We start from the raw sequence: 54,700 nt of genomic DNA, 5'->3' as shown, positions 1-54,700 counted from the left end.
CGATCCAGCCGTCGACGTTCGCGGGGATCCCGGGGCCGCCGATATCGACCTGTCCGTTGTCCCTGATGACCGGGGCCCCGCCCGATTCCGGCGTCTCCGCCGATGCACCGGGGAAGAGGTCTTCGGATGGCCCGGACTGAGTCGCCGGAGCCGGCGGCGTCGCTGCAGGCGCGATCGCTACGTTCATCGCGACGATCGCCCAGATCACCATGAGCGTGAGCGCACCAGTCGCGATCACGACGAACCGGCCACGCCCAGTCGACCACAGCTCCCGAAGCGTCCCCGTGAGTGATGCCCAGACCTTACCCATGTTCTCTACTCCTGATTCGCCATTCGCCGGAGCAGCCCGTCGAAATCACGCTCAACCGCAACCGCGGCCGAACTGTCCGGCACGACCCACATCGGGTGAGCCTTCTCGAGGTGCTCATTCGGCTTGCATCCGGCCTCGAGTACCCAGCCGCGCATCCTCATGATCCACAGACCGAGGTGATGGTGGAAGTCGAGCGCCGCCCCGGGGGACTGCTGCTCGATGAACTGTTGCTCATTGCGGAACTGCATGAGCGCGAGGAGTTCTTGGACCATCTCGTCGTGCCGGAACCAACACGGCGGGACGATCTCGCCAGGGAGCCAGTAGTACCGCACCAATCGCTGGGTGAACGACCACGCACGGTTCAGTTGGGCGCGCCGCTCTGACTCGCTGAGCACCCACCAGTCGATCGGTGGATTCAGCCCGCCGCCTTCGGAGAGAGGCGCGACAGGGTCGGGCTCACTCGTGTTCTGGTCGCCTGGCCCAAGCTCGTCGTCGTACACGCCTCACCGATCCCGCTGCTCGCGCAGTAGGCAGCACGCGGGCAAGAATGGTGCGGCGCCGCTCAGGCCGGGTGGCGTCCCCAGTGGTGGTGGACTTTCCGGCGGGGCTCGCCAGTGTCGTAGACGCTGGTGAGCCACCGTGCGATGGTCAGTGAGAACTGTCTAGGAATCTCACGGAAGGACACATCGCACGATGGCTCTTGACCAGTCTGCACTCCTCGAGCTGCTCGGGGAACTCAAGCTCACCGATGTCAGTGACCGGATCAGGGTCGCGACCGAAACGTTGTACCAGGAGCTGATCGACGCGGAAGCAGCCGCGTTCATCGGCGCCGCGCCGTACGAACGCACCGATACCCGCACCGCCCAGCGCAACGGCAGCCGGCCGAGGGTGTTGACCACGACCGCGGGCGAGCTCGATCTGCGGGTCCCGAAGCTTCGGACCGGGTCGTTCTTCCCGTCGCTGCTGGAACGGCGTCGGCGGGTCGATCAGGCGCTGTTCGCGGTCGTGATGGAGGCGTACGTGCACGGCGTGAGCACCCGCAAGGTCGACGACCTCGTTAAGGCGCTCGGCGCGGACACCGGCATCTCGAAGTCCGAGGTGTCGCGGATCTGCGGCAACCTCGACGAGGACGTCGCCGCGTTCCGCGACCGGCCGCTGGCGGACACGACTTACCCGTACGTGTTCCTCGACGCCACCTACTGCAAGGCGAGGGTCGGCCGACGGGTGGTGTCCCAGGCCGTGGTCGTCGCGGTCGGCGTCGCGGCGGACGGGCGGCGCGAGGTCCTCGGCTTCGAGGTCGGCGACACCGAGTCGCAACCGTTCTGGACCACGTTCCTGCGCTCCCTGAAGGCGCGCGGGCTGGACGGTGTGCAGTTGGTGATCAGCGACGCGCACACCGGACTGGTCGCCGCGATCCAGACCGTGATCCAAGGCGCGGCCTGGCAGCGCTGCCGGGTGCACTTCATGCGGAACGTGCTCACGAACGTGCCCAAGACCGCGGGCCCGATGGTCGCGTCGATCATCCGCACGATCTTCGCCCAACCCGACGCGCAGCACGTCCACGCCCAGTACGACGAGGTCGTCCGGATGCTCGGCCGGTCGCACCCGAAGATCGCCGGCATGCTCGAGGACGCCCGGGACGACCTGCTCGCGTTCGCTGGCTTCCCGCATCAGCACTGGCGGCAGGTCTGGTCCACGAACCCGCTGGAACGGCTCAATAAGGAGATCAAGCGCCGCACCGACGTCGTGGGCACGTTCCCGAACCCGGCCGCGCTGCTGCGCCTGGCCGGGCACGTGTTGATCGAGCAGCACGACGAATGGGACGGCGCTGACCGCCGCTACTTCAGCGAGCACTCCATGAAGCTCCTCACGACCAGCCACGAGGAGGTAGCGATCCCGGAACTCGCAGCGGCATAATCAACCCCAGCTGACCCGCACGGTGTCGAGAAACTCCACCACACAGCGGGACGCCACCCTCAGGCCGCGTTCTCGCGCTCGAGGTAGGCGGCGAGGTACCGCTGTCCGGTGCGAGTCGACTTGCCGCCGAGCCAGTCGGCGACTTCGCGCCCTGACGGCGTCATGCCCTGCTCAAGCGCCTCGCGAATTCGAGCGTCGACGCTCCAAGATCCCGTCGACGCCTGTGGGGCGAGAGCTCGCGTCAGACCCTTCCCGTGGCGCGCGACAGAGTCGTTAGCTGAGGCGTCCGTGACGGCGTCATCGTCGTCTGTCGCAGTCGTCGCAAACGGGACAGACTGCGTCGTGCTGATTCGCGCATTCGGTCGGGCTGTCGTCGCGTTGTCGCGGGCGCCCGCGTCACGTCGCGACGCTCGCCCGGCCGCGTCATGACGAGCGCCGTCGCGTGTCGCGCTCGCTGCTGCGATCCGCTCCCGTTCCTTGATGTCGGGGACGAGCTTCATGACGAGATGCGTGATCGCGACGAGCGCGGCCGGCGGCGTTGCTGCGAGCATGATCGCGACGCCGAGCGTTGTCGAGGTCAGGTCAGCGGCGCCAAGCGCATGCGTCGCGTTCGCGAACACCGAGATCGCCGACAGGGCGAAGAATGTCGCGTACGCGAGCCAGTGACCGTTGATGCCGAGCGTTCGGAATTGCGCCGCGGCGACCATGCACGCGACGGTGCCGACATCGATGAGGATCGGGAAGAGCTCCGGCAACGGCATGCCGTTGACGCGCGCGACGTCGATGAGTGTCGCGTAGCTGATCGCCATGGCGGAGGCGCCGACGACGACGAGCGGCAGCACGAGCGACATCACGCTGCCCCACGTACGCTTGACGTTCTTCGCGTTCATCGCGTCATCCCTTCGATCGTGACGGTGCGGTGACCGCGAGTGCCGCGTCGCGGTCATCCCGCCAGTGCGGTCGTTCTTTCCCGCACCACGCGCAGGCCTCGTCGAACTCCCCGATCCAGCGATGCCCGGCTGCGGCGCATTCAGCGCCAGTCGGTGGCCTTCGCGGTGTCCGCTCCGGCTGCGATGCTGACTTCGCTGTCGCGGGTCCAACCCCATCGAGATCTTCGAGGCGGACCCAACGCCAGGGCTCGGCGGCGAGAGACGAGGCGACGTAGGCGACGGGATTTCCGACGCGTCGGGGAGCGGCGCCAAGGATGTCATCGGCCGCACGGGCCAAGTCGATGACGCCGATTACCACCTCGGGATGATGCTGGGCCAGACGATCGAGAAGTTCGCCGAGGCGGAGCCGCGGGTCAAGCGCAGCGAGCCGCTCCGCGAGAGCTGGGTCGGACTCGGCTACTGATTCGTCGTCATCCGGCGCGGCCGCACGATGTTCACGACCGGCGATGGTCGTGAACGGGAGGGACGACGAAGACTGTTCTTGGGGTTGGTCTTGTTTAAGCGGCGGATGACCCGGCGACGGGTCTTCCGTCGAGGGCTTCGAACAGTGATCACGCGGACCTTCGCCGGCCGCGCCCGCTTGTGCCAGACCCAGCGAAGGCCAACGCGGCTTTTCCGCCCAGGGCTGAGGCGGCGAATCTCCCACGCCATCTCCGGCCCTTGGCGGAATATCCGCCGAGGCTCCAGCCTTCATCTCGGGAGCGTCGGCATCGGTCGATTGGTGACGCTCGAAGGGGCGCAGCTCGGTCGGTGCCTCTGGGTCGCAGACGATGAGCTCCGTCCATTTCTGACCGCCGATCGGCGCGCCGAGCTCATCAACCTCGCCCGGGGCATACCGGTGCACCACGACCTCGAGGTAGCCGGCTGCCTCGAGCTTCCGCCGCGCGGCGAGGTACGCATCCTTGCCGAGGCCGAGATCGCGCATCACCTTGGACTGGGTCACCCGGAAGTCGGACCGGTGCGAGAGGAGATAGAAGAAGATCGACGAGGCGTTCCCGACAATCCGCTTATCCCGCACCCACCAATTGCGCACCTGGAGGAAGTCGCGCTCGAAGGCGAGTTCGGGGCGCACGAACTCGGTTTCCCGTCTCATGTCGTGATCCCTCTCGATTCAGACTCTGCTTGCATCAGGCCGCACGGCCCTGATCCACCTGGCCGCCCGGTCGGGCGAGAGTGGCGCGCATGTTCATCAAGGCCAAGCGGTGTGGCCGGGAGGCATGCGGATCGAAGGCGTCATCAAGGAGGAAGGCGCGAAAGAGGCTTGTGACGTGCATGTTCGGCCGGCCACCCCATGTGACGCGAGCGAGCGCGGCGACCTCATCAGGCGCGAAACCCATCCGCGCGAACTCAGGGGCGCGGCGCGCCTCAGCGTGTCCGTGGCCCTGATGCGTCGGGGGGTTCTCGGCGAACCACCTGACGGCGGCTCGATACGACCGCTCGGCTGCATCGTCGACGAACGCCTCGACGGTCGTCGCCGTCTTCTCGATGACGACCGGAAGTGGCGTCAGCCCATGCGCAGGATCGATGCCGGCATCTGCGGCGGAGGTGGCAACGCCCGGCAGATGAACCAGTGCGTCGAGCTCGCCTACCCGATGGCCGGCCTGCCCGATCGCCCATATGCCGGCGCACTTGGCCAGGTATGCCCACGGGTCTCGCGAGCTGAGCATGCCTGACGCGAGCGCTTGCCCGATGCGTGCTTCCGCAAGGCGCACAAGGACGGTGTTCGTCACCTCGTCACGCTCGATCGCGTATCCAAGCTTCGCTCGAACCGAGCGCGAGATCTGGCCGGAGAGATACTGATCGACTTGGTCGACCAGCTCGGCACAATCGGCCGATGACCAGAAGTCACGCCCGACTGAGGTCGCGGCCATGACGACCGCCTTCAATCGGTTCCCGGACCACCGCTGCATCTCAGCTCACCTCCCCAGTAGTGGTTCGCGAGGCTTGAGCATCTCGGCCCCACTCCATCGCCCGCCGCAGGACCGAGGCAAGGCCACGCCAGCTGCCTTCCGACAGCTGTGCGGCAATCTCGGCAGGCGGGTGATCTTCGAGCAAGCGCTCGAAGGTGCTGAATCCCCGTGTCAGCTGGGTCTCGGCGATCACCGCAGCGGGCGGCTCAGCGACGATGGGAGGTTCTACGAGTGCCCGCACGCGCTTGTACTCGCCGTCGACCTTGCCCAGGGTGTTCGCTCGGTCTCGAGCCCTACTCGCTTCCTGACGAATCGGCTCGGGAAGAGACGGATCCTCCGACCACTCCGCGAGGCGCTCGAATTTCTCCATCGTCCGCCCTGAGACGCCAAGGTAGTGACTCATCAGGTCCCGGGACTTGCCAGATGCCTGCAGCGTCGCCGCTGCAGGTCGCTCCGATACGACATCAGCGCGCGCGACGAGTGCCGCCGCTGAGATGACCGCGTCGTTCGCGGGTGGCAAGTTTCCACCGCCGACGGGCGAGCCCCATCGCCGATGGTTCGTGCTCGCCGCGCCGGCCTGCTGCGCTGCCTTCGCTCGCGCGGTCAGAATCGGATCGAGCACATCGCGCTTGAACGCGAGCTGTTCCTCGAGAGACAGATCCTGACGGGCGTCGTTCTCTTCCCACTCCATCAGTCGTCGCACCTCAGGGTCGTCGGCCGATTCGAACTCACGAGCTTCGATCTGCTGCCAACCGAGCTTCTTCGCGGCAGCCAGGCGTGTGCTTCCGAAGATGAGGACGTTGCGCGGCGTCACGCCGATCGGCATGAGCAGCCCGACATCCGCGAGCGAGCGAGCGATGCGATCCACGGCCGTCGGGTCCGGCTCTCTCCTGGAACGATCGTGCGGAAGCACGATTGCCTCGACGTCGGCCCAGATGACTGGATTCGCCTCATCGGTGTGGTTCCGCGGCGGCCTGGACTGAATGGCGGTCATGCCGCCGCTCCGCACCGCTGCAGCTCGTCATAGACGTCGCGGGCGATATCCCACGCCACCCAAGCGCACGCGAGGGAAGCGCAGTCCGTCGCTGGCGTGGAGGGGGAGGCCGACTCACACCAGAGGCCGTGAGTCGTCTCGCGGATTCGCTCGGCGAGTGCCCCGAGTAGCTCGACCTCCGAGCGCTTGAACGGCGTGGCAGGCCCACTCGTGGACGCCGCGCTCGCGTCGACGGCGGCGAGGTGCGCCCCGCTGATAATCTTGAACATGGATTGATTCCTCCTCTTGCTTTCCGGCGAAACGGAATCTCGGCCCCCCGCTGCAACGGGGGGTCATCTCTTTGGTGGTGGTCGGATGTCGACGTAGCGTCACGCTGCGTCGACGAGGATGAGCTGCACCCGAGAGAACAGGTAGACGTCCAGATCGACGGGGTAGTACACCGTCTTGCGGCCGTGCTTGTGCTGCACCGGCCCCTCACGCCTCGACGCGAGGTTGTAGAGCGTGCCCGTCGCAAGTCCGCAGTATTCAGCGGCGCGCGTGGAGTCCAGGACCTCACCGACACGGTGGTCTTCAACGAAGCGCTCAAGCGCCTCGTCCGCCCCCGACAGAGACCTGCGCGCGTCATCCATCAGTCGCTTCAACACGACCTTGTCGCTCATCAGTTCTCCCCATTCCTAGGCAGGGTGTCTGGGAGCAGATCCGAGGCCGGTACGCTCAACGCTCTGGCGATCGCGAACACCTCGGACACGGTGAAGTCGATGTGGCCCGCCAGCTTCCGGCCCAACGTCGTGTTCGGAATGCCGATCTCGAGCGACAGCGAGAGCTGGCTCCGCCCCTTCGCCTTGAGCGCCGACCTCACTCGTTCAGCTACGTTCGCCCGTATCTCACTGCTTCCCATATGGGTAGCGTAGGGTTCCCAAACGGGAAGCGCAAGTAAATCTGGTCTCACAATGGCTCACAAAGCACCCAAACGGACGCATAAAGTGATCCGTATGGAGACTTCGGGCACAGAGTTCAATCGCTGTCTGATGACTGAGCTTCGCGCCGAACGAAGCATGCGAAACGTCACGGTCAAGCAGCTCGCCGAGAGGGCAGGCATCTTCCACGGGACGCTTCTGCGGTACCTGAACAACCACCGAGACATGCCCGTGCCCGTCCTCTACGACGTCGCGATGGCACTCGACGTCGATCCAGCAGCTTTGGTCGACCGCGCGGCGGCTCGTCTCGCGGCCGAGTCCCGCGCGCCGTCTGGGCAGCTCACATTCGACGAAGCTGACGGCTTGCATGAACCGGATCCCAGCGAGGTCGGCCGGCGCATCGCGCTCCTGGTGTCGGTGCTTGCACGGGGTCGCGGCTCTGCGCACGGCTACAAGGAGGTCGCGCCGCTGCTGCTCGAGCGCGGAGTCCGATTCAACCAGGAAGAGTGGGCCGAGCTGCTCGAAGGGAGTGCCATGCGCGCTCCAGGCCGTCGATCGCTCGAAGCCATCGCCGACGTGCTCGGCATCGATGGCGTCTACCTCACTGGCGCCGCCGGCGACCCCGAGGTCGTTCGGATCGAGGCGCAGCTCGACTTCCTGCGTGCGCTGCACGAGAGCAAGGTCGAAGGGCTCGCCGCTCGAGGCAGCGACGACATCACGCCCGAGACTCTCCGGGCGATCACCTCGAGTCTTCGGCACGAGGAACGTTGAGCATGCGCCGGCGGGACAGGGGAGCCCTACATTTCCGTTCGCCGGTCGAGTTGGTACGCAGTCAGGGTGACGTCGTCGCCGCAGACGAGCGAGTGCAACTCTCGGGCGCGGTCACACGAGCCGATGCCAGCTTCTCGGCACTTCCGTTCGAGGACGACTGCTCGCTCGATGCGATCGTCGGGTACGTCGAACGCGAGCGCGGCACGAGGGTCAACATCACTCCGCTCGAAACACTGCGGGGGACGTCCACGTGCGGCCTCGTCGTGAGGCGGCAGGGAATGCACCACATCTTCTACGTGCCGGAGACCTCGCCGCTGCACCGGTTGCAGTGCGTGCTTCACGAGCTCAGCCATGTCCTTCTCCGCCACGACGAATCGTCGCCGGGTAGCGTAGGCCAACTCGCCCGGTTCGTACCCGACATCCGCCTGGAGCGTGGCGACGCGATCTTCGGTCGGGTCGCCTTTGAAGACGAGACGGAGGTCGAGGCAGAGCGCCTCGCCGATCGTCTCGCAGCCGCGATTCGTCGGCCTCGCCGGCATCCGCTCGAGGAGCATTTCGGATGACTCAGGTAGCCGTGACCAGCCTCATGGCGCTGCTGACCGTCGTGCAGTTCATCACCGTGCGCCACCGCCGGAGCCAGAGGATCCTGTACGCTTCCGCACTCATCACGCTCGCGATGTTCCTCAACATCGATGAGGTGTACCTCGCCGTCGACCACATGCTCGGGGGACGCAACCTCACGACCTTCATCTCGGATGGCGCACTCATCACGGGCACGTACTTCCTCTCGGCGGCTGCCATCGTGTCCGTCCGTGGCGTGCAGGATCGCAAGGGCAGATGGCCGGTCTGGCTGCTCGTCGTTGCGGGATGCGTGATGGTGGTGGCGTTCGCCTTCATCGACATGTGGCACTCGTCGACCCGATTCATGATCGACTTCGGCGGCCAGTGGCAGGCCGCCGTCTACAACTCGGTTCAGTTCGTGTATCTCGGTCTCGTGCTGGGATACACCGGCGTCGTCATCCTTCAGAACCGTTCGAGGCTCACCACTCGAGCGAGCTCGATCGGGTTCACGATGTTCGCGGTCGGCTGCGTCATCGGCATAGTCCTGGTCATCGACGTGCTCGGGATGAACCTGTCGCATCTCATGGGATGGTGGGACACCCTGCGATACCTGCAGAGTCTCTACAGCCCGATGTTCTTCGTCGTGATGGCGCTACTCTGCACCGGACTTGCGATCCCCGCAGCGGCGCGCTTCGTACTTCGGCATTGGCGCGGCCGCCACACCGCTGCGCTGATCAGGGAGCTCGTGCCGTTGTGGACGCGGGTCGTCTCGGGCTCGGCCCTGCCGAGCGCGTTCAGGGACGATGACGATGAGATGCAGCTGCATCGGATGGTCGTGGAGATCGAGGACGCGCGGTTCAGGTCCGGGGGAGAGCTCCAACTGAGCGAAGACGAGGTGCAGCGCCTTCGCCTCGCTCACGACCACATCGCCATCCCTGACGACCTCTTCCAGGTGGCGGCACGATGAGCCGGCTGGCCGCGATCGGAGCCATTGCGGCAGGCGGCGCAGCCGTGTCCGCAATCGCGGGCATTGCCGTTGCACGATACGCCGTGCTCGGTCGGCGGCGGCCGATGCGCGCTGTCTTCCGTGCGGATACCGGGACGGTAGCGCTCCCTCGAATGGATGCCACGGTGCAGCCTCGCACCTTCGGCCTGCAGCTCGGGCGCCGGCTCTTCCGCGTTCAGGAGATCGTGCGGGTGGACGCGTCTACCGTGGAGCGCCGAGTCGAGCACTGCGACCTCCACGGGCCAGCGGAGGTGTACTTCGTGGGTGACGTCTTCGGTCGGGAGAGCCCTATTGCGCGCTCGGCAATCGCTCACACGGGTGAAATGGAGGGGATCTCCTTCGTCCACTGGGACGTGGTGCCGGACGACGCTTCGGAGCGCGATGTTTGGTTAGTTCACGTCCACGGGATGGGCGCTGCACCGAGTTCGACGCTTCGATCGGTCGAGTCCGTCCGCGAGGCGGGCTACCCGTCCACGATCGTGTCGCTCGAGGCCAGCGCCGATATCGACAACCGCGGCCGGGGGATGGCCCCCGAGCATCTTCACCGGGTGCTCGCGGCAATCGACCATGCGATTCAGCAGGGCGCGACGCGGGTCGTCATGGTCGGCTGGTCGTACGGCGCGCGACTGGTGCTGGACGCAGCTGACCGCCGGCCAGACGTTGCCGGCGTGGTACTCATCTCTCCAATGTTCGACCTCCTCCATGTGCTCCGGCTGGTCGCAACTCGACAACGACTTCCGAAGCCTCTTATCGCGGCCGCGGCCGCCGTTCTCTCGACCCCGGTGGTGTGCCGGCTGGCCGGGATTGACCGGCCGATCGGCGACGGTCTTGACCTCGCTTCGGCGCCTCGAACGCTCATCTTCCACTCGCGCGGCGATACGACCGTCCCGATCGAGATCACTCGATCGGCCGTCGCAGCCTTCGGTGATGTCGACCTTGTCGAGTTCCTGCCGACTCCGCACACGTTGGAGTGGAACCGGGATCCGGAGCTGTTCGGGCGCGAGATCCGTGAATGGCTTTGCCGCCTCGATGACGGGGGAGTCGAATATGGGGCGCGGTAGGCCCCCGCTCGAGCTTGAGAGTTGGGGGCGGATGCAGCGGCTCCTCCGCAATGGAAAGCCGGCGGCGCTCGTCTACTTTCGGGACGGCGACGGGAAGCGGCGCAAGATGATCCGAACCGGCCGTACGTACGCGGAGGCCGAGCGGAATCTCACAAAGGCTTTGAAGGAGCGACTAACGCCAACGTTCGAGATACTGACGCGCGAGTCGACGCTTGGTGCGCTGGCAGCCCATTGGATGGACGACATCAAGCGCGAAGAGAAGGCGATCGCCACAGTCGTCCGTTACGCCTCCACGATCCGCAGCCACGTGGAGCCGAGCGCTGAGCTACGGCTTCATGAGTGCAGCGTCCCGCGTCTGCAGCGACTAGTGAATGGCGTCGCCGACAAATCAGGTCCCGGCGCTGCACGCATGCTCATCGTGGTTCTCAACGGGATGTTCTCACTGGCAGTCCGGCATGGCGCTCTCGATACAAGTCCAGCCACCATGCTGAAAGGTCCTCCCCGGCGGAGGAAGGAAGTGGTCGCTCCTACCCTCGACGAGATCCATTTGCTCCGGGAACTGCTTTCGGCCCACGACCGACGCGAGAGTTCGAGGGGATTGGTGATCCGCGACCTCGGCGACATCGGCGACATCCTGATCGCAACGGGGGCGCGAATCGGCGAAGTGCTCGCGCTCCGGTGGCGAGATGTAGACCTGGGGAACCGCACGGTGACGATCAGAGCAACCATCATTCGGTCTCCCGGTCAGGGCGCGATCATCCAGGAGCGGCCCAAGACGGACTCCTCGACTCGCCGGCTGAAGCTGCCGACCTTCGCGCTCGAGGTGCTCACCAGACGGCGTCTGGACGCGTATTGCGACTTGGTCTTCCCCGCGTCAGGGGGTGCCGTTCGCTGGCCCGAGAACATCCGGACGCAGTGGGCGCTCGCTGTCCGGGGCACAGAACTCGAGTGGATGACGCCCACCTCGTGCCGTAAGGCGGTAGCGACCTACCTCGAGGCCGCAGAGGACATCGAAGCTGCGAGCGAGCAGCTCGGTCACTCGAGCTCTCGCATCACCTCACGGTTCTACGTTCCCCAGAAGATCGACCGGAGCGACTTCTCGATGCGCCTCGATGCCCTTGGCGGCAGCGCCTCAGCCTCGTAGCCGATCGCTGACGGATGCGCTGGGCATTTAATTGTGACCACTAAGTGACCACTAGCGCGCTTTGCAATCGAAACAGTGCGGGCGAAGGAGCAGTAAAATCCCTGATCAGAGCCGATGACGGGAATCGAACCCGCGCTGTCTGCTTGGGAAGCAGAAGTTCTACCATTGAACTACATCGGCATGCGGCATCCGCTCGGTGAGGAGGACGCCGCGCTGACCATCGTAGCAAGCGTCTCGACACGCTCCGCTACCCGGCGACCGGGGCCTCGGTAGGCTGGCTCCGTGCTTCTCTCGGATCGCGACATCAGGGCCGAACTCGATCGCGAACGCATCCGCCTCGAGCCGTACGACCCGGCGATGGTCCAGCCGTCGTCGATCGACGTGCGGCTCGACCGGTACTTCCGGTTGTTCGACAACCACAAGTACCCGTTCATCGACCCGGCGGAGGACCAGCCCGAGCTCACGCACCTCATCGACGTGCGGCCCGATGAGCCGTTCATCCTGCATCCGGGCGAGTTCGTGCTGGCGTCGACGTTCGAGGCGGTCACCCTGCCCGACGACGTCGCGGCGCGGCTCGAGGGCAAGAGCTCGCTCGGGCGGCTCGGCCTGCTCACGCACTCGACGGCGGGCTTCATCGACCCGGGCTTCACCGGGCACGTCACGCTCGAGCTCAGCAACGTGGCGACGCTGCCGATCAAGCTCTGGCCGGGCATGAAGATCGGCCAGCTCTGCTTCTTCCGGCTGTCGTCGGCGTCCGAGCGGCCCTACGGCTCGGCCGAGTACTCGTCGCGCTACCAGGGCCAGCGCGGCCCGACCGCGTCGCGGTCGTACCAGAACTTCTCGCGCGCCGACGTGGGGATCACCGACGCCGGGGCGCCGGGCCGCTAGCCTCCGGCCGACCGTCAGGGGCGAACGGATGCCGCATCGGCATCCTGCGCACCCGCGATGCCGAGCGCATCGACGCCCGCCGGTCCGCCGGTGACGAACGCGGTGATCGCGTCGAGCGTGGCATCCGCACCCAGGACCCGGTTGTGCCCGTGCCCGTCGGTCACGACGAGTCGCGATCGGTCGCCGTGCGCCGCGTGCAGGCGGATCGCTTCGCCGACGGCGACCTCGCGGTCGGTGCGGTCGTGCACGACGAGGAGCGGCATCCGCTCGGGGAGGGGTGCGGCGACGCCGTCGAAGCGGGGCCACGGGTCGGCGAGGTGCGGCAGGACGCGGCGACCGAACCGGAGTGCGAGGGCGTCGGCGCTCGCCGGGCCGATGCCGACGCGGCCGGCGAAGGTGTCGACGAGGGTGCGCGCGGCGGCCATGCCGCCGATCGCGACGACGGCGCCCGCGGCGACGCCCTCGGTCACCGCGGTGCGTGCGGCCATGGCGCCGAAGGAGTGGCCGATGATCGTGTGGAACCGGCCGTGGCGCGACTGCATGGCCTCGATCGCGGCGAGCCAGTCGCGGATGTCGGTGCGCCGGCCGGCCGAGTCGCCGTTGGCGGGCGCGTCGAATGCGACGAGCCGGAAGCCCTCGGAGCGCAGCTCGCGGACGATCGGCGCGAACTGCGAGGCGCGCCCGCGCCATCCGTGCACGAGGAGGATCGTGTCGGGCCCGCCACCCCACTCGTAGGCGACGAGGTCGCGCCCGCGCACGCGGAGGGTGCTGCGTCGCGCGGCATCGTGGATCGCGCGGTCGGCGGGCCGCACCGGCAGCGGGCTGCCGATGTGCATGAAGAGGGGCAGGGCCAGACGTGCCGCGGCCTCCGGGGAGACGCGCTCGGCGGCGCGGACGGTCGCGGCGACGGCGAGGAGGGCGCGGGACATGGTGGCTCCGATCCGGCGGGGTCTGCGGCATCCGTTCGATGAATGAATACGAACGATCGTGCGTTGAGTATACGAACGTTCGTGCGTAAACTGCAAGTGATGACCGACCACCTGCTGACGAGCACGACGACGGATGCCGCATCCGCGCCGGACCACGCCGACGGGCGCCGCCTCCGCGGCGACGCCTCGCGCCGGGTGATCCTCGCCGCGGCGGTCGACCTCGCGTCGGTCGAGGGACTCGACCAGCTCTCGATCGGGCGCATCGCACAGGCCGCCGGGCTGTCGAAGAGCAATGTCGCAACCCTGTTCGGCACCAAGGAGCGCCTCCAGCTCGCCGCCGTCGAGACCGCGCGCGAGCGGTTCATCGAGACGGTCGTCGAGCCGGCCCGCGCGCATCCGCGGGGCCTGGCCCGCACCCTCGCGCTCGTCGACGGGTGGATCGCGTACTCGCGCGACCGCGTCTTCCCGGGTGGGTGCTTCTTCGCCGAGGCCGCCGCCGACTTCGACGCCAAGCCCGGCGAGGTGCGCGACGCCGTCGCCTCGACCCTGCGCGAATGGGGCGGCTACCTCGCCGCAACCCTGCAACATGCCCGCGACCTCGGCGAGCTCCCCGCGCTCGACGACGCGAAGCAGGCCGCCTTCGAATTCAGCGCGCTGCTCGAGCTCGCCAACCGCGACTCGCTGCTCACCGGTCGCAACTCGTCGTACCGCCGTGCCCGTGCGGGCATCGCGTCGCGGCTGCGCGCCGCGGGCGGCGACCCCGCCGCGATCGACGCGTTCGCCGCCGTCGCCGACGGCTGACGCCGCGCGCGACACCCCGAGCGCGCCGGACGCGAATGGTCGCTCCGGGCGGGCCGTTGCGACGATTCGCGCCCGACGTGAGCCGGGCGGACGGGCGGCGAAGCCGCGGGGCGGGGACGGCCCGGCGCGGGTCAGCCCGCGATGAGGGCGCCGTCGCGCGAGAGCGCGACCTGCTCGTCGCGCGGCACGACCTTCACGCGCTCACGCGTCACCGGACCCTCGAACGCCTCGCCGAGTCCGCGCTCGTGCGCGTCGAGCGCCAGCCAGCCGTTCCAGGTCGTGTAGCGGATGCCGCGAGCCTCGAGCAGCTCGAGCACCTCGCCGCCGTCGGCGGCCTCTACCTTGGGCGCGGCGAGCGCCCCGGACGTCGCGTCCGCGACCAGATTCGTGACGGTCTCGAGCGCGTCGCCCTTCGTGTGGCCGATGAGGCCGACGGGGCCGCGCTTGATCCAGCCCGTGGCGTACACGCCGAGGACCGGCGCGCCGGCGGCATCCGTCACCCGACCGCCCGCGTTGGGGATGACCCGCGCGCGCTCGTCGAACGGCACGCCCGCGACCGGCGAGCTCGCGTACCCGACCGCGCGGTACACGGCCTGCACGGGCACGTCGACGAACTCGCCCGTGCCGGCGACCGAGCCGTCGCCGACCGGGCGGGTCCGCTCGAAGCGCACGCCCTCGACGCGGTCGGTGCCGAGCACCTCGACGGGGGAGTGGAAGAAGTGCAGGTGCAGGCGGCGCGACGCGGTCGGCTGCCAGTCGGCGGGCTTGCGCCATCCGTTCAGCGTTCGCGTCATGACCTTCACCTGGTTGTTCGTCGCGAGCAGGTGGGCGGCGTGCTCGTCGCCCTCGGCGCGCGCGAAGTCGTCGTCGTACACGATGACGTCGACGTCGGGCACCTCGCCGAGCTCGCGCAGCTCGATCGGCGTGAACTTCACCTGCGACGGGCCGCGACGGCCGAACACGTGCACGTCGGTCACCGGCGAGGCGAGCAGCCCCTCGTGCACGTTCGCCGGGATGTCGGTCGAGAGCAGGTCGGCAGGGTGCTTCGCGAGCATCCGCGCGACGTCGAGCGCCACGTTGCCGTTGCCGATCACCGCGATCGACTCGGCCTCGAGCGGCCACTCGCGCGCGACGTCCGGGTGGCCGTCGTACCAGGCGACGAAGTCGGCCGCGCCGTACGAGCCGGGCAGGTCGATGCCCGGGATGTCGAGGGGCGCGTCCTTCAGGGCGCCCGTCGCGAAGATCACGGCGTCGTAGCGCTCGCGCAGCTCGTCGACCGTGACGTCCCGACCCACCTCGACGTTGCCGATGAGGCGGATGGTGCCCTCGTCGAGCATCTCGTGGAGCGAGTTGACGATGCCCTTGATGCGCGGGTGGTCGGGCGCGACGCCGTACCGGATCAGGCCGTACGGCGCGGGCAGCGACTCGAACAGGTCGATCGCGACCTGCCCGCCGGCCTCGTCGACCTGGCGGCGCAGGATGTTGCCCGCGTAGATGCCGGCGGGGCCGGCGCCGACGATCGCGACACGGAGGTTGAGGGTCATGGGGTCATGGCCTTTCGAAGAGGTGCAGGGGCGGTCAGTCGATGGCCGGCGGTGCGGCGAAAGCGGATGTCGCGAGCTCGGCGGGCGCGTACGGGCTGAGCCGCACGACGTCGCCGACCACCACGACGGCGGGCGACCGGACGCCCCGCACCGCCGCCTGGTGGGCGACCGTGTCGAGCGTGCCGATCGTCACTCGTTGGCGAGGGCCGTACCCATCCTCCACGATCGCGACTGGGCATTCGCCGCCACGATCGCCGCGGGCGAGGGTGATCGCCGAGTTCGCGAGCGTGCCGACGCCCATGAGCAGCACCACGGTGTGGTCGCGGCCGCCGCCGAGCTGCTGGATCTGGTCGTGGCCGGTGACGACCGTGAACGTCGTCGCGAGGCCGCGATGCGTGAGCGGGATGCCGGCGATGGCCGGCACCGAGACGGCGCTCGTGATGCCGGGCACGACCTCGACGTCGATGCCGCGCTCGCGGCAGTAGGCGAGCTCCTCGCCGCCGCGCCCGAAGACGTACGGGTCGCCGCCCTTCAGGCGCACGACGCGCTTGCCGTCGCGGGCGAGGGTGACGAGCAGCTCGTTGATCGCGTCCTGCGGCACGCCGTGGTGGCCGGGCAGCTTGCCGACGTCGACGATCTCGGCGGCGAGCTCGACCCCGTCGGCCGCGAGGCCGTCGAGCACCGAGCGGGCGCCGAGCCGGTCGGCCACGATCACGTCGGCCCGCTCGAGCGCGCGCAGGCCCCGGATGGTGAGCAGGCCCGGGTCGCCCGGGCCCGCGCCGACGAGGAGCACCCGGCCGCTCATGCGCCCGCTCCCGTCAGCCCGCGGCGGCGCAGCAGCCCGCGCTCGATCGGCGCGAACACCAGCAGCTCGATGACGACGCCGATCGCGAGGATGACGAGGATCGTGCCGAGCGCGCCCGCGAGGTCGGCGAGGTCGCGGCTCTGCTGCAGCATCGAGCCCAGGCCGAAGCCGATCGTGCCGCCGAACGCGATGATCTCGGCGGCCATGAGCGAGCGCCACGAGAACGCCCACCCCTGGCGGAGGCCCGCGAGGTAGCCGGGGAGCGCGGCTGGCACCACGACCGCCGTGGCGAGCTGCCAGCGCGACGCCCCGAGCACCGTGCCGACCCGGCGCAGCTGCGGGGGCACCTGGTCGATGCCCGCGACGAGCCCGTTGGCGATGGATGGCACGGCGCCCATGAGCACGACGAAGTACACCGTGGCATCCGTCAGCCCGAACCAGATGATCGCGGCCGGCACCCACGCGACCGACGGCAGCACCTGCAGGCCCGACAGCAGCGGCTGGAGCGCGCGACGGAGCAGGCGCGACTCGGCGAGCAGCAGGCCGAGCGGCGTGCCGATCGCGATCGCGATGAGGAAGCCGAGGACGCCGCGCTCGAGGCTCGTCGTCACCGCGAGCTGCAGGCGACCGGACTCCCACGCCTGGCCGAGCGCGGCGGCCACGTCGAGCGGGCCGGGGGAGAGGTCGGGGCGCGGCTGCGCGATGACGGTGTAGGCCTGCCACGCGGCGATGAGCAGCGCGATGAGGACGATCGGCGGCAGCGCGCCGTCGACGAGGCGTCGCCACCACGGGCGCGCCGTGCGCACCTCGGTCTGCAGGGCGTCGAGGCCGCGCAGGTCGGCGTCGAGCGAGTCGGCGGCCGCCGCCGACCCGCCGGACCCCGCGCTGGCACCCAGTCGGGATCGAGTGTCCAGTGGATGCGACTCGGCACTGTTCGGGGCGACATCCGTTGGACGCTCGCCAGCGCGGGAGGCGTCACGCGCCACAGCGATGGGGATGGGCAACTCAGGCATTGCGGCGGATCTCCCTTCGCAGGTGCTCGGTGATCTCGATCGAGAGCGTGCCGACCTGCGGCGACTCGATGCGCCGCGGGCCCTCGTCGGCGATCTGCCACTCGCGCACGATCCTCCCCGGACGGCTCGACATGAGCAGCACGCGCTGGCCGATGCGCACGGCCTCGCGCACGTTGTGGGTGACGAACACGATCGTCCGGCCGGTCTCGCGCCAAACTCGCTGGAGCTCCTCGTGCAGCAGGTCGCGCGTGATGGCGTCGAGGGCCGCGAACGGCTCGTCCATGAGGAGCACCGGGCGGTCCTGCGCGAGCGCCCGGGCGAGGGCCACGCGCTGGCGCATCCCGCCCGACAGTTCGTGCGGGCGCTTCTCCGCGGCATCCGCGAGGTTCACGACGTCGAGCAGCTCGAGGGCGCGGGCCCGGCGGGCCGGGGCGGACAGCCCCGACCCGCCGAGCCGCAGCGCGAGCTCGACGTTGCGCCGGGCCGTGAGCCACGGCAGCAGCGACGCGTCCTGGAACATCACCGCGGCGCCGCCGTCGGCGACCTCGACCGCGCCGGCCGTCGGCTTCTCGAGGCCCGCGACGATCGAGAGCAGCGTCGACTTGCCGCACCCCGACGCGCCGAGCAGGCACGTGAATTCGCCCGGCGCGACCTCGAGGTCGATGCCGTCGAGCACGACCGGTCCGTCGTCGGCGTATCGCTTGCCGAGGCCGGTGAGGCGGATGGCGGGGGCCGGGGTTCCGACCGGATTGGCCTCGGTACGCGCCTTCGGTGCGACTCGACCAGCGGTGATGGTGGACACGACTACTCCGTCCCGAGCCCGGCCGCGCTCACGAGGTCGTCGCCGGCCGCCTCGAGCACGGCGTTCAGTGCCGAGAGGTCGAAGAGCCCGTCGATGTCGCCCGCCTTCGCGGTGCCAGCCGCGACGCCGTCCTCCAGCAGCTGGGCGAACGTGTCGGCGTGTGGGTCGACCGTGAACTCGACGTGCTCGAGCGCCCGGTCGATGACCGCGTCCGAGAGGCCCTTGCCGGCATCCGCTTCGAGGCGCGCGTTGATCACGTCGGCCGCGGCATCCGGGTTCTCGTCGAGCCAGGCGACGGATGCCGCGTGGCCGGCGACGAGCTCGCGGACCGTCTCGGGGTGCTCGGCGAGGAAGTCCGCGCGCACGAGCAGCACGGTCGTCGGGAACTCGCCGTCATCCCAGAGGTCGGCCTCGTCGACGAGCACCTCCGCGCCCGCGTCGACGACGAGCCGCGACACCCACGGCTCGGGAAGCCACGCGCCGTCGAGGTCGCCCGCCTGGAAGAGCGTGAGCGTCTGCGCGTTCTCGGTCGGCGAGATGGTCACGTCGCCGCCGCCCGTGGTCGAGGTCTCGTAGCCCTCCTCGGCGAGCCAGGTGCGCAGCGCGACATCCTGCGTGTTGCCGAGCTGCGGCGTGGCCAAGTTGGTGCCCGCGAGGTCGTCGGCGCCGTCGATGCCCGGCTGCACGACGAGCGCCGCACCGCCGCTGGCGGCGCCGGCGACGATGCGGGCCGACTGGCCGGCCGAGGCGACGAACGTGTTGATGGCCGGGTTCGGGCCGATGTACGTCGCGTCGATCGCGCCGGCTGACAGCGCCTCGATGGCGGCCGGGCCGGCGTTGAACACCTGCGTGGAGAGCTCGGTGTCGCCGAGCGCGTCCTCGATGAGGCCCTCCTCGAGCCCCACGAGCGCGGGGGCGTGCGTCACGTTCGCGAAGTAGCCCAGGCGCAACTCCTCGGCGGGCGTGCCGGTCGCCTCGGCGGCGGGCGCCTCGGGTTGGGTGTCGGCACCCGACGCGGGGGTGGCCGCGCATCCCGACAGGGTCGCGGTCGTGAGGATGGCTCCGGCGAGCATCATGCCGGCGAGGTCTCCGAGACGGGTCGAGCGGATGGCGCGTGATGCGGTCATGCTGGTCCTCCTTCGGTGACGATGCCGGCGGCGAGGGTCGCGCCGTCGTGCGGATGGATGACGAGGAACGCCCCCGCCCGGCGGTGTGCGGCGTACGGCTCGACGGCGAGGTCCGCCGCGAGCTTCAGCCGCACGAGTCCGATGTCGTTCGTCTCGAGCGCCGCGGTCGGCTCGGTCTCGAGCGTGTTCAGGTCGAGCCGGCCGCGGATGTCGGTGACGAGCGCCTGCACGGTCGACGTGCCGTGCTTGACCAGCACCCGGCTGCCCGGCGTGAGCGGCCGGCCGTCGAGCTGGAAGACGTCGGCGTCGAGCTCGCGCCGGGGCTTCGGCAGCGACCCGGCCGCCACGATGACGGCACCGCGCGCGGCGTCGACGGGGTCGGCCAGGCGCAGCGAGACCGAGAGCGGGGCGGATGCCGCCTCGACGGCCACCGGTCCGCGGTCGATGCCGGTGACGGTGGTGGTGACGCCGGCCGGGAACACCTCGACGAGGTCGCCGACGCGGACGGTGCCGGACTCGATGCGGCCCGCGAAGGCGCGGTAGTCGCGGAAGTCGTCCGCCGCGCCCGCCAACTCGGGCGACAGCGCGCCCTGCGGACGGACCACGAGCTGCACCGGCAGGCGCAGCGCCTCGAGGTCGGTCTCGAGTTCGTCGATCGTCGAGAGCGTCTCGAGCAGTTCGAGCAGACTCGGGCCGTCGTACCACGGCGTGTTCGCCGAGCGCTCCACGACGTTGTCGCCCGCGAGCGCCGAGACCGGCACCACGTGCGCGTCGGGCAGGCCGAGGTCGCGGGCCAGCCCCGCGACATCCGTCGCCACCTGCTCGAACGCGGCGCGGTCGTACCCGACGAGGTCGATCTTGTTCACCGCGACGATCACGTGCGGGACGCGCAGCAGCTGCACGACCGCGAGGTGGCGGCGGGTCTGCTCGAGCACGCCGTTGCGCACGTCGACGAGCACGACGACGGCGTCGGCGGTGGCCGCGCCCGTGACCATGTTGCGCGTGTACTGCACGTGGCCGGGGCAGTCGGCGAGGATGAACGACCGGCGACCGGTCGAGAAGTACCGGTAGGCGACGTCGATCGTGATGCCCTGCTCGCGCTCGGCGCGCAGGCCGTCGGTGAGGAGGGCGAAGTCGATCGCGCCGGGCTCACCGCCGAAGCCGCGCTCGGCCGACGTGCGCGCGACCGACTCGAGCTGGTCGGCGAGGATCGCCTTCGAGTCGTGCAGGAGCCGGCCGACGAGGGTCGACTTGCCGTCGTCGACCGAGCCGGCGGTCGCGAACCGGAACAGCGAGCCTTCCGGTGATCGAGTAGCGCCCGGCGCAGCCGGACGCGTACCGAGATCTGATGTCGTCGTGGTCTCGATACGCTCGCTGGCGCTCGCTACTCGACCAACGGTGTGCTCGCTCATCAGAAGTACCCGTCCTTCTTGCGGTCCTCCATGGCCGCCTCCGAGAGGCGGTCGTCGGCGCGGGTCGCGCCGCGCTCGGTGAGGGTGGATGCCGCGACCTCCCGCACGATGTCCGACACCGTCGCGGCATCGGACACCACGGCACCGGTGCAACTGAGGTCGCCGACGGTGCGGTACCGCACGGTGCGTCGCTCGACGGTCTCGCCGGCACGCGGCGCCGACACGTCGCTCACCGCGAGCCACATGCCGTCCCGCGCATACACGTCGCGCTCGTGTGCGAAGTACAGCGGCGGCAGCGCGATCCGCTCCCGCTCGATGTAGCGCCACACGTCGAGCTCGGTCCAGTTCGAGATGGGGAACGCTCGCACGTGCTGGCCGACGGTGTGCCGGCCGTTGTAGAGGTTCCAGAGCTCGGGGCGCTGGTTGCGCGGGTCCCACTGGCCGAACTCGTCGCGCAGCGAGATGATCCGCTCCTTGGCGCGCGCCTTGTCCTCGTCGCGGCGGGCACCGCCGAAGACCGCATCGTGCCGTCCGGCGGCGATCGCGTCGAGCAGCGGCTGGGTCTGCAGCGGGTTGCGCGTGCCATCCGCCCGCTCCTGCAGGCGCCCGTCGTCGAGGTAGTCCTGGACGGATGCCACGACGAGCCGGATTCCGAGCCGCTCGACGGTCTCGTCGCGGAAGCGCAGCACCTCGGGGAAGTTGTGGCCCGTGTCGACGTGCAGCACCGGGAACGGCACCTTCGCGGGCCAGAACGCCTTGGTGGCGAGGTGCAGCACGACCACGGAGTCCTTGCCGCCGGAGAACAGCAGCACGGGCCGTTCGAACTCGGCGACGACCTCGCGGATGATGTGGATGGCCTCGGCCTCAAGCGTGTCGAGCGCGTCGAGCTGCGCGGTGGACGCGTCCGCCGGACGGGCGGTGTCGGTGGTGTCGGTCATAGGTGCAACCCGCATTCCGTCTTGGCGAGGCCGGCCCAGCGGCCCGACCTCGGGTCCTCGCCCGCGGCGACGGGCTTCGTGCACGGCTCGCAGCCGATCGAGGGGTAGCCGTGCGACATGAGCAGGTTGACCGGCACGGCGTTGGCGCTCGCGTAGTCGAGCAGGTCGTCGAAGCTCCATGCCGCGACGGGGTTCACCTTCACGAGCCCATTCCGCTCGTCGTAGGTGACGAGCGGCGTGAGCGCTCGGGTCGGCGCCTCCTCACGGCGCACGCCGGTGAACCACACCTCGTATCCGGCGAGCGCCCGCTGGAGCGGCTCGACCTTGCGGCGCGCGCAGCAGAGGCCGGGGTCGCGCGCGAACAGCTCGGCGCCGAACTCGGCGTCCTGCTCGGCGACCGTCTGCTCGGGCCGCACGTCGACGACGCGCACGTCGAGGGCGCGCGCGACCTCCTCGCGGGTCACGTGGGTCTCGGCGAAGTGGTAGCCGGTGTCGAGGAACAGCACGTCGACCCCGGGCAGATGCTGTGCCACCAGGTGGGGGAGTGCGGCGTCGGCCATCGAGCAGGCGACGGCCGCGGCATCCGTGGCGAAGTTCGCGGCGACCCAGGCGACGACCTCGGCAGCGGATGCCTCGCGGTCGGTGAGGCTGCCGAGTGCGGCGTTGCCGGCCTCGGCGAGGGCGCGCAGCTCGTCGGCCGAGCGCAACCCCGCTGGTCGAGTAGGACGCGAAGCGCCCGTATCGAGACCTCGCACCCGGGTGGTCTCGGTACGCGCCTTCGGCGCTACTCGACCACCGAGCCCGAGGTTCCGCGCGCTCATCGCAGCGCCTCCTCGTCGGCGCGGTGCGCCCACTGGGCGAACGTCTCGTCGGCCGCGGCATCCCGCTCGTCGAGGAACCGCGTGACGACCCGCTCGACGTAGTCGGCGATGCCGTCCGCCGTGACCTTGAGGCCGCGCACCGTCCGGCCGAGGCCGGCCTCGTCGCGGTCCTGCGAGGCGAGCCCGCCGCCGAGGTGCACCTGGTAGCCCGGTACCTGTTCGCCGTCGATCGTCACGAGCTGGCCCTTGAGCCCGATGTCGGCGGTCTGGATGCGCGCGCACGAGTTGGGGCATCCGTTCACGTGCAGGGCGATCGGGTGCGGCAGGTCGAACGCGTCGAGGCGTTCCTCGAGCTCGAGCACGGCCGCCGTCGCATACGCCTTGGTCTCGACGATGGCGAGCTTGCAGAACTCGATGCCCGTGCACGCGATCGTGCCGCGGCGGATGAGGCTCGGCCGGGCCTGAAGCCCGAGCTCGTCGAGCCCCGCGATGAGCGACTCGACCCGGTCTTCGGGGATGTCGAGGATGACGACCTTCTGGTGGGGCGTGGTGCGCAGCCGGGTCGACCCGTGCGCCTCGACGAGGTCGGCGAGCTTCGTGAGCGTCGGGCCGGAGACGCGCCCGACGATGGGCGTCGCGCCGACGTAGAAGCGGCCGTCCTTCTGGCGGTGCACGCCCACGTGGTCGCCGACCGTCGTGGGCGTCGGGGCGGCCGGACCGTCGGGCAGTGGCGCCCCGAGGTACTCGGTCTCGAGCACCGACCGGAAGCGCTCCACGCCCCAGTCGGCGAGGAGGAACTTCAGCCGCGCCTTGTTCCGCAGGCGCCGGTAGCCGTAGTCGCGGAAGATCTGGGCGACGCCGTGCCACACGTCGGCGACGAGCGCCGGCGCCACGAACACGCCGAGCCGCTCCGCGAGCCGCGGCGCCGTCGACAGGCCGCCGCCGACCCACAGGTCGTACCCGACACCCAGCGTCGGGTGCTCGACCGCGACGAACGCGACGTCGTTGATCTCGTGCACCACGTCCTGGCTGGGGTGGCCGGTGATGGCCGACTTGAACTTGCGCGGCAGGTTCGCGAGCGACTCGTCGCCGATGAAGCGCGACGTGATCTCGTCGATCTGCGGCGTCGGGTCGATGAGCTCGTCGGCGGCGATGCCGGCGACGGGCGATCCCAGGATGACGCGGGGCACGTCGCCGCAGGCCTCGGTCGTGCCGAGCCCGACGGCCTCGAGGCGACGCCAGATCTCGGGCACGTCCTCGACGCGGATCCAGTGCAGCTGCACGTTCTGCCGGTCGGTGAGGTCGGCGGTGTCGCGCCCGAACTCGGTCGAGATGCCGCCGATGACGCGGAGCTGCTCGGTCGTGAGCTGCCCGCCGTCGATCCGGACGCGCAGCATGAAGTACTCGTCCTCGAGCTCGTGCGGTTCGAGCGTGGCCGTGCGCCCGCCGTCGATGCCGGGCTTGCGCTGCGTGTACAGCCCCCACCAGCGGAAGCGCCCGTGCAGGTCGGTCGGGTCGATCGACGCGAAGCCGCCGTCGGCGTAGATCGTCTCGATCCGCTCGCGCACGCTCAGGCCGCCGTCGGCCTGCTTCCACTCCTCGTTGGCGTTGAGCGGGGCGGTGCCGTCGACCTTCCACTGCCCGTTCGGCTTGGCCGAGGGGCGGGGCGTGCGGATGTCGCGGGCCGGGCGCTCGGCGCGCGGCGCCCGCGGCGCGGCATCCGTCGTCTCGATCGTCACGGTTCCCTCCTCGTCCGCACCCCGTCCGGGGCACGTGGTTGACGAAGGTACGGGGGGTCGAGCGGATGCCGGAAGGCCGCCCTGTCACGTTCGGTCACCCCGTGTCGCACGGCGTCACATGCCGTCGCAGACGGTCACGCGCCCGCCGGCGCGGGATCGCGTTGACCTCGCGCCGACCCAGGGGGAGGATGCCGACATGGAGACGCCCGGGGACGCCGCCGACCGCCACGCGGGCAACCTCTTCGGCCTGCTGACGACGCCGCTCGTGGCCGGGCTGATCGTGTTCCTCGGCACCGCGTGGTGGACGTGCGAGGGATTCGTCTCGTCGGGCGACAACGGGTGGCGGCTGTCGGCGGTGGACCCCGCGCTGCTGGGGTCCGGCGGCGTGATCGGCGGGGCGCCGTCGTGCGAGCGGGTCATCCCCATGGTCGGCGACGACGCGTCGGCGTGGCTGGTCGCCCTGCTCGTCGCGGGCCTCGGCTACGTCGTCGTCTTCATCGCGCTGGTGCTCCGCAACGGCGGTCGCCGCGCCGCCTGACCCGCGAGCGCCCGGTCAGGGCCGACGGGCTCCGTCATGCAGGGCGCCGACGGATGCCGCGTAGCGATCGAGCACGATGTCGACGAGCTCGGCCGGCGCGGGCTCGTCGGGCACGAGGAGCGGGGCGGCCGTGACCTCCGCCCCCGCTGCCCGGGCGAGGTCGTCGAAGTAGCCGGGCGCGAGGAGGTAGTTCGCGACGACGACCCGCCCGCCGTCGGCGAGCAGGTCGCGCGCGGCCGCGACCGCGTCGGGCAGGCGCGGCTCCGCCGCCGAGAGGAAACCGACCGCGACCTCGCGCCCCGCCGCGGCGCTCAGGCGCCGTGCCTGCTCGACGCAGTCGTCGACCGCGCGCCGGTCGCTCGACCCGGCGACGGCGAGCACGATGCGGTCGTCGTCGCGCAGGCCCGCCTCGCGCAGCCGGCGCAGGAGCACGCTCGCGAGCCGGTCGTCGGGCCCGAGCGCGCCCGCGAGCGCGACGGGCCGCGCGGTCTCCTCCTCGACCGCGTCGGTGAGGTCGACGTAGACGTGGTACCCGGCCGAGAGCAGCAGCGGCACGACCACGGCGGGCTCGCCGTCGGCGAGGGAGGCCAGGGTCGCAGGTATGTCGGGCTGCTCGACGTCGACGTGACCGAGGCGCACGGTCGGCGTGGCATCCGGATTGCGCTGCGCCACCGCCTCGGCGACCGCGTCGTGCAGGCCGCGCACCGCGCGCCGCCCTTCGGGGGACGACGTCCCGTGCGAGATGCCGACGAGTGCGGGGGGCTGGGCGGTCATTTCCTCATGTTCGCATCGGCTGCGCGACGCCCGCGAGCGCGTCACCTCGTGTGACGCGGGCGCGCTACTCGACGACGAGCGCGAGCGACGTGTCGCCGCACGGCACGACGGTGCCGCCGCCCGGTAGGCGCGCGGCATCCGTCACCCGGCCCGCGGCCTCGGCCTCGCGGAGCGGCGCGAGCGCCTCGGCGAGCCCGTCGAGCCGGAGGAGCGCCCCCGTGGCCCGGTGCGTCTCGCTCGACGCGACGATGCGACCCGACGCGTTCACGATCGTGCACGTGCCGCCGGCGCCGCGCAGCACGGGCAGCAGCACCTGCTCGAGGCGCGCGACGTACACGTCGGCGCCCACGAGCCCGACCATCTCGCCGTCGACGCGGACGGGCGTCGTGATGGTCACCGTGTAGTCGTCGGTGCAGAGGTAGTCGACGTACGGGCCCGTGAGGTGCCGGCTGCCGGTCCGCTCGGGCACGCGCCACCACTCGAGCGTCGTGTAGTCGCGGAACGACTCGGCGTCGGGGTCGCTCTCGGCGTCGAGGCGACGGATGCCGCGCGCGGCCTCCGCCTGGAACGGCGACCGGCCGCTCAGCCACCAGGCCAGGTGCCAGGGCGCGTCGACGAGGTAGCCGGGTGCGGCGACGAAGCCCGCGCCGGTGATGAGCGTCTCAGCCCGGACGAGTTCGGCCGCGACGAGGTCGTGCACGAACGGGTCGACGGATGCCGCGCGCGGCTCGGCGTCGCTCGAGAGCCGCCGCTCGGCGGCGTCGCGCCACGAATCGATGACGGCGAACACGGGATCGATGACGTCGGCGATGCGTCGTGCGACGGTCGCCGCGTCGGTGGCGACGGCGTGGGTCATGATCCACTCCCTTCCCCGGCTTCGAGGCGCGCCTTCTCGTCGATCAGCCATTCGACGCACTCGGTGACGTGGTCGACGGTCGCGCGGCGGGCGGATGCGGCATCCGCTCGCCGGATCGCGTCGATGATGTCGAGGCGTGCCTGCCTACTGCGGTCACGGTACTCCTGGGCCCGCAGGCACAGGAAGAGCAAAGGTCCCGTCTCGGCCTGCAGGCGGAGCTCCTCGTGGACGAGGCGGGGCGACTGGCTGACGGCGGCGACCTCGAGCCGGAACCGGCTGACCGCGCGGCGGGCGCCGCCCGCGGAGGTGAGGTCGGCTCGGGCGTCGATCTCGACGAGCGAGGCGATGTCGTCGTCGCTCGCGCGGTCGGCGGCGACCTCTGCGGCCATGCCGGCGATCGCGGCGACGTGCAGCGAGAGGTCGCGGAGTTCGATGCGGCTGGTGGTGCGCAGCCGTTCGTCGAGGACTCGCGCGGAGGCGTCGCGGTCGTAGGTGACGAAGCTGCCGCCGTCTCGGCCGCGCCGGGTGCGGACGAGTCCCTTGTGGCGCAGCGCGACGAGGGCTTCGCGGGCGGTGACGAGGGCGACGCCGAGGCTCTTGGCGAGGTCGGCCTCGCTGGGCAGGCGCTCGCCGTCGTGGAGCACGCCCGAGACGATCGCGTCGGTCAGGCGCTGCTCGACGAGCTCGGCGCGGCCGGCGCCCTCGAGCGGCGAGAAGATCACGGCGCGGGCGGCGTCGGCGCGCGCGGTGGCGTGCGGCATCCGTCCTCCTCGATGGTGCGCCGCGGCGGGGCCCCCGGACTGGGGGCGGCCTCCGCCGCTTCCGTGATCAGACCGTAACACGAACCTATGGACTATGACATATGAAGCCATATGATTTACCCCATCGAGATCGAAGGAGATCGTCCATGACCGACCAGCAGCCGGCCATCCGGCTCACCGGACTCACGAAGGAGTTCGGCGCCGTCACCGCCGTCGACCACGTCGATCTCGAGATCGGCGCGGGCGAGTTCTTCTCGATGCTGGGACCCTCGGGCTCGGGCAAGACCACGGTGCTCCGCTTGATCGCCGGGTTCGAGCAGCCGACGGATGGCACGATCGAGCTCTTCGGCGACGACGTCACGAGACGGGCGCCCTTCGACCGCGACGTCAACACGGTCTTCCAGGACTACGCGCTGTTCCCCCACATGAACGTGCTCGACAACGTCGCATACGGGCTCCGGGTGCGCGGCATCGGCAAGGCCGAACGCAACGAGCGCGCCCGCCGGGCGCTGGCATCCGTTCGCCTCGAGCAGATGGCCGACCGCAAGCCCGCGCAGCTCTCGGGCGGGCAGCGGCAGCGCGTCGCCCTCGCCCGCGCCACGGTCGTGCAACCCAAGGTGCTGCTGCTCGACGAGCCGCTCGGCGCGCTCGACCTCAAGCTCCGCGAGCAGATGCAGGTCGAGCTGAAGCAGATCCAGCGCGACCTCGGCATCACCTTCATCTTCGTCACGCACGACCAGGAGGAGGCGCTCACGCTCTCCGACCGGGTCGCCGTGTTCAACAACGGCCGCATCGAGCAGCTCGGCACGCCCGCCGAACTCTACGAGCGACCCGCCTCGCGGTTCGTCGCCGACTTCGTCGGCACCTCCAACCTGTTCGACGACCGCGTCTCGCAGGCGCTCCTCGGTCGCGGCGGCGTCCACTCCGTGCGCCCCGAGAAGATGACCGTCGGCGCCGGCGAGACGGGCGCCGGCATCCGCAACGCCCCCGGCACCGTCGCCGAGACCATCTACCTCGGCAGCGGCATCCGTCTCGTGGTCGACCTCGACGCCGGCGTGCGCGTCAGCGTGCTCGAGCAGAACGACCGCAACCGCACCCACGACGAGGACCGCGGCGATCGCGTCGTCGTCAGCTGGCACGACGACGACGTCATCGCCCTCGGCGGGGCGGATGCCGCCGCGCCCGCGCCCGCCGCCTGAACCTGCACCACACCCACCACCCATCGAAACCAGGAGAGAGAACATGATGCGCACCACGCGCACGGCGCGCCGCGGCGCGACCGTCGGCGTCGCGATCGGCTCGATCGCGCTGCTCACCCTCACCGCCTGCGGCACGACCTCGGGCGAGACCGCCGCCACCGGCGATGCGGCCACCGAACTCGGCGAGACCGAGGGCCAGGTGTCGATCCTGGCGTGGCCCGGCTACGTCGAGGACGGCTCCAACGACCCCGCCGTCGACTGGGTCACCCCCTTCGAGGAGGAGACCGGCTGCGAGGTCACGTCCAAGACCTACGGCACGTCGGACGAGGCCGTGAACCTCATGAAGACCGGCGACTACGACGTCGTCGCGGCATCGGGCGACGCCACCCTGCGGCTCATCGCCGGCGGCGAGGTCCAGCCCGTCAACACCGACCTCATCCCGAACTACGAGGGCATCTACGACTTCCTCAAGGAGAAGGAGTGGAACTCGGTCGACGGGCAGTCGTACGGCATCCCGCACGGCTACGGCGCGAACCTGCTCATGTACAACACCGAGGTCTTCCCCGAGGCACCCACCTCCTGGGACGTCGTCTTCGACAAGGCCGCCGAGAACTCCGGCAAGGTGACGGCGTACGACTCGCCGATCTACATCGCGGATGCCGCGGTGTACCTCATGCACCACCAGCCCGAGCTCGGCATCGAGAACCCGTACGCGCTCGACGAGGAGCAGTTCCAGGCCGCGGTCGACCTGCTCAAGGAGCAGCGCCAGCACATCGGCGAGTACTGGTCCGACTACCTCAAGGAGATCCAGGCCTTCGAGACCGGCGACTCCGTCGTCGGCACCACCTGGCAGGTCATCCAGAACGTGCTCGCCGGATCCGGCGCGTCGACCGAGGTCACCCTCCCCGAAGAGGGCGCGACCGGCTGGTCGGACACGTGGATGATCGCCTCCGACGCCGCCAACGTGAACTGCGCGTACGAGTGGCTGAACTACATCGCCAGCCCCGAGGCGAACGCCCAGGCCACCGAGTACTTCGGCGAGGCGCCGTCGAACCAGGAGGCGTGCGAGTTCCGCAGCGAGGGCTCGTGCGAGGCCTTCCACGCCGGTGACGAGGAGTACGCCTCGCAGATCTGGTACTGGACCACCCCGATCGCCGAGTGCGTCGACGGCCGCACCGACGTCGAGTGCGTCGACTACGCCCAGTGGACGGCGGCCTGGCAGGAGATCAAGGGCTGAGCCCGACGCGGGCCGGGGAGACCGGCGCCGCCGACGAGAGATCAGCCCCCCTCGGTCTCCGACGACGGCACCGCTCCCCGGTCCGCCCCCGCCGTTCCCGAACCCTCCCACTTCCCCGACGAACCGGACCGACAGGAAGACGAATGACGACGAATGCGACGGCACCGGCCCCGGTCCGCGGCCCCGACCGCGACGACGGCTCCCGCAGCGCCATCCGCCGCCCCAGGGCCACCCCCGCCCGCCGCACGTCGGTGTTCCTCAGCACCCATCCGCGGATGCGGCTCGCGCTGCTGCTCTCGGCCCCGCTGTTCTGGCTGGGCCTCGTGTACGTGGTGGCGCTCGCCGCGCTGCTCGTCACCGCGTTCTGGTCGGTCGACAGCTTCACGGGCCAGATCCGCACCGAGTGGACGATCGACAACATCGTCACGGTGCTCACCGGGTCGCTGTACCAGACGGTGACCCTCCGCACGATCGGCGTGGCGCTGCTCGTGACCATCATCGATGTCGCGCTCGCCCTGCCGATCGCGTTCTACATGGCCAAGGTGGCCTCGCCCCGGGCGCGCCGGCTGCTCGTGATCGCCGTGCTCATGCCGCTGTGGGCGAGCTACCTCGTCAAGGCGTACGCCTGGCGGTCGGTGCTCTCGCAGGACGGCATCCTCGAGTGGCTGGTCTCGCCGTTCGGGCTGAGCACGCCGGGCTACGGCCTCCCCGCGACGATCATCACGCTGTCGTACCTGTGGCTGCCGTACGTGATCCTGCCGATCTACGCCGGGCTCGAGCGGGTGCCCGACTCGCTGCTCGAGGCCTCCGCCGACCTCGGCGGCAAGACCTGGCCGACCGTGCGCCACGTGGTGCTGCCGCTCGCCGCCCCGGCGATCATCGCCGGCACCATCTTCAGCTTCTCGCTCTCGCTCGGCGACTACATCACGGTGAACATCGTCGGCGGGGCGAACCAGATGCTCGGCAACCTCGTCTACACGAACGTGGGCGCGGCGAACAACCTGCCGCTCGCGGCGGCGATCGCGCTCATCCCGATCGCGATCATCTTCGGCTACCTCGCGCTCGTGCGTCGCACGGGTGCGCTCGACAACCTCTAGGGGCGAACGGATGCGACTCTCCCGACTCTCGCGCACGATGCTCGGCGCCGTGGCCGGCCTCATCCTCGTGCTGGTGTACGTGCCCCTGCTGGTGGTGCTCGTGAACTCGTTCTCGACGTCGACCTCGCTGTCGTGGCCGCCGCCCGGGTTCACGCTCGAGTGGTGGCGACGCGCGTTCGCGTCGGCCGGGGCTATGGAGGCCGTGCAGACGAGCGTCGTGGTGGCGCTCATCGCGACGGCGATCGCGCTGGTGCTCGGCACGCTCATCTCGTTCGCGCTGCAGCGGTTCGACTTCTTCGGCCGGCAGACGGTGAACCTGCTGGTGATCCTGCCGATCGCACTGCCGGGCATCATCACCGGCATCGCGCTGAACAACTTCTTCCGCACGATCATGGGCATCCCGCTGTCGATCTGGACCGTGGTGATCGCGCACGCCACCTTCTGCATCGTGACGGTCTTCAACAACGTCATCGCGCGGCTCCGTCGCACGGGCACGAAGCTCGAGGAGGCGTCGGCCGACCTCGGCGCGGGCGTGTGGACGACCTTCCGGCTCGTGACCTTCCCCCAGCTGCGGTCGGCGCTGCTCGCGGGCGGGCTGCTCGCGTTCGCGCTGTCGTTCGACGAGATCATCGTGACGACGTTCACGGCGGGATCGGGCGTGACGACGTTGCCGATCTTCATTCTGAACAACATGTTCCGCCCCAGCCAGGCGCCCATCGTCGCCGTGATCGCGGTGGTGCTGGTGCTCGTGTCGATCATCCCGATCTACCTGGCGCAGCGGCTCTCGGGCGACGAGCAGCAGCGCCGCTGACTCCGGCCCGCCAGAATGGGCGGTATGGATGCCGCGATGCCGACGTCGTTCTCCGCCGCCCTGCCCGAGTGGCTCGTCGCCGAGCTGCCGGCACTGGCCGAGACGGTCCTCCCCGACGACGAGTCCCGCGTCGGGCTCGCGATCGAACTCGCGGACCGCAACTGGCGCGCCGGCAACGGCGGGCCGTTCGCGGCGCTCGTGGTCGACGCGGCATCCGGTCGGCTCGTCTCGGCCGGCGTGAACGTGGTGCTCTCGAGCGGGCTCAGCTCGACGCACGCGGAGGTGACCGCGCTGAGCCTGGCCCAGGCGCGCCTCGGCCGGTGGGACCTCGGTGCGGACGGCGCCGAGCTCGAGCTCGTCGTCAACTGGGCGACGTGCGTCATGTGCTACGGCGCGACCATGTGGTCGGGGGTGCGCCGGCTCGTCATCGCGGGGCACGGCGACGACTGCCAGCGCCTGACCGGCTTCGATGAGGGGCCGATGCCCGCCGACTGGATGGGCGAGTTCGAGCGGCGCGGCATCCGCGTGCGCACCGACGTGCGGCGAGAGGACGCGCTCGACGTGTTCCGCGCGTTCGGGGCGTCGGATGCGGTCGTGTACAACGCGCGAGGGCAGGCCGACGCCTGACCGGTGCCGGCGGCAGGGGCGATCGGGCGGATCGGCGCTCACCTGAGCGCTGGACTCGCTACTCCATGCGCAGATGAGCATTCCTCGACGATGATGCATCGTTTCTGCCTGTTCATCAGGGAGTTTCCGTCTGGATAACGTTCGGTGACGGGTGCGCGGCAACCCTTCACACCGCGTCATCCCGCCGCATATGCTGTGCCCCGTGCGTGGGCCACCGTGGGCCCACCGGCAACGAGGAGCATGATGAAACGTCCCTACCACGCGCTCGCGGGCCTCACCGCCGGTGCGCTCGCCGCGGTCGGCCTCGCCGTCCCCGCCGCCCACGCCGCCGACGGCGTCGCGAACGACCTGATCATCAGCGAGTACGTCGAGGGCAGCTCCAACAACAAGGCCCTCGAGTTCGCGAACCTCACGGCGAACCCGATCGACCTCGGTGCCGGCGGCTACGCGGTCAAGATGTACTTCAACGGCGGCGTCACGCCGGGCCTGACCGTCAACCTCACCGGCACCGTCGCCGCGGGCGAGGTGCACGTGCTCGCGCAGGGCTCCGCCAGTGCGACCGTGCTCGCCGCGGCAGACCAGCTCAACAGCGGCAGCTGGTTCAACGGCGACGACGCCATCGTCCTCGAGAAGGCGGGCGTCGTCATCGACTCGCTCGGCCAGGTCGGCTTCGACCCGGGCACCGAGTGGGGCACCGGCCTCACCTCCACGGCCGACAACACGCTGCGCCGCAACGCCTCCGTGTGCTCGGGCGACACGAACACCGCCGACTCGTTCGACCCCGCCGCGCAGTGGACCGGCTTCGCGGTCGACACGTTCGACGGCCTCGGCGCCCACACCGCCGACTGCGAGGCCGGCGACGGCGATGGCGGCGGCGACCCGGGTGACGGCGGCGGCGACCCCGGCACCGGACCCACGTGCGACACGGCGGTCGCGACGATCGGCTCGGTGCAGGGCTCCGGCACCGCCTCGCCGGTGGTCGGCAGCACGCGGACCGTGCGCGGCACCGTGGTCGGCGACTTCCAGGTCGGCGGCTTCAACGGCTACTACCTGCAGGACGCGGGCGACGGCGACGCCGCGACCTCCGACGGCCTGTTCATCTACGCCCCCGGCGGTGCCGACGTGAACGCCGGCGACGTGCTGACCGTGACGGGCACGGTGAGCGAGTTCTTCAACATGACGCAGATCACCGCCTCGCAGGTCATCCCGTGCGCGACCGGCGCCGTCCTGCCCGCCGCCACGACGCTCGAGCTTCCGGCGACGGATGCCCAGCGCGAGGCGCTCGAGGGCATGCGCGTGACGCTGCCGCAGTCGCTCGCCGTGCTGGAGTACTTCAACTACGGCCGCTACGGCGAGATCGCGCTCGGCACCGAGCGCCAGTTCCAGCCCACCGCGGTGTACGCTCCGGGGTCCGCCGAGGCGATCGAGCTGGCCGCCGCGAACGCGCGCGGTCGCATCACGCTCGACGACGGGCGCAGCAACCAGAACCCCGACCCGCTCCGCCACCCGAACGGCGACCCGTTCTCGCTGGAGAACACCCTGCGGGGCGGCGACCTCGTCACCGGCCTCACCGGCGTGCTCGACTACCGGAACAACGCCTACAAGATCCAGCCGACCGAGGCCGCCTCGTACCAGCGGGCGAACCCCCGCGGTGAGGCGCCCGAGGTGGCCGGCACGACGACGGTCGCGAGCTTCAACGTCCTCAACTACTTCACGACGCTGAACGCGCGCGGCGCCAACACCGCCGCCGAGTTCGAGCGCCAGGAGGCGAAGATCGTCGACGCCATCTCCCGCATCGACGCCGACATCGTCGGCCTCATCGAGATCGAGAACAACGGCGGTACCGCGTTGAACGCGCTCGTCGCCGCCCTCAACGAGGAGATGGGCGCCGGCACCTACGCCGGCATCGACACCGGCGAGCTCGGCACCGACGAGATCACGACCGCGCTCATCTACAAGCCGGCGAGCGTCGTCCCCGTGGGCGCCCACGCCGTGCTCGACGCCTCGGTGGACCCGCGCTTCGACACGACGCGCAACCGCCCGGCGCTCGCGCAGACGTTCGAGCCGGTCGGCGGCGGCGACGACGTCACCGTCGTGGTCAACCACCTCAAGTCGAAGGGCTCGGCGTGCGCGGGCGACCCCGACCGCGGCGACGGCCAGGGCAACTGCAACGGGACCCGCACGGTCGCGGCGCAGGCGCTCGCCGACTGGCTGGCGACCGAGCCGACCGGTGCCGACGCGGGCCGCGAGCTGATCATCGGCGACCTCAACGCGTACGACAAGGAGGACCCGATCACGGCGCTCCGCAACGCGGGGTACACCGACCTGCTGCGCGAGTTCGTCGGCGAGTTCGCCTACTCGTACGTGTTCGACGGACAGCTCGGCTACCTCGACCACGGCCTGGCGGGCGCGAGCCTGCTCGAGGACGTGACCGGGGCCGCGGAGTGGGCGATCAACGCCGACGAGCCGACCATCCTCGACTACAACACCGAGTTCAAGTCGGCCGGCCAGGTGTCGAGCTGGTACGCGCCCGACGCCTACCGCTCGAGCGACCACGACCCCGTGATCGTCGGACTCGACCTCACGGTGCCCGACACGACCGCGCCCGAGCTCACGGTGACCGCGGACCCGTCGGTCGTGTTCCCGCCGAACAACAAGTGGCGGACGGTCGCGGTCGACATCGCCGCGTCGGACGACTCCGGCGAGGTCGAGGTCGAGCTCACCGACACCGCATCCACCGGGGCGAAGGCCGAGGTGCGGGTGGTCGACGGTGACGTGCAGGTGAAGGCCGTGCGTGGCGCGACCTACACGCTCACCTACACCGCGACCGACCCGAGTGGCAACGCCACGAGCGCATCGGTCACGATCCGGGTGGTTCCGTAGGTCGGCTGAACCTCGGCGACAGGCAACGGCGCGCCGCTCCCCGTGCAGGGGGCGGCGCGCCGTCGTCGTGAGCGGATCGTTCAGCGGTGGTCGTGGACGCACCGGGCGTGGCCGTGGCCGTGCCCGTGCCGGTGACCATGGCCGTGCCGGTGGTCGTCGCCGTCGGCGTGGCCGGAGTCGCCGTGGTGGCCGAAGCGGGGCCCGGCCCAGTGAGGATCGCGGAAGCGGCGAGGTCCTCGGCCGAACCGGCGTCCGGGCCGGTCCGGCCGGTCCTCGCTCCAGCCGAGTTCGCGGGCGATGGCCTCGAGCGTGGCGACCGTGGTCGCGTAGTCGTCGGCCGACACGGCCTCGGCGATGCGCGAACGGATGCCGCGGACGCGGTCGCCGAGCGTCGCGAGCGCCGCTCGGCCGTCGTCGGTGAGGTGCAGGTCGCCGGCGTCGCCCGCGATCCATCCGCGTTCGACGAGCGATGCGACGAGCTCGGGCCGGCGCTCGACTTTCATGCTCAGCCGCTCGTCGCGCGCCTCGCCTCCGATGAGGTTGAGCAGCCGCCATTCGCGACGGGTGACCTCGAGGTCGTCGAACGCTGCGGCGAATTCACGCGCGATGGCCCGGTCGACGGTCGTGAGCCAGAAGCCGAGTGGGCGGACCGGGCCGGAGGGCTCGGACCGGTCGTGGGAGTCGCTGGTGTGGTCGTGGGAGTCAGGGGTGTGGTCGTGCGAGTTCATGGGTTCCTCTCGGATGCGCCGGTCCGGCGCGGGGCGTCGGCCGCGGAGGGCCGGATGGAGTCGCCGCGAGTGCGGCCGCGGTGCGAGAGCACCGCTCGAGGAGGCGATGCATGTCATCAGGCATGCATATGTAGTGTGACATGCAATTCGAATGCATGTCAAATGACAAGTACTCTGGAGGCGTGAACGACGACCCCGAGACGCCCGCCGGACCTGCCGGAGGGGGCGACGCTGTCGGCCCGGCCGATGCGCCCGAACGCATCGCGCGCGCGCTCGCCGCGCTCCGCCGCGGCGGCCGACCGCCGTGGGCCACACGAGACGACGACCGCCCCGAGCGTGGGCGGGGTCATCGGCACGGACACCCCCACGGCGGGCCGCACGCCCACGGCCCGGGGCCGTCCGGCCACCGCGGGCCCCACGGCGAACCCGGCGCCGGCCCGTGGGCGTTCCGGTTCGGTCCGGTCGCCCGGCACCGGCTCCTCGCGACCCTCGACGCGGCCGACCGGGCCATGTCGGTCACCGAGCTCGCCGAGGCGATCGGCGTCGACCAGCCGCGCGCCAGCCGCCTGGTGCAGGGCGCCGTCGCCGACGGCCTCGTCGCGCGCGAGGCCGATCCCGACGACGCCAGGCGCACCCGGGTGCGCCTGACCGAGTCCGGCCGCGCTGCCGTCCGATCCGCCGGAGCCGAGCACCGCCGGGCCATCGAGTCCGCCCTCGACGGATTCAGCGATGAGGAGCGCGTCGTGTTCGCCGACCTCCTCACGCGGTTCGCCGAGGGCCTCCGCCGCGAGCGCGGCCGCTGACCGCGCGGGTGCCGGCCCGGCTAGCCGTCGGAGCGGGGCACTGAGGACGGGGTCGCGTGCGCGGCATCCGCGACCCGCTTCGGCAGCCGAACGAACAGCATCATCACGAACCCGGCCGCGAGCACCAGCGCGATGCCCAGGATGCCCCAGTACTGCGCGCCGAACACGGCGATGAAGCCCGCCCACGCGAGCGGTGCGAGGAAGCTCGCCGCGCGGCCCGTGGTCGCGTACAGCCCGAAGATCTCGCCCTCGCGTCCGGCCGGCGTCACCCGGGCGAGGAACGACCGGCTCGCGGCCTGGGCGGGCCCGACGAGGGCCGACAGGAACAGGCCGAACACCCAGAACACCGTCTTGCCGGCGTCGTGCGCGACGAAGACGACGACCGCCGAGACGATCAGCCCGCCGAGGGTCGTGAGGATCACGGCCCGCGGGCCGAACCGGTCGTCGAGCCGGCCGACCACGATCGTCGACACGCCCGCCACCACGTTCGCGGCGACGCCGAAGATCACGACCTCGTTGAACGAGAAGCCGAACGTGATGCTCGCGATCACCGCGCCGAACGTGAAGACGCCCGCGAGCCCGTCGCGGTACACCGCGCTCGCCAGCAGGAACCAGAACGTCGGACGCGCCTCGCGCCAGAGCCGGGCGATGTCCCGCCCGAGCACCACGTAGCTGCGGAAGAAGCCGACGCGCTCGCGGTCCGGTGCGGCCGGGGCCTCGGGCACGTTGAGGAAGATCGGCAGCGAGAACACCACCGTCCAGATCGCGCAGAACAGCGCCACGAGCCGGATGTTGAGCCCGCCGTCGGTCGGGATGCCGAACCAGTCGGCGAAGTCGGCCACGACGACCAGCGCGAGCACCACGATGCCGCCGAGGTAGCCGAAGCCCCAGCCGAGCCCGCTCACGCGACCCACCGTGCGCGCGTTCGACACCTGCACCAGCATGGCGTTGTAGTTCACGCCCGCGATCTCCTGGAAGACCGTGCCGGCCGCCAGCAGCCCCGCCCCCAGCCAGAAGAAGCGCCAGTCGGCCTCGACGAACACCATCATCGCCTGGCAGAGCACGACCCCGCCCGTGGCCAGGGCCAGCCAGAACTTGCGCCGGCCCGCGGCATCCGCTCGCTGCCCCAGCACCGGCGCGAGCACCGCGATGAGGATGCCGCCGAGGCCGACCGCGAGCCCCAGCTGCGACGAGAGCTCGGCGAGGCCGCGCTCGTACGCGGGATCGTCGGGCGACAGCCCGGCCACCTGCGGCGCGAGGAACAGGGCGCTCGTGAGGTACACCGAGAAGACGAACGTCGTGATGACGGAGTTGAACGGTTGCGTCGCCCAGTCCCACAGCGCCCACGACCACACCTGCCGACGCGGCACGGGCCGGTCGCCGGCGAGCTCGAGGCCCGTGATCACCCGCAGTTCGCCGGTCGAGAGGTGCGGGGCGGTCGCGGTCGAAGCGTGCTCCGCCGGGGGCTGAGGGTCGGTCATGGGGGCAGTCTTCCGGCGCGGGGTGAACGGGCGGTGACGGCGCGCCCGGCCGGGCCGATCCGCGTCGATCCCGTGCAGGCTAGCGGCTCGGAGCGCCCCGGCGGAAGTGGCCGAACCCGCCACCGCCCGTCGCCCGACCCGTCGTGCGTCACCGCGGCGGGATGCGCACGTCGGCCGTCACCATGAAGTGGTCGCTGGGGAAGAGCCCGTCGACCGCCTCGTCGACGATCGATGCGGCTTCCACGACGGCGCCGGATCCGTTGGCCATGAGGATGTGGTCGATCCTCCGATCCATCTCCTTGACGGCCTCGAGCGGCGCGAACGGGACCGCCGAGCTCAGCGTCACCGCATCCGCTGCACCGCCGGCGATCGTCCAGGCATCGACCGCCACCGGCGCCAGCGGGGCGAACTCGGCCTGGGAGACGTCGCAGTTGAGGTCGGCGAGGAGGAACGTCGGGGGCGCCTGGTCGGGCGCGCCGATCAACTCGGCGAGCCGCATCGTCTGGGCGAGGTGATCGTCGGCGTACGCCGGTTCCCATTCGGTGGCCGCGACCACGACGCGGAACGGCGTCTCGGGGTGCGCGATCCGCGCCTCGAGGGCGATCGGGGCGACCTGTCGGTGGCTCACGGGCAGTTCGTGCTCCACGGTGCCGGCGATCGGCCACCGGCTGACGAGGCCCACGCCCATCCGCACGCCCGCCTGGTCCTCGTGCTCCGGCGGCTCCGGCACCGGCGGCAGCGACGGGCCCGCGAAGGCGGCGTGCATCCCGAGGTGCGCGGCGATGCGATCGGCCTGCGACTCCGTCCGGGTCGCCCAGCACTCCTGCAGGCCGAGCACGTCCGGCGCGACGCGCTCGAGCGTCGCCAAGATGCCCCGCTCGCGCGCCCGCCAGTCGGGCGCGAACCGCCAGAGCACGTTCCACGTCGCGAGTCGCATGCGCGGCAGCGTAGGCGCGAGCGCCGACGATCGCGAGCCCTTGCGTCGCCCGCGTCGCCCGGGTCCACGAGCTGCCGGGGTCCCCGAACTGCCGGGTCCCGGCGGACGGGAATCGTCGGATCGGCGATCCGGTACCGACGATTCCCGTCCGACCTGTGCTCGGCGGCGTCCACCCCGACGAGCGGATGCCGCGCCTCAACCGGTCACGTCGCCGACGAGCTGCGCGAACAGGTCCTCGGCGTCGCACTCCAGTCGCTGCCGCGTGAACCAGTCGCACACGTTGACGCAGTCGCGGTGCAGCAGGTCGAACCCGTTCGGGTTCGCGACGACGTCGACCACCTGCGGCAGGTCGATCGCGACCACCCGCCCCCGGTGCACGAGCAGGTTGTAGGGCGAGAGGTCGCCATGCGCGAGGCCCGCGAACGCGAGCGTGTGCATGAAGTCCACGACCTGATGGAACAGGTCGCGCAGGTCGTCGCGCGAGGCGCGCACCTGCGCGAGCCGCGGCGCCGCCACCCGTCCCTCGCCGACGAACTCCATGAGCACCTCGGTCTCGCCGACCTGCACGGGATACGGGACGGCCGCGCCGAGCTCGGCCAGCCGGCTGAGCGCGGCGAACTCGGCGTACGCCCACTCCGTGCGCGCGACCTCGCGGCCGTACGACGAGGAGCGCTGCACGGCGCGCACGTCACGGCTGCGGCGCGGCGCCGCCCGGCCCTCGGTGTACACCGCCGAGCGATGGAACATCCGGTGCTCGGTGCCGCGATAGCGCTTCGCTGCGAGGAGCGTCCGATTGCCCGGCACCTCGGGCGGCGCACCCGGCACCGCGCGTTCGATGAGCCAGAGGTCGGCCTCCTTGCCGGTCTTCACGATGCCGAGTTCGGTATCGATCGCGGCGGCGGAGGTGACGACCCAGTCGGGGCGCGGAAGAGGCCCGCGCTCGCTGGGCTGGGTGGCCGGCCAGGTGGACCAGCGCTGGTCCTCGCCCGGCTCGACGTCGGCGAAGGCGAGGTCGTGGGCGAACGCCGCGGCGAGCGGCGTGGCGGATGCCGCGCGGCGCGCGGCGGAATCGTCGAGTGACGACAGCATGTTCACGGTGGTTCTCCGAGATCGTGGAGGCCACCGTCGCGGATGCTAGCGGGCGGCCTCGCAGGGAAGGGTGTCTGCGATACGCGCGACAAGGACGGTGTTCATCGCTCACTCCTTCCGGTCTCGGCCCGCTGGGCGCTCGTGCTCGCCTCGATCGAGGCGACGGATGCCGCGTGGCGCGGCCCGCACGAGCATACGCCGGTGCCGCGGCATCCGTAAAGACCCGCGCCCGGTCGGTGCTAGTCGGCGACGGCGACGAGGAAGTCGGCCGAGGTGGTGAAGTACGTCACGCCGTCGACGTTCGCCATGACGGGGATGTAGTTCGGGTCGTAGTCCGGCGGCGCCTCGAGTGCGCCGGGGAGCGGGTAGCCGGTCTCGACCCAGCCGGCCGACTGCAGCGACGCGGAGCGCGCCTGCCACGCGGCATCCGTCTCGGACAGGATCGTGAACCAGACGCCGAGGTCGCCGCCGCCCAGCCAGGTGCACGACAACCCGCCGTCGGCGGCGAGCTCGGCGGCGGCCGGACCGAAGGGCTCGGACCGGTCCGCGCGGTACTCCAGCCCGTCGGCCTCGAGGCGCGCGGCGTCCTCGGTCGCGAGCACGTTCTCGCAGGTGACCTCCTCGCCGGACGACGTGGTCGGCGCGGGCACCGCGCTCGCGGTCGGGCTCGCCGAGTCGGCGGACCCGGACGCGCTCGGGGGCGCACTGCCGGTGGGGCGCGACGCGGGCGGGGCGGGCTCCGCGACGCATCCGGTGAGGAGGCCCAGGACGAGCCCCGCGCCGGCGAGCGCCGGAAGCGACGTTCGGATCATGGCGGTAGCGTACCCGCGGCCCCGGATCGGGCAGGTGAGGCGGTCAGGCGCGGGCGGCGACCGCCTCGTCCTCCTCGGTGGCGACGAGCTGCCCGCAGGCGCCGTCGATCTCCTTGCCGCGCGTGTCGCGGATGGTCGTGGGGATGCCGGCGTCGGAGAGCCGGCGCACGAACTCCTGCTGCACGTCGAGCTCGGACGCGGTCCAGATCGACCCGGGCGTCGGGTTCAGCGGGATCGGGTTGACGTGCACCCAGCCGCGGCCGCGCTCGTTGAGCTTCTCGGCGAGCAGGTCGGCGCGCCATCCGTGGTCGTTCATGTCCTTGATGAGGGCGTACTCGATCGACACGCGGCGACCGGTCTTCTCGAAGTACTCGCGTGCGGCGTCGAGCGCCTCGTCGACCTTCCAGCGCGAGTTCACCGGGATGAGCTCGTCGCGCAGCCCGTCGTCGGGCGCGTGGAGGCTGAGCGCAAACGTGACGGGCACGTGCTCGTCGGCCAGCTTGCGGATGGCGGGCACGAGGCCGACCGTCGAGACGGTGATGTTGCGGGCCGACATGCCGAGGCCGTTCGGCGCCGGGGCTGCCATGGTCCGCACGGCGCGCATGAGCCGGGCGTAGTTCGCGAGCGGCTCGCCCATGCCCATGAACACGATGTTCGAGACGCGGTCGGGCGTGCCGTCGTCGGCGCGCTTGCCGCCGAGGGCGCCCGACGCGATGACACGGTTCGCGGCGACGACCTGGTCGAGGATCTCGGCGGCCGACATGTTGCGCGTGAGGCCCGCCTGGCCGGTCGCGCAGAACGGGCAGTTCATGCCGCAGCCGGCCTGGCTCGACACGCACAGCGTGATGCGGCCCGGGTAGCGCATGAGCACCGACTCGACGAGCGCGCCGTCGTGCAGCTTCCAGAGGAACTTGATCGTGTCGCCGCGGTCGGTCTCGAGGCGGCGCACCTCGGTGAGCAGCGGCGGCAGCAGGCCGGCGACGAGTTCCTCGCGGCCCGCAGCCGGGAGATCGGTCATGTCGGCGGGGTCGCTCGTCCAGCGGGTGAAGTAGTGGCGCGCGACCTGCTTGAGCCGGAACGCGGGGACGCCGAGCTCCTCAGCCTTCGCCTTCCACTCCTCGGGAGCGAGGTCGGCGAGGTGGGCGGGCGGCTTGCCGCGCTTCGGCGACGCGAACTGCAGCAGCGGGCGGCCGTCGGCGTCCTTCGCCTGCTGCCATCCCTCGGTCTTCGGCCGCACCTGGCGGGGCTTGGTCGAGCGGATGCCGCTGCCGCGCGTCTCGCGCACGGCGCCGTCGCGCGGGGTCGCCGCCGGCTCCGCGGTGCGGGCAGGGGTGTCGGGCGCGTCGGTCGGCATCCCTCCAGCGTACGCGGAGGCGCCCGAGCATCCGCTGGATGCCCGGGCGCCCCGGTCGCGCGTGCCCGCCGTTACGGCGTGATGGTCCACGTGGCCGGCGGCTTCACCTGGTCGTACAGCCAGGTCTGGAAGAACCCGTCGAGGTCCTTGCCCGAGACCTCTTCGTAGATCGCCTGGAAGTCCTCCGACGTGCCCGCCGAGTCGTCGTACCGCTCGAGCCAGAGCTTCGCAGCGTTGAAGAAGGTGGTGTCGCCGACCTCGAGTCGCAGCGCGTGGAGGGTCGCGGCGCCGCGGTCGTACACCTGGCCGGCGAAGAGACCCAGCGCACCCGGGTCGCCGATCTGCAACTGCCAGTACGACGTGGATCGGTTGGCGTTGTACCAGGAGTTGTACGCGGTCTGGGTGCTGCGGATGCCACGATGGTCGTTCCACATCCACGTGGCGTACGTCGCCCAACCCTCGTTGAGCCAGATGTCCTGCCACCGCTCCGGGCTCACGGCGTTGCCGAACCACTGGTGAGCGAGTTCGTGCGCGACGGTGCCCTCGCTGGCCTGCGTCGAGTAGACCGGGCGAGTCTGCGTCTCGAGCGCGTACGCGATCGAGTCGTTGTCGACGATCGACCCGTACGCCACGAACGGATATTCGCCGAACTTCGACTCGAAGAAGTCGATCATCGCGACTTGGCGGCCGAGGCTCGCGTTGGTCGTCGTGAGTCGAGCCGAGGTCAGCTTGGTGTCGACCGCGTCGATGATCGGCACGCCGCTCGTCGAGTAGTAGGTGGGACGCAGGTCGAAGTCCCCGACCGAGGCCGTCGTCAGGTAGCTCGCCTGCTGGTCGGGTGCGTTCCAGAACCAGGTCGTCCAGCCGTCAGCCGTCTCCTGCGGCTTGGGCTGGATCCCGTTCGCGACCGCGACCTTGCCCGCGGGCACCGTGATGGCGAAGCTGTAGGTCGCCTTGTCGGTCTGGTGGTCGCTCACCGGGTACCACGTCATCGAGCCCTCCGGCTCGCTCGCCACCATTGCGCCATCGCGCATGGTGACCCAGCCGTACAGCGAGTCCTCGATGTCCGTCGGCCGCGTGGTCGCGCCGCCGTACTCGATCACGAGCTTCACCTTCTGGCCGGCCTTGATCATCGGGCGCGGCTGGATGGTCAGCTCCCAGATCCGCTGCGCGTCGTCCTGCACGTGCCAGTACGCGGCACCGTCGACGACCTCACCGGCGAGCGGCGGCTGGATGCCCGTCGCAGGCTTGCCGTTGACGCTGACCGACCGCACGTCCATCCCGCGGAGGTCCAGGTTGAACCGGTCGAGGTCCTGCGTGGCGACGAGGTCGATGGTGGCGACACCGTCGAACTGGCCCGACAGCGGCGCGGGCGACGGGGCGGGCGGTGCGTAGCGGATGGCGAGGTCGTAGTGCTGCACGTCGTATCCGCCGTTGCCGGCGAACGGGAAGTACGCGTCGCCGACGCCCGAAGCGCCGGCCGTGTACCGCGGTCCCGCATTGTCGGGACCCTTGCCCGGAGCCGCCGCGGCCGCCGTCGCGCCGAATGCGCCGAGGACCACCATCGCGGCGGTCGCCCCGCCGATCAACCTCATCCTGTGCCGAATCATGCTCACCCTTTCCTGATGCCGGTGGCTGCACCCTAAGGGAAAGCGTTTGGCGCGCAACAGACCCCAGAGCGGGGAAGCGCGCACGTTTCCTGCGTCCTTGAGCGCGTCACGCGGGTTCCATGCGTCACCGCCGATCCGGACCGCGTTGCCGACGGATCAGCTCGCCGGACGGACCCACTGCGCGAAGTCGGGCGCGCTGACCCACGTGATCGTCCCGTCGGCGAGGACCGCGACCGGGCTCATGCCGCTGCCCGGCTCGGCCGGGCCCGTCCACGCGCCGGCCACGGGCTCGTCGGTCTGCGCATAGCCGGCCTCGGCGAGGGCGGTCGTCCACTCGCCCTCGTCCGCGCCGGTCGCGTGGGCGAGGTCCAGCATGTTGTCGGTCTGCGGCTTCACCCAGGCGCAGGCGATCCCGCCGTCCTCGACGATCCGCTGGGCGACCGGGTCGACCGGGTCGGGATTGCGCGTTTCGAGCCCGTCGGCCTCGAGCTTCGCGTATGCCTCGGGCGCGAGCACGTCCTCGCAGCTCGCGCCGATCGCGGGCTGTTCGGTGGTCGTCGGCTCCGTCGTCGGCTCGGGCGAAGCGGCGGCCGGCGTCGTGGGCGCCGCCGTCTCGGCGGGGTCGTCGCTCGCGCAGGCCGCGAGTCCGAGCGAGAGGGTCAGGGCAGCGGATGCCGCGAGCACGCGCGGCGCGAGGGTCCGGGTCATGCGCCTCACCGTATCGCCCACGCCCCGCACCGACGTCGGTGTGCACCCCGAGATGTCCGCCACGCGGCATCCGTCGACCCTCAGCCCGCACGAACGCCACGCCAGCCTCGGCTGCGCAGTGCGCGCTCGAGCTGGTCGAGCGCGCGCTCCATCGGCAGCCGGCGCCCGACCCGGATCACGATCCACCCGTCGGCGGCGAGGTCGTTGAGCCGTTCGACATCTCGGTGGAACTGCGTGTCGTCGCCGCGGTGCTGCTCGCCGTCGTACTCGAGCAGCACCCCGTACGCGCGGAAGACGAGGTCGCCGTGCGCAGTCCAACCCGCGCTCAGCGGGATCGGCGCATTGAGCTCCGGCTCGGGGAAGCCGGCGCGTGCCACCTGCAGCCGCAGCCGGGTCTCCCGCGGCGACGCCGCACCCGGCCGGAGGTCGAGCCGTGCCGCATCCCGCGCGCTCGTCCCGCGTCCGCCGCGATGCCGCTCGATCGCCGCGTCGAGCTCGTCGGCCGAGACGAGCGGGCGGGGCCAGCCGAGCAGCCGGTCGCCGGCGGCGACGAGGTCGTCGTGGGACAGCGCGGTCGCGAGCTGGCACCACGAGTCGCACGCCGACACCACGGCGAGCCCGCGGACGGCGCCGACCCGGACCCGATCGGCGCGGAGCCGGTGGCCGACCACGCCCCGCACGCGCGGCTCGCGTCCGCGCAGGGCGGACACGTGCACCGGCCCCCGTTCGAGCGCGGACGGCAGCGGCATGCCCCACAGCAGGGCGGCGGAGGCGTGGCTGAACACCTGGGTGACGGGCATGCGTGCGGCGAACGCGGCGCAGCGCTCGGCATGGGTCGCCGGGGGGACGGTGGCGCGTACGCCGTGGAAGGGCGCGGAGAGGTCGCGCGCGCGGAGCCGCCCTCGCGGGACGCCGAGCTCGTCGGCACGCGGCACCGAGAACGGCCCTCGGCGGAGTTGCGGCGGGAGGGGACGCGCTGGCACCGGACCATGCTGCGCGCCGCGCCCACGGTATGCCGGCGCCGCGGCGCGTGCGGTGGATCCACTCGCCTCATCGCGGCCTGTGCAGGACCGGTCGCCGCTCCGAACCCCCACCGAGTGTCCAATGGATGCCCCCACCGGAGCGTCGCGGCGACATCCATTGGACACTCGCACGCAGGGGCTGCGGCCCGTGCCCGGGGCTGGGGCGCAGGGGCTGGGGCGCAGGGCAGGGACCGGCGTGGGGAGCGGCGTGCGGTGAGTGGGCGAAGGCGCGAATGCCGACGGGCGAGGACGGGTTGAGTCACGTACGCTCAACTTTCAGCGTTCCGACTTGACATCGAACGGATGCCGCTGCGAGACTTGAGCGGTCGAGGCTCAAGTCTCGACGAGCAGACTTCGGCCGCGGGCGGGCACCGCCGGGCCGATCGCCGCGGGGCGACATCCGAGAACCCCCCGGCAGAAGGAGAGACACACATGTCACGTGCAGTCGGAATCGACCTGGGCACCACCAACTCGGTCGTGAGCGTCCTCGAGGGCGGCGAGCCCGTCGTCATCGCGAACGCCGAGGGCTTCCGCACCACCCCGTCGGTGGTGGCATTCACGAAGGACGGCGAGGTGCTCGTCGGCGAGACCGCCAAGCGCCAGGCCGTGACCAACGTCGATCGCACCATCTCGTCGGTCAAGCGCCACATGGGCACCGACTGGAAGAAGGAGATCGACGGCAAGACCTACACGCCGCAGGAGATCTCGGCGCGCATCCTGCAGAAGCTGAAGCGCGACGCCGAGCAGTACCTGGGCGACACGGTCACCGACGCGGTCATCACCGTGCCGGCGTACTTCAACGACGCCGAGCGCCAGGCGACCAAGGAGGCCGGTGAGATCGCGGGCCTCAACGTGCTCCGCATCATCAACGAGCCCACCGCCGCCGCGCTCGCGTACGGCCTCGACAAGGGCAAGGAGGACGAGCTGATCCTCGTCTTCGACCTCGGTGGCGGCACGTTCGACGTGTCCCTCCTCGAGGTGGGCAAGGACGACGACTTCTCGACCATCCAGGTCCGCGCGACCGCGGGCGACAACCGCCTCGGCGGCGACGACTGGGACCAGCGCATCGTCGAGCACCTGATCAAGCGCTTCAAGGACTCGACGGGCGTCGACGTCTCGAAGGACAAGATCGCCCTCCAGCGCCTCAAGGAGGCCGCGGAGCAGGCCAAGAAGGAGCTCTCGTCGAGCATGTCGACGAGCATCCAGCTGCCCTACCTCTCGCTCACCGAGAACGGCCCGGCCAACCTCGACGAGACGCTCACGCGCGCCCAGTTCGAGAACATGACGAGCGACCTGCTCGACCGCACGAAGAAGCCGTTCGAGGATGTCATCCGCGAGGCCGGCATCAAGGTGGCCGACATCGCGCACGTCGTGCTCGTCGGCGGTTCGACCCGCATGCCCGCCGTCTCCGAGCTCGTGAAGCAGGAGACCGGCAAGGAGCCCAACAAGGGCGTGAACCCGGACGAGGTCGTCGCCGTCGGCGCCGCCCTGCAGGCCGGCGTCCTCAAGGGCGAGCGCAAGGACGTGCTGCTCATCGACGTCACCCCCCTGAGCCTCGGCATCGAGACCAAGGGCGGCATCATGACCAAGCTCATCGAGCGCAACACGGCCATCCCGACCAAGCGGAGCGAGACCTTCACGACCGCCGACGACAACCAGCCGTCGGTCGCGATCCAGGTGTTCCAGGGCGAGCGCGAGTTCACGCGCGACAACAAGCCGCTCGGCACGTTCGAGCTGACCGGCATCGCCCCGGCTCCCCGCGGCATCCCGCAGGTCGAGGTCACCTTCGACATCGACGCGAACGGCATCGTGCACGTGTCGGCGCGCGACAAGGGCACCGGCAAGGAGCAGTCGATGACCATCACCGGCGGCTCGTCGCTGCCGAAGGAGGACATCGACCGGATGGTGCGCGACGCCGAGGAGCACGCGGCGGAGGACAAGAAGCGCCGCGAGTCGGCCGAGACGCGCAACCAGGCCGAGCAGCTCGTCTACTCGATCGAGAAGCTGATCAAGGACAACGAGGACAAGCTCCCGGCCGACGTGAAGAACGAGGTCCAGGGCGATGTCGACGCGCTGAAGACCGCGCTCGCCGGTGACGACGACGACGCGGTGAAGTCGGCGTTCGACAAGCTGAACCAGTCGCAGGGCAAGCTCGGCGAGGCGATCTACGCGCAGGGCCAGCAGGCCGACGCGACCGCCGGCGCCAACCCCGGTGAGGACGCGAACCCGTCCGGCACCGAGGGCTCCGACCAGTCCGACGAGGACGTGGTCGACGCCGAGGTCATCGACGACGAGGACGAGAAGAAGTAGCCATGGCTGACGAGAACCAGAACCACGACGAGCCGATCATCCGCGACAAGCGGCGGATCGACCCCGAGACGGGTCAGGTTCGCAAGCCCGATGCCGACGCCGGTGCCGAGGGGGCGGGCGAGCAGCCCGCCCCCGAGGCGGGGTCGACGGATGCCGCCGGCACGGCCGAGGGTGCCGCACCCGACGTCTCGGACGTGCTCGACGAGGAGGCCCTCACCGTCGACGACATCCTGAACGCCGCGCAGGCCGAGGTCGACGACCCGTCGGCCGAGCACCTCGCCGACCTGAAGCGGGTCACCGCCGAGTACGCGAACTACCGCAAGCGGACCGAGGCGAACCGCGAGGTCGAGCGGGAGCGGGCGATCGGCGCGGCCGTGGCCGTGCTGCTGCCCGTGCTCGACGACCTCGACCGCGCCGAGAAGCACGGCGACCTCGAGGGCGACACCCCGTTCGCGACGATCGCGGCGAAGCTGCGCGCGTCGGTCGAGAAGCTCGGCCTCACGCCGTTCGGCGAGGTGGGCGAGGCGTTCGACCCGCAGCGGCACGAGGCGATCTTCCAGCAGCACTCCGACGAGGTCGAGGTGGACACGGTCGCGGATGTCGTCGAGACCGGGTACCTGCTCGGCAGCACGCTGCTGCGCGCGGCGAAGGTCGTCGTGAAGACGCCTGCATAGCGAGGCACCGCTGGTCGAGTACGCCGCTCGCGGCCGTATCGAGACCGGGTCACCCGATCTCGATACGCGCCGCAGGCGGCGCTACTCGATCACCGATCCGCACTAGATTTCGAGGAAGGAGGCGCCGATGGCCAGCCAGGATTGGTTCGACAAGGACTTCTACGCGATCCTCGGCGTCTCCAAGGACGCCAGCGACGCCGACATCAAGAAGGCCTACCGCAAGCTCGCGCGCAAGTACCACCCCGACCAGAACCCGGGGGATGCCGCAGCCGAGTCGAAGTTCAAGGAGATCAGCGAGGCGCACTCCGTGCTCTCCGATCCCGAGGAACGCAAGGAGTACGACGCGGTCCGCGCGATGGGGCAGGGCGCCCGGTTCACCGCGCCCGGCGCCGGCGGCGCCGGCGGCTTCGAGGACGTCTTCGGCGGCATGTTCGGCGGCCCGGGCGGCCGCGGCACGCGTTACACCACCCAGCAGGGCGCCGGCCAGTACGACGACCTGCTGAGCGGCCTCTTCGGCGGCGGCCGGTTCGGCCAGCCCACCGGCGGCTACGGCGGCTTCGGCGGCCCCACCCGCGGCCGCGACGTGACCGCGTCGACGACGCTCGACTTCGTCACCGCCACCAAGGGCGACCGCATCACGCTGCAGACCGCCGAGGGGCGCGAGATCACCGTCAACGTGCCCGCGGGCGTCGCCGACGGCCAGAAGATCCGGCTGCGCGGCAAGGGCCACCCGTCGCCCGACGGCGGCGAGGCCGGCGACATCGTGCTCACCGTCAAGGTGCGCAAGCACCCCGTGTTCGAGCGCGACGGGCTCAACCTCCGCGTCAACGTGCCCGTCACCTTCGTCGAGGCCGCGCTCGGCGCCACCATCCAGGTGCCGACGCTCGGCGGCGACCCGGTCAAGCTGCGCGTCGCGCCGGGCACTCCGAGCGGCCGCGTGCTGCGCGTGAAGGGTCGCGGCGTCGAGACGAAGAAGGGCACGGGCGACCTCCTCGCCGTCGTGCAGGTCGCCGTGCCGTCGCACCTGTCGAAGGAGGCCGAGGAGAAGCTGCGCGAGTTCGCCGCGCTCCTGCCCGACGAGAATCCCCGCGAGGACCTCCTCGCCAAGGCACGGGGCCACTGATGCAGGTCGACGGCGAGAGCCCGCTGTTCGTGATCTCGGTCGCGGCCGAGCTCGCCGGCATGCATCCGCAGACGCTCCGCCAGTACGACCGCATGGGGCTCGTGTCCCCGAAGCGCACGGCGGGCAAGTCGCGTCGCTACTCGATGCGGGATGTCGCGCAGCTCCGCGAGATCCAGCAGCTCTCGAGCGAGGGCGTGAGCCTCGAGGGCATCCGTCGCATCCTGGGCCTCGAGAACGAGGTCACCGACCTCCGCCAGCGCGTCCGCGAGCTGGAGCGCGCGCTCGCCGACGAGATGCTCAATCGGCCCGGACGCCGGGTCTTCGCCGCCGGGGCGCACGGCGAGGTCGTCTCGCTCAAGGCGGGCACGCGCGTGCGGCGTGAGAACGCCGTCGTCGTGTGGCGGCCGCTCGACCGGAGCTGAGGTCGGCGAGCGGATTATAGGGCTCGGAGCGCCTCGTGTCTCGCCTTTGTCCGAAATCGGATGTTGCACGCACAATGGCCGGGGCTCTCGGAGAGCCCGGGGGAGGGTGTCGTGCACGGGAACCAGCGCGTGGTGCGCGACCTGCGGCGTGCCGCGGTGCGCGGTGAGATCGTCGCCGAGTTCCAGTCGCAGGTCGACGCCCGGGACGGGCGCACCGTGGCGGTCGAGGCGCTCAGCCGGTGGCGCCATCCCCAGCGAGGTGTGCTCGGTCCGCAGCACTTCATCCCGATCGCCGAGGAGACCCGGTCGATGGATGCCATCGGCGATGCCATGCTGCGGTGCGCCTGCCGCTTCGCTGCCGACCTGGCCGCCGCGGGACGGCGGATCGAGGTCGCCGTCAACGTCGCCGCCGTACAGCTCGAGCGGGCCGACTTCGCCGAGCGGGTGCTCGACCGGCTCCGGACGGATGGCGTGCGCCCGGAGGTGCTCATGCTGGAGCTGACCGAATCCCGACCGTCGCCCGCCGCCGCGGAAGGCAACCTCCGCCGGGTGCGCGCCCACGGGGTCGGAGTCTCGCTCGACGACGTGCGATCCGTCGAGGAGGCCGAGTTCCGCGCGGGCGCGCTGCCGATCACCGAGCTCAAGGTGGACCGCTCGCTGATCCAGCACGTCACGGAGGAGCGCACGGAGGTCGCGCGCCTGGTGCGCTTCGCCCGCGATCGAGGGCTGCGCACGGTCGCCGAGGGCGTCGAGACCGAGCTGCAGTGGGAAGCAGTGCGCGAGCTGGGATTCGACCGGGCCCAGGGGTTCCTGTTCGGCCGACCGTCGACGCCCGAACGGATGACCGCCCGCCTCCGGGCGGAAGCGGGCGGTCCGGCTCAGAGCGAGCTGTAGGGGTCCGCGAACTCGTCGGGGTCCTGTCCGGACGTCGTGCCGGATGCCTCGCCGGACTCGCCGATGTCGAGCTGGGTCCAGCTCACCGGCATCCCCGGCGAGAAGAGGATGTCGATTCCCGGGCCGCCTCGGAGCGGGGGGATGGTGACGTATCCGCCGCCGGCCTGGATGGCGGCGAGGATCTGCGCGCGAAGCTCGTCGATGGGGTCGGGCAGGAAGTAGTCCTTGCCGTCGACCGTCAGCCGGTGGATCTTCAAGGGATGCTCCGTTCTCTCGTTCCGTCGTCGGGGTGCGGTGTCAGGGTGCGGCGGCGTCGGCCGGCTCGGGCACCCATTGGAGTCCGGCCCGGCTGTTCGCACTGTCCATCAGCATCTCGAGCCAGGCTCGGTTGAGCTTGGGCGCGCGATTGCCGCTGAAGCGGAAGTGCACCTGAGCTGCGGGGCTGATCCAGATCACGCTGCGGCCGCTGCCGCGCTCCATCCCGTGGCTCCAGGTGAACATGAACTGCTCGCCTCGTTGCAGCTTCGCCGCGATGACGAATTGCAGGTGCGCGAGGGTGCGGTCCTCGATCTCGAACTCCGAGATCCGCTGACCGTAGATCAGGGTGCCCATTCCGTTCCTCCTCCTGTTCGGGTCACGCTCATCGAGCGGGGGTCGCCTCGACGGGCTCGGGGATCAGTCGCAGTCCACCTGCCGAGTTGGCCGCCTTGGTGAGCACCTCCACCCACCGAGGGTTCAGTTCGGCGGGCTCCGCCCGGTCGAACTGGAACGTCATCGGAATGGTGGGGCTGCACCAGACGGAGGTCCTCGGCGGTGTCGCCTCCTCGTCGACCCAGGTGAATGCGAAGTGCTCACCGCGGCGCAGCTTCGACCAGATCGCCACCTGCAGGTGGGCGAGCGTCCGGTCGTCGAACGTCGCCGAGAGCTTCGAGTTGTATTCCAGTTTTCCCATGTCGCCTCCTTCGCGAGCGGTACATTCCAGGGCGGTACGCAGGTCGTCACCGAAGCCGGCGGGCCGGCCGCGCGGTGCGCCTGAGCGGTGCGCCCGACTACACCGTCACCGATGTGACCCGATCGCGGCCGCCGCGCTTCGAGGCGTACATCGCCTCGTCGGCCAACCGGATCAGCCGTTCGGGTTCCGGCACGTCGGCCGTGTCGTCGGGAGCCCAGGTCGCCACGCCGACACTCGCTGCGACGCCGTAGCTCGGGGGCACGCTCGTCAACGGACGGCCCACCTCGTGCCGGAACCGCTCCGCGATGATCCCGGCGGCCTCGGCATCCGCGTTCTCGCAGACGACCACGAACTCATCCCCGCCGTACCTCGCCACGGGGTCCGATGCGCGGGCGGCGCCGCGGAGCCGCTCGGTGACCTCGACGAGCACCTCGTCGCCCACGCGGTGGCCGAGGGCATCGTTGACCGCCTTGAAGCCGTCCAGGTCGATGAACACGATCGAGAGCGGACGCGCGTCGCGCCGTGCGCCGGCAAGGGCCTCCTCCAGTCGAATCTCGAGCAGCTTGCGGTTGGCCAGACCGGTGAGCTGGTCGTGGAGCGCACGATGGGCCAGCTCCTCCTGCAGTCGCACGCGCCGCAGTACCTGGGAGGCCTGACGGGCGAGCGCAGCGTGGATGTCGCGCGTGTCGTCGTCGAAGACCTGGTCCCGCCCGAAGAAGCAGACGATGACGCCGTGGGCGCCGGAGTCGCCCCGGAGCGGCGCGATGCTCAGGGCGGCGAGCCGCTGCTCCTGCAGCGCGACGTCGAGATCGGGCCGGATGGTCGCCGCCTGGTCGAGGCTCGCGACCGTGACGACCTCGTCTCCCTCGATCGCCTGCATGGCCAGGTCCATGAGGCCCGCGGAGATGAGGGGGTCCATCTGGACGCCGTCGACGATGAGATCCCGACCGTCGCGCTCGCCGGGGAGGAGGACCGCCGCGCTCGCGGCGAGCAACCCGGTGCGCGCGGCGGTGATGAGGGCCTCACCGAGCTCCTGGACGCTCATCGCCAGGCCGAAGGCGCTCGACGCGTCCTGGAGCACGCGCACGCGTGCTTCGGAGGCCTCGGCCTGGCGGCGGGCCACGAGCAGCTGGCGCTCGTAGTCCTGGCGCTCGGTGGCGTCGAAGACGGCGATGCGGATCTCTTCGGATCGCTCGCCGTGCGCGGGAACGATCACCGCGTTGATGAGCACGGGCAGGTCGCGGAGGTCGGCGCAGCGCATCGAGAGCGCGACCTCCCGGACCTCACCGGAGAGCCGGAGGACGGTGGCGAAACGGGATTCGTAGAAGAGCTGCCCCGCCGTGGTGAGGAGGTCGACGAAGGCGGTTCCGATCAGCTCGTCCTCGGCCAGCCCGGTCCACGTCGCGAGGGTTCGGTTCACGCGCGTGATGACACCGTCGGCCGTGGTCGTCAGGTACCCGCACGGCGCATCGTGGAACAGTTCGGCGTACGACTCGTGCAGTTCGTCTTCGCCGCTCCTGATGGGCGGCGGGCTGGAGGAGATCGTCATCGCACGAACGCCGTGATCTCCGCGACGAGCTCCTCGGGTGCCGAGAGGTTCGGGCAGTGGCCGGTGGCCGCGAGCTGGACGAACCGGCTCCCGGAGATCTGCTCGTGCACGTACCGGCCCACGGCCGGCGGGGCGATGAGGTCCTCGGAGCACTGCAGCACGAGGGTCGGCGTGCGCACGTGCTCGAGGTCGCGACGGTTGTCGGAGAGGAAGGTGACCCGAGCGAACTGGCTCGCGATCCGCGGGTCGACGCTGCAGAAGCTCTCGGTGAGCTCGGAGCCCAGCTCGGGCCGAGCCGGATTGCCCATGATGAGGGGAGCCATCGTCTCGGACCATCCGAGGTGGTTCGCGTCGAGGGCGTCGAGCAGTCCATCGATGTCCGCGCGGCTGAAGCCCCCGGTGTAGCCGTCGTCGTCGAGATACCGGGGGGACGGTCCCACGAGCACGAGCGCGCCGAACCTCGACGGGTCGACGTTCGAGGCCAGGACCCCCACCATCGCGGCGACGGAGTGCCCGACGAACACCGCATCGTGCAGGTCGAGTGCGTCGAGGATCTCCAGGAGGTCGTCGGCGTAGCCGTGGAGGGAGTCGTGGCGCGCCGGATCGTACGCGGCGAGGTCGGACCCGCCGGACCCCACGGCGTCGAAGAGCACGACCCGATGGTCGACCTCGAACCGCGGTGCGACGGCGTGCCAAACCTCTTGGCTGCAACCGAAGCCGTGCGCGAACACGATCGGCCGTCCTGCCGGGTCGCCCGTGACGGTCACGTTGTTCCGTCGGAGCACATGCAACCGGGCGGCGCTGGCGATCGTGCTCATGGTGCTCCTGATTGTCGCGGGGTTCGGGTTCCGCGGACGCGACGGTGCCTCGCGGCATCCTGCCGGGACTCTATCCCGGGACGAGTCGACCGACATAGTCTGAACGGTCCGGTCAAGGGGGCTTGACGCGCATCTGCCTGAGCCGGTATATCGCGAGCGCCACGGCATGACGACTCCGGCGCCGCGCTCGCCCCGGGGGCCGCCCGCCTCAGCTTGGAACCGGCCCGAAGCCCTCGCTGTCGAGGTCTCGAGCCCGCTCCTGCGCGACGAC

Annotated in this window: 58 protein-coding genes and 1 tRNA gene (2 of these 59 only partly in view); 21 read left to right on the top strand and 38 right to left on the bottom strand. The window is 70.7% G+C overall.

The features are described 5' to 3' along the window. Together RH861_RS00550 and RH861_RS00545 are read right to left on the bottom strand one after the other, a co-directional pair. A protein-coding gene (locus tag RH861_RS00550; RefSeq protein ID WP_310519281.1) for a hypothetical protein crosses the window boundary here: on the bottom strand, window positions 1–310 show its 5' portion. Its footprint begins 608 nt before the window's first position; only the first 310 of its 918 coding nucleotides appear in the window; its start codon is at window positions 308–310; its stop codon lies beyond the left edge, outside the window. A 5-nt stretch (window positions 311–315) separates the two neighbouring features. Then, on the bottom strand, window positions 316–810 hold the full coding sequence (locus RH861_RS00545; protein ID WP_310519280.1) for a hypothetical protein: 495 nt from the start codon (window positions 808–810) through the stop codon (window positions 316–318). A 193-nt stretch (window positions 811–1,003) separates the two neighbouring features. Here RH861_RS00545 and RH861_RS00540 point away from each other — a divergent pair, with 193 nt between their 5' ends. Then, window positions 1,004–2,227: an IS256 family transposase gene (locus tag RH861_RS00540; protein ID WP_310519279.1), complete on the top strand. Its 1,224-nt coding sequence runs from the start codon at window positions 1,004–1,006 to the stop codon at window positions 2,225–2,227. A gap of 59 nt (window positions 2,228–2,286) precedes the next feature. Here the strand turns inward: RH861_RS00540 and RH861_RS00535 are convergent, their stop codons facing one another. The 7 genes from RH861_RS00535 to RH861_RS00505 all read right to left on the bottom strand — a co-directional run bounded on the left by RH861_RS00535 (window position 2,287) and on the right by RH861_RS00505 (window position 6,979). After that, window positions 2,287–3,117 (bottom strand): hypothetical protein, encoded by an 831-nt coding sequence (locus RH861_RS00535; protein WP_310519278.1) that lies wholly within the window; start codon window positions 3,115–3,117, stop codon window positions 2,287–2,289. Between the two features lie 4 nt (window positions 3,118–3,121). Next, entirely contained in the window at window positions 3,122–4,270 is a 1,149-nt protein-coding gene (locus RH861_RS00530; protein WP_310519277.1) for a hypothetical protein, read from the bottom strand. Window positions 4,271–4,304: 34 nt separating this feature from the next. Continuing rightward, a complete protein-coding gene (locus tag RH861_RS00525) occupies window positions 4,305–5,048 on the bottom strand; it encodes a hypothetical protein (RefSeq protein ID WP_310519276.1) in 744 nt (247 codons plus the stop codon). Between the two features lie 40 nt (window positions 5,049–5,088). Further along, window positions 5,089–6,081 (bottom strand): ParB/RepB/Spo0J family partition protein, encoded by a 993-nt coding sequence (locus RH861_RS00520; protein WP_310519275.1) that lies wholly within the window; start codon window positions 6,079–6,081, stop codon window positions 5,089–5,091. Then, complete coding sequence (locus tag RH861_RS00515; protein ID WP_310519274.1) at window positions 6,078–6,350, bottom strand: hypothetical protein; 273 nt, start codon at window positions 6,348–6,350, stop codon at window positions 6,078–6,080. Before RH861_RS00515 ends, RH861_RS00520 begins: the two co-directional genes overlap by 4 nt. 99 nt (window positions 6,351–6,449) lie before the next feature. Further along, window positions 6,450–6,740 carry a helix-turn-helix domain-containing protein gene (locus RH861_RS00510; protein WP_310519273.1) on the bottom strand — a complete coding sequence of 97 codons (291 nt, stop codon included), beginning with the start codon at window positions 6,738–6,740 and terminating at the stop codon, window positions 6,450–6,452. After that, the gene (locus RH861_RS00505) at window positions 6,740–6,979 is read right to left on the bottom strand and encodes a helix-turn-helix domain-containing protein (protein ID WP_310519272.1); all 240 of its coding nucleotides are present in this window, start codon (window positions 6,977–6,979) and stop codon (window positions 6,740–6,742) included. Before RH861_RS00505 ends, RH861_RS00510 begins: the two co-directional genes overlap by 1 nt. Before the next feature lie 130 nt (window positions 6,980–7,109). Between RH861_RS00505 and RH861_RS00500 the strand changes: the two genes are divergently transcribed. The 5 genes from RH861_RS00500 to RH861_RS00480 are packed head-to-tail and all read left to right on the top strand — an operon-like array spanning window position 7,110 to window position 11,541. Then, window positions 7,110–7,769 (top strand): helix-turn-helix domain-containing protein, encoded by a 660-nt coding sequence (locus RH861_RS00500; protein ID WP_310519271.1) that lies wholly within the window; start codon window positions 7,110–7,112, stop codon window positions 7,767–7,769. A gap of 2 nt (window positions 7,770–7,771) precedes the next feature. Beyond that, window positions 7,772–8,332 carry a hypothetical protein gene (locus tag RH861_RS00495; RefSeq protein ID WP_310519270.1) on the top strand — a complete coding sequence of 187 codons (561 nt, stop codon included), beginning with the start codon at window positions 7,772–7,774 and terminating at the stop codon, window positions 8,330–8,332. Next, entirely contained in the window at window positions 8,329–9,297 is a 969-nt protein-coding gene (locus RH861_RS00490) for a hypothetical protein (protein WP_310519269.1), read from the top strand. Before RH861_RS00495 ends, RH861_RS00490 begins: the two co-directional genes overlap by 4 nt. Continuing rightward, window positions 9,294–10,397 (top strand): alpha/beta hydrolase family protein, encoded by a 1,104-nt coding sequence (locus RH861_RS00485; protein ID WP_310519268.1) that lies wholly within the window; start codon window positions 9,294–9,296, stop codon window positions 10,395–10,397. The genes RH861_RS00490 and RH861_RS00485 overlap by 4 nt, the downstream gene beginning before the upstream one ends. 31 nt (window positions 10,398–10,428) lie before the next feature. Beyond that, entirely contained in the window at window positions 10,429–11,541 is a 1,113-nt protein-coding gene (locus tag RH861_RS00480; RefSeq protein WP_310519267.1) for a tyrosine-type recombinase/integrase, read from the top strand. 109 nt (window positions 11,542–11,650) lie between these two features. Here RH861_RS00480 and RH861_RS00475 read toward each other — a convergent pair. Then, window positions 11,651–11,721 (bottom strand) — tRNA-Gly (locus RH861_RS00475). A gap of 102 nt (window positions 11,722–11,823) precedes the next feature. Between RH861_RS00475 and dcd the strand changes: the two genes are divergently transcribed. Beyond that, window positions 11,824–12,429, top strand: coding sequence for a dCTP deaminase (dcd, locus tag RH861_RS00470; protein WP_310519266.1), 606 nt, complete (start codon window positions 11,824–11,826; stop codon window positions 12,427–12,429). A gap of 14 nt (window positions 12,430–12,443) precedes the next feature. Here the strand turns inward: dcd and RH861_RS00465 are convergent, their stop codons facing one another. Beyond that, window positions 12,444–13,358 (bottom strand): alpha/beta hydrolase, encoded by a 915-nt coding sequence (locus tag RH861_RS00465; protein WP_310519265.1) that lies wholly within the window; start codon window positions 13,356–13,358, stop codon window positions 12,444–12,446. 99 nt (window positions 13,359–13,457) lie between these two features. Between RH861_RS00465 and RH861_RS00460 the strand changes: the two genes are divergently transcribed. Continuing rightward, window positions 13,458–14,159, top strand: coding sequence for a TetR/AcrR family transcriptional regulator (locus RH861_RS00460; RefSeq protein WP_310519264.1), 702 nt, complete (start codon window positions 13,458–13,460; stop codon window positions 14,157–14,159). 131 nt (window positions 14,160–14,290) lie between these two features. Here RH861_RS00460 and RH861_RS00455 read toward each other — a convergent pair whose 3' ends face one another. From RH861_RS00455 to RH861_RS00415, 9 genes are all read right to left on the bottom strand, one after another. Further along, complete coding sequence (locus RH861_RS00455) at window positions 14,291–15,703, bottom strand: FAD-dependent oxidoreductase (RefSeq protein ID WP_310519263.1); 1,413 nt, start codon at window positions 15,701–15,703, stop codon at window positions 14,291–14,293. A gap of 34 nt (window positions 15,704–15,737) precedes the next feature. Then, the gene (cobA, locus tag RH861_RS00450; RefSeq protein ID WP_310519262.1) at window positions 15,738–16,508 is read right to left on the bottom strand and encodes a uroporphyrinogen-III C-methyltransferase; all 771 of its coding nucleotides are present in this window, start codon (window positions 16,506–16,508) and stop codon (window positions 15,738–15,740) included. Then, complete coding sequence (locus RH861_RS00445; protein ID WP_310519261.1) at window positions 16,505–17,521, bottom strand: ABC transporter permease; 1,017 nt, start codon at window positions 17,519–17,521, stop codon at window positions 16,505–16,507. Before RH861_RS00445 ends, cobA begins: the two co-directional genes overlap by 4 nt. Next, complete coding sequence (locus tag RH861_RS00440) at window positions 17,514–18,245, bottom strand: ABC transporter ATP-binding protein (protein ID WP_310520258.1); 732 nt, start codon at window positions 18,243–18,245, stop codon at window positions 17,514–17,516. Before RH861_RS00440 ends, RH861_RS00445 begins: the two co-directional genes overlap by 8 nt. Window positions 18,246–18,325: 80 nt before the next feature. Beyond that, entirely contained in the window at window positions 18,326–19,450 is a 1,125-nt protein-coding gene (locus tag RH861_RS00435) for an ABC transporter substrate-binding protein (protein WP_310519260.1), read from the bottom strand. Further along, window positions 19,447–20,862, bottom strand: a complete 1,416-nt coding sequence (locus RH861_RS00430; RefSeq protein WP_310519259.1) for a sulfate adenylyltransferase subunit 1 — start codon at window positions 20,860–20,862, stop codon at window positions 19,447–19,449. The genes RH861_RS00435 and RH861_RS00430 overlap by 4 nt, the downstream gene beginning before the upstream one ends. Continuing rightward, complete coding sequence (gene cysD / locus RH861_RS00425; protein ID WP_310519258.1) at window positions 20,862–21,800, bottom strand: sulfate adenylyltransferase subunit CysD; 939 nt, start codon at window positions 21,798–21,800, stop codon at window positions 20,862–20,864. The genes RH861_RS00430 and cysD overlap by 1 nt, the downstream gene beginning before the upstream one ends. After that, window positions 21,797–22,621, bottom strand: a complete 825-nt coding sequence (locus RH861_RS00420) for a phosphoadenylyl-sulfate reductase (protein ID WP_374760937.1) — start codon at window positions 22,619–22,621, stop codon at window positions 21,797–21,799. The genes cysD and RH861_RS00420 overlap by 4 nt, the downstream gene beginning before the upstream one ends. Then, complete coding sequence (locus RH861_RS00415) at window positions 22,618–24,360, bottom strand: nitrite/sulfite reductase (protein ID WP_310519256.1); 1,743 nt, start codon at window positions 24,358–24,360, stop codon at window positions 22,618–22,620. Before RH861_RS00415 ends, RH861_RS00420 begins: the two co-directional genes overlap by 4 nt. Before the next feature lie 196 nt (window positions 24,361–24,556). Between RH861_RS00415 and RH861_RS00410 the strand changes: the two genes are divergently transcribed. Beyond that, complete coding sequence (locus RH861_RS00410; RefSeq protein WP_310519255.1) at window positions 24,557–24,898, top strand: hypothetical protein; 342 nt, start codon at window positions 24,557–24,559, stop codon at window positions 24,896–24,898. Window positions 24,899–24,913: 15 nt separating this feature from the next. Here RH861_RS00410 and RH861_RS00405 read toward each other — a convergent pair whose 3' ends face one another. The 3 genes from RH861_RS00405 to RH861_RS00395 form a co-directional block, all read right to left on the bottom strand. Further along, complete coding sequence (locus tag RH861_RS00405; RefSeq protein ID WP_310519254.1) at window positions 24,914–25,672, bottom strand: sirohydrochlorin chelatase; 759 nt, start codon at window positions 25,670–25,672, stop codon at window positions 24,914–24,916. Window positions 25,673–25,736: 64 nt separating this feature from the next. After that, the gene (locus tag RH861_RS00400) at window positions 25,737–26,528 is read right to left on the bottom strand and encodes a cache domain-containing protein (protein ID WP_310519253.1); all 792 of its coding nucleotides are present in this window, start codon (window positions 26,526–26,528) and stop codon (window positions 25,737–25,739) included. Further along, window positions 26,525–27,289, bottom strand: a complete 765-nt coding sequence (locus tag RH861_RS00395) for a FadR/GntR family transcriptional regulator (RefSeq protein WP_310519252.1) — start codon at window positions 27,287–27,289, stop codon at window positions 26,525–26,527. Before RH861_RS00395 ends, RH861_RS00400 begins: the two co-directional genes overlap by 4 nt. Window positions 27,290–27,435: 146 nt before the next feature. Between RH861_RS00395 and RH861_RS00390 the strand changes: the two genes are divergently transcribed. The 6 genes from RH861_RS00390 (at window position 27,436) to RH861_RS00365 (ending at window position 35,143) form a co-directional block, all read left to right on the top strand. Beyond that, complete coding sequence (locus tag RH861_RS00390) at window positions 27,436–28,488, top strand: ABC transporter ATP-binding protein (RefSeq protein ID WP_067949548.1); 1,053 nt, start codon at window positions 27,436–27,438, stop codon at window positions 28,486–28,488. A 43-nt stretch (window positions 28,489–28,531) separates the two neighbouring features. Then, window positions 28,532–29,725, top strand: coding sequence for an ABC transporter substrate-binding protein (locus tag RH861_RS00385; protein WP_310519251.1), 1,194 nt, complete (start codon window positions 28,532–28,534; stop codon window positions 29,723–29,725). A 143-nt stretch (window positions 29,726–29,868) separates the two neighbouring features. After that, on the top strand, window positions 29,869–30,822 hold the full coding sequence (locus RH861_RS00380) for an ABC transporter permease (protein WP_082847236.1): 954 nt from the start codon (window positions 29,869–29,871) through the stop codon (window positions 30,820–30,822). Window positions 30,823–30,832: 10 nt separating this feature from the next. After that, the gene (locus RH861_RS00375) at window positions 30,833–31,633 is read left to right on the top strand and encodes an ABC transporter permease (protein WP_310519250.1); all 801 of its coding nucleotides are present in this window, start codon (window positions 30,833–30,835) and stop codon (window positions 31,631–31,633) included. Between the two features lie 24 nt (window positions 31,634–31,657). Next, window positions 31,658–32,260 (top strand): nucleoside deaminase, encoded by a 603-nt coding sequence (locus tag RH861_RS00370; RefSeq protein WP_310519249.1) that lies wholly within the window; start codon window positions 31,658–31,660, stop codon window positions 32,258–32,260. A gap of 240 nt (window positions 32,261–32,500) precedes the next feature. After that, window positions 32,501–35,143 (top strand): ExeM/NucH family extracellular endonuclease, encoded by a 2,643-nt coding sequence (locus tag RH861_RS00365; protein ID WP_310519248.1) that lies wholly within the window; start codon window positions 32,501–32,503, stop codon window positions 35,141–35,143. Window positions 35,144–35,223: 80 nt separating this feature from the next. On the opposite strand, the gene RH861_RS00360 is transcribed toward RH861_RS00365, so the two are convergent. After that, complete coding sequence (locus RH861_RS00360) at window positions 35,224–35,871, bottom strand: MarR family winged helix-turn-helix transcriptional regulator (protein ID WP_310519247.1); 648 nt, start codon at window positions 35,869–35,871, stop codon at window positions 35,224–35,226. A 182-nt stretch (window positions 35,872–36,053) separates the two neighbouring features. Between RH861_RS00360 and RH861_RS00355 the strand changes: the two genes are divergently transcribed. Further along, the gene (locus RH861_RS00355) at window positions 36,054–36,674 is read left to right on the top strand and encodes a MarR family winged helix-turn-helix transcriptional regulator (protein WP_310519246.1); all 621 of its coding nucleotides are present in this window, start codon (window positions 36,054–36,056) and stop codon (window positions 36,672–36,674) included. A gap of 20 nt (window positions 36,675–36,694) precedes the next feature. Here the strand turns inward: RH861_RS00355 and RH861_RS00350 are convergent, their stop codons facing one another. The 8 genes from RH861_RS00350 to RH861_RS00315 form a co-directional block, all read right to left on the bottom strand. Further along, window positions 36,695–38,155: an MFS transporter gene (locus RH861_RS00350; RefSeq protein WP_310519245.1), complete on the bottom strand. Its 1,461-nt coding sequence runs from the start codon at window positions 38,153–38,155 to the stop codon at window positions 36,695–36,697. A 148-nt stretch (window positions 38,156–38,303) separates the two neighbouring features. Next, complete coding sequence (locus RH861_RS00345; protein ID WP_310519244.1) at window positions 38,304–39,092, bottom strand: endonuclease/exonuclease/phosphatase family protein; 789 nt, start codon at window positions 39,090–39,092, stop codon at window positions 38,304–38,306. Window positions 39,093–39,287: 195 nt separating this feature from the next. Continuing rightward, complete coding sequence (locus tag RH861_RS00340) at window positions 39,288–40,181, bottom strand: serine protein kinase RIO (RefSeq protein ID WP_310519243.1); 894 nt, start codon at window positions 40,179–40,181, stop codon at window positions 39,288–39,290. A gap of 239 nt (window positions 40,182–40,420) precedes the next feature. Further along, complete coding sequence (locus tag RH861_RS00335) at window positions 40,421–40,993, bottom strand: hypothetical protein (RefSeq protein WP_310519242.1); 573 nt, start codon at window positions 40,991–40,993, stop codon at window positions 40,421–40,423. Between the two features lie 43 nt (window positions 40,994–41,036). After that, window positions 41,037–42,347, bottom strand: a complete 1,311-nt coding sequence (gene rlmN, locus RH861_RS00330) for a dual-specificity RNA methyltransferase RlmN (protein WP_310519241.1) — start codon at window positions 42,345–42,347, stop codon at window positions 41,037–41,039. Between the two features lie 71 nt (window positions 42,348–42,418). Next, on the bottom strand, window positions 42,419–43,942 hold the full coding sequence (locus tag RH861_RS00325; protein WP_310519240.1) for a M1 family metallopeptidase: 1,524 nt from the start codon (window positions 43,940–43,942) through the stop codon (window positions 42,419–42,421). Window positions 43,943–44,113: 171 nt separating this feature from the next. Further along, window positions 44,114–44,665 (bottom strand): hypothetical protein, encoded by a 552-nt coding sequence (locus tag RH861_RS00320; protein WP_310519239.1) that lies wholly within the window; start codon window positions 44,663–44,665, stop codon window positions 44,114–44,116. An 80-nt stretch (window positions 44,666–44,745) separates the two neighbouring features. Beyond that, a complete protein-coding gene (locus RH861_RS00315; RefSeq protein ID WP_310519238.1) occupies window positions 44,746–45,648 on the bottom strand; it encodes a putative endonuclease domain-containing protein in 903 nt (300 codons plus the stop codon). A gap of 471 nt (window positions 45,649–46,119) precedes the next feature. Between RH861_RS00315 and dnaK the strand changes: the two genes are divergently transcribed. The 5 genes from dnaK to RH861_RS00290 all read left to right on the top strand — a co-directional run bounded on the left by dnaK (window position 46,120) and on the right by RH861_RS00290 (window position 51,110). Continuing rightward, a complete protein-coding gene (dnaK, locus tag RH861_RS00310; RefSeq protein WP_067949528.1) occupies window positions 46,120–47,997 on the top strand; it encodes a molecular chaperone DnaK in 1,878 nt (625 codons plus the stop codon). A gap of 2 nt (window positions 47,998–47,999) precedes the next feature. After that, complete coding sequence (locus tag RH861_RS00305) at window positions 48,000–48,671, top strand: nucleotide exchange factor GrpE (protein ID WP_310519237.1); 672 nt, start codon at window positions 48,000–48,002, stop codon at window positions 48,669–48,671. 127 nt (window positions 48,672–48,798) lie between these two features. Further along, window positions 48,799–49,794, top strand: coding sequence for a DnaJ C-terminal domain-containing protein (locus RH861_RS00300; RefSeq protein WP_310519236.1), 996 nt, complete (start codon window positions 48,799–48,801; stop codon window positions 49,792–49,794). Further along, entirely contained in the window at window positions 49,794–50,216 is a 423-nt protein-coding gene (locus RH861_RS00295; RefSeq protein WP_248598987.1) for a heat shock protein transcriptional repressor HspR, read from the top strand. Before RH861_RS00300 ends, RH861_RS00295 begins: the two co-directional genes overlap by 1 nt. 111 nt (window positions 50,217–50,327) lie before the next feature. Then, window positions 50,328–51,110, top strand: a complete 783-nt coding sequence (locus tag RH861_RS00290; protein ID WP_310519235.1) for an EAL domain-containing protein — start codon at window positions 50,328–50,330, stop codon at window positions 51,108–51,110. On the opposite strand, the gene RH861_RS00285 is transcribed toward RH861_RS00290, so the two are convergent. From RH861_RS00285 to RH861_RS00260, 6 genes are all read right to left on the bottom strand, one after another. Next, window positions 51,095–51,367, bottom strand: coding sequence for a hypothetical protein (locus RH861_RS00285; RefSeq protein WP_310519234.1), 273 nt, complete (start codon window positions 51,365–51,367; stop codon window positions 51,095–51,097). The genes RH861_RS00290 and RH861_RS00285 overlap by 16 nt on opposite strands. 40 nt (window positions 51,368–51,407) lie before the next feature. Next, a complete protein-coding gene (locus RH861_RS00280) occupies window positions 51,408–51,722 on the bottom strand; it encodes a DUF7882 family protein (RefSeq protein ID WP_310519233.1) in 315 nt (104 codons plus the stop codon). Window positions 51,723–51,750: 28 nt separating this feature from the next. Then, window positions 51,751–52,062 carry a DUF7882 family protein gene (locus RH861_RS00275; protein WP_310519232.1) on the bottom strand — a complete coding sequence of 104 codons (312 nt, stop codon included), beginning with the start codon at window positions 52,060–52,062 and terminating at the stop codon, window positions 51,751–51,753. A gap of 97 nt (window positions 52,063–52,159) precedes the next feature. After that, a complete protein-coding gene (locus tag RH861_RS00270) occupies window positions 52,160–53,611 on the bottom strand; it encodes a sensor domain-containing diguanylate cyclase (RefSeq protein WP_310519231.1) in 1,452 nt (483 codons plus the stop codon). Next, the gene (locus tag RH861_RS00265) at window positions 53,608–54,429 is read right to left on the bottom strand and encodes an alpha/beta fold hydrolase (RefSeq protein WP_310519230.1); all 822 of its coding nucleotides are present in this window, start codon (window positions 54,427–54,429) and stop codon (window positions 53,608–53,610) included. The genes RH861_RS00270 and RH861_RS00265 overlap by 4 nt, the downstream gene beginning before the upstream one ends. Window positions 54,430–54,637: 208 nt before the next feature. After that, a protein-coding gene (locus tag RH861_RS00260; protein WP_310519229.1) for a cryptochrome/photolyase family protein crosses the window boundary here: on the bottom strand, window positions 54,638–54,700 show its 3' portion. The gene runs 1,428 nt beyond the window's last position; only the last 63 of its 1,491 coding nucleotides appear in the window; its start codon lies beyond the right edge, outside the window; it ends in the stop codon at window positions 54,638–54,640.

This window comes from Agromyces indicus (assembly GCF_031432295.1).
Classification (GTDB): Bacteria; Actinomycetota; Actinomycetes; order Actinomycetales; family Microbacteriaceae; genus Agromyces; species Agromyces indicus.
The sequence above is the reverse complement of the archived record's forward strand: the minus strand, read 5'-3'. Positions and strand labels throughout refer to the sequence as shown.

Bases quoted from the DNA above. Each gene is read 5' to 3' on its own strand.
- RH861_RS00420 (WP_374760937.1), bottom strand. From the start codon at position 22,621: ATGAGCGCGCGGAACCTCGGGCTCGGTGGTCGAGTAGCGCCGAAGGCG.
- RH861_RS00500 (WP_310519271.1), top strand. From the start codon at position 7,110: ATGACTGAGCTTCGCGCCGAACGAAGCATGCGAAACGTCACGGTCAAG.
- RH861_RS00305 (WP_310519237.1), top strand. From the start codon at position 48,000: ATGGCTGACGAGAACCAGAACCACGACGAGCCGATCATCCGCGACAAG.
- RH861_RS00340 (WP_310519243.1), bottom strand. From the start codon at position 40,181: ATGCTGTCGTCACTCGACGATTCCGCCGCGCGCCGCGCGGCATCCGCC.
- RH861_RS00530 (WP_310519277.1), bottom strand. From the start codon at position 4,270: ATGAGACGGGAAACCGAGTTCGTGCGCCCCGAACTCGCCTTCGAGCGC.
- RH861_RS00400 (WP_310519253.1), bottom strand. From the start codon at position 26,528: ATGACCCACGCCGTCGCCACCGACGCGGCGACCGTCGCACGACGCATC.
- RH861_RS00360 (WP_310519247.1), bottom strand. From the start codon at position 35,871: ATGAACTCGCACGACCACACCCCTGACTCCCACGACCACACCAGCGAC.
- RH861_RS00380 (WP_082847236.1), top strand. From the start codon at position 29,869: ATGACGACGAATGCGACGGCACCGGCCCCGGTCCGCGGCCCCGACCGC.
- RH861_RS00540 (WP_310519279.1), top strand. From the start codon at position 1,004: ATGGCTCTTGACCAGTCTGCACTCCTCGAGCTGCTCGGGGAACTCAAG.
- RH861_RS00365 (WP_310519248.1), top strand. From the start codon at position 32,501: ATGATGAAACGTCCCTACCACGCGCTCGCGGGCCTCACCGCCGGTGCG.
- RH861_RS00460 (WP_310519264.1), top strand. From the start codon at position 13,458: ATGACCGACCACCTGCTGACGAGCACGACGACGGATGCCGCATCCGCG.
- RH861_RS00385 (WP_310519251.1), top strand. From the start codon at position 28,532: ATGATGCGCACCACGCGCACGGCGCGCCGCGGCGCGACCGTCGGCGTC.
- RH861_RS00270 (WP_310519231.1), bottom strand. From the start codon at position 53,611: ATGACGATCTCCTCCAGCCCGCCGCCCATCAGGAGCGGCGAAGACGAA.
- RH861_RS00465 (WP_310519265.1), bottom strand. From the start codon at position 13,358: ATGTCCCGCGCCCTCCTCGCCGTCGCCGCGACCGTCCGCGCCGCCGAG.
- RH861_RS00430 (WP_310519259.1), bottom strand. From the start codon at position 20,862: ATGAGCGAGCACACCGTTGGTCGAGTAGCGAGCGCCAGCGAGCGTATC.
- RH861_RS00345 (WP_310519244.1), bottom strand. From the start codon at position 39,092: ATGCGACTCGCGACGTGGAACGTGCTCTGGCGGTTCGCGCCCGACTGG.
- rlmN (WP_310519241.1), bottom strand. From the start codon at position 42,347: ATGCCGACCGACGCGCCCGACACCCCTGCCCGCACCGCGGAGCCGGCG.
- RH861_RS00505 (WP_310519272.1), bottom strand. From the start codon at position 6,979: ATGGGAAGCAGTGAGATACGGGCGAACGTAGCTGAACGAGTGAGGTCG.
- RH861_RS00490 (WP_310519269.1), top strand. From the start codon at position 8,329: ATGACTCAGGTAGCCGTGACCAGCCTCATGGCGCTGCTGACCGTCGTG.
- RH861_RS00510 (WP_310519273.1), bottom strand. From the start codon at position 6,740: ATGAGCGACAAGGTCGTGTTGAAGCGACTGATGGATGACGCGCGCAGG.
- RH861_RS00395 (WP_310519252.1), bottom strand. From the start codon at position 27,289: ATGCCGCACGCCACCGCGCGCGCCGACGCCGCCCGCGCCGTGATCTTC.
- RH861_RS00280 (WP_310519233.1), bottom strand. From the start codon at position 51,722: ATGGGCACCCTGATCTACGGTCAGCGGATCTCGGAGTTCGAGATCGAG.
- RH861_RS00535 (WP_310519278.1), bottom strand. From the start codon at position 3,117: ATGAACGCGAAGAACGTCAAGCGTACGTGGGGCAGCGTGATGTCGCTC.
- RH861_RS00520 (WP_310519275.1), bottom strand. From the start codon at position 6,081: ATGACCGCCATTCAGTCCAGGCCGCCGCGGAACCACACCGATGAGGCG.
- RH861_RS00525 (WP_310519276.1), bottom strand. From the start codon at position 5,048: ATGGCCGCGACCTCAGTCGGGCGTGACTTCTGGTCATCGGCCGATTGT.
- RH861_RS00445 (WP_310519261.1), bottom strand. From the start codon at position 17,521: ATGCCTGAGTTGCCCATCCCCATCGCTGTGGCGCGTGACGCCTCCCGC.
- RH861_RS00455 (WP_310519263.1), bottom strand. From the start codon at position 15,703: ATGACCCTCAACCTCCGTGTCGCGATCGTCGGCGCCGGCCCCGCCGGC.
- RH861_RS00320 (WP_310519239.1), bottom strand. From the start codon at position 44,665: ATGACCCGGACCCTCGCGCCGCGCGTGCTCGCGGCATCCGCTGCCCTG.
- RH861_RS00300 (WP_310519236.1), top strand. From the start codon at position 48,799: ATGGCCAGCCAGGATTGGTTCGACAAGGACTTCTACGCGATCCTCGGC.
- RH861_RS00275 (WP_310519232.1), bottom strand. From the start codon at position 52,062: ATGGGAAAACTGGAATACAACTCGAAGCTCTCGGCGACGTTCGACGAC.
- RH861_RS00515 (WP_310519274.1), bottom strand. From the start codon at position 6,350: ATGTTCAAGATTATCAGCGGGGCGCACCTCGCCGCCGTCGACGCGAGC.
- cysD (WP_310519258.1), bottom strand. From the start codon at position 21,800: ATGACCGACACCACCGACACCGCCCGTCCGGCGGACGCGTCCACCGCG.
- RH861_RS00390 (WP_067949548.1), top strand. From the start codon at position 27,436: ATGACCGACCAGCAGCCGGCCATCCGGCTCACCGGACTCACGAAGGAG.
- RH861_RS00265 (WP_310519230.1), bottom strand. From the start codon at position 54,429: ATGAGCACGATCGCCAGCGCCGCCCGGTTGCATGTGCTCCGACGGAAC.
- RH861_RS00295 (WP_248598987.1), top strand. From the start codon at position 49,794: ATGCAGGTCGACGGCGAGAGCCCGCTGTTCGTGATCTCGGTCGCGGCC.
- dnaK (WP_067949528.1), top strand. From the start codon at position 46,120: ATGTCACGTGCAGTCGGAATCGACCTGGGCACCACCAACTCGGTCGTG.
- RH861_RS00485 (WP_310519268.1), top strand. From the start codon at position 9,294: ATGAGCCGGCTGGCCGCGATCGGAGCCATTGCGGCAGGCGGCGCAGCC.
- RH861_RS00435 (WP_310519260.1), bottom strand. From the start codon at position 19,450: ATGACCGCATCACGCGCCATCCGCTCGACCCGTCTCGGAGACCTCGCC.
- RH861_RS00325 (WP_310519240.1), bottom strand. From the start codon at position 43,942: ATGAGGTTGATCGGCGGGGCGACCGCCGCGATGGTGGTCCTCGGCGCA.
- RH861_RS00495 (WP_310519270.1), top strand. From the start codon at position 7,772: ATGCGCCGGCGGGACAGGGGAGCCCTACATTTCCGTTCGCCGGTCGAG.
- RH861_RS00480 (WP_310519267.1), top strand. From the start codon at position 10,429: ATGCAGCGGCTCCTCCGCAATGGAAAGCCGGCGGCGCTCGTCTACTTT.
- RH861_RS00335 (WP_310519242.1), bottom strand. From the start codon at position 40,993: ATGATCCGAACGTCGCTTCCGGCGCTCGCCGGCGCGGGGCTCGTCCTG.
- RH861_RS00350 (WP_310519245.1), bottom strand. From the start codon at position 38,155: ATGACCGACCCTCAGCCCCCGGCGGAGCACGCTTCGACCGCGACCGCC.
- RH861_RS00375 (WP_310519250.1), top strand. From the start codon at position 30,833: ATGCGACTCTCCCGACTCTCGCGCACGATGCTCGGCGCCGTGGCCGGC.
- RH861_RS00370 (WP_310519249.1), top strand. From the start codon at position 31,658: ATGGATGCCGCGATGCCGACGTCGTTCTCCGCCGCCCTGCCCGAGTGG.
- RH861_RS00410 (WP_310519255.1), top strand. From the start codon at position 24,557: ATGGAGACGCCCGGGGACGCCGCCGACCGCCACGCGGGCAACCTCTTC.
- cobA (WP_310519262.1), bottom strand. From the start codon at position 16,508: ATGAGCGGCCGGGTGCTCCTCGTCGGCGCGGGCCCGGGCGACCCGGGC.
- RH861_RS00405 (WP_310519254.1), bottom strand. From the start codon at position 25,672: ATGACCGCCCAGCCCCCCGCACTCGTCGGCATCTCGCACGGGACGTCG.